General features: G+C 35.3%; 69 protein-coding genes, 1 pseudogene and 2 riboswitches (1 of these 72 only partly in view). Of the genes and pseudogenes, 47 read left to right on the top strand and 23 right to left on the bottom strand.

Annotated elements, in window-relative coordinates; all coding sequences use genetic code 11:
- The first annotated feature begins 22 nt into the window (after positions 1-22).
- From LCF45_RS21125 to glcK, 10 genes are all read left to right on the top strand, one after another.
- Positions 23-940 carry a PstS family phosphate ABC transporter substrate-binding protein gene (locus tag LCF45_RS21125; RefSeq protein ID WP_002184954.1) on the top strand — a complete coding sequence of 306 codons (918 nt, stop codon included), beginning with the start codon at positions 23-25 and terminating at the stop codon, positions 938-940.
- 27 nt (positions 941-967) lie between these two features.
- Positions 968-1918 carry a phosphate ABC transporter permease subunit PstC gene (gene pstC / locus LCF45_RS21120; RefSeq protein WP_016120812.1) on the top strand — a complete coding sequence of 317 codons (951 nt, stop codon included), beginning with the start codon at positions 968-970 and terminating at the stop codon, positions 1916-1918.
- Between the two features lies 1 nt (position 1919).
- The gene (gene pstA / locus LCF45_RS21115) at positions 1920-2786 is read left to right on the top strand and encodes a phosphate ABC transporter permease PstA (RefSeq protein ID WP_002167665.1); all 867 of its coding nucleotides are present in this window, start codon (positions 1920-1922) and stop codon (positions 2784-2786) included.
- A gap of 28 nt (positions 2787-2814) precedes the next feature.
- The gene (pstB, locus tag LCF45_RS21110; protein WP_002088644.1) at positions 2815-3630 is read left to right on the top strand and encodes a phosphate ABC transporter ATP-binding protein; all 816 of its coding nucleotides are present in this window, start codon (positions 2815-2817) and stop codon (positions 3628-3630) included.
- 172 nt (positions 3631-3802) lie between these two features.
- Complete coding sequence (phoU, locus tag LCF45_RS21105; RefSeq protein WP_002015145.1) at positions 3803-4459, top strand: phosphate signaling complex protein PhoU; 657 nt, start codon at positions 3803-3805, stop codon at positions 4457-4459.
- Positions 4460-4789: 330 nt separating this feature from the next.
- The gene (locus LCF45_RS21100) at positions 4790-7144 is read left to right on the top strand and encodes a sugar phosphate nucleotidyltransferase (RefSeq protein ID WP_050000304.1); all 2355 of its coding nucleotides are present in this window, start codon (positions 4790-4792) and stop codon (positions 7142-7144) included.
- Positions 7145-7214: 70 nt separating this feature from the next.
- A complete protein-coding gene (gene rpmG, locus LCF45_RS21095) occupies positions 7215-7364 on the top strand; it encodes a 50S ribosomal protein L33 (protein ID WP_001265616.1) in 150 nt (49 codons plus the stop codon).
- Between the two features lie 105 nt (positions 7365-7469).
- Positions 7470-8048 (top strand): 5-formyltetrahydrofolate cyclo-ligase, encoded by a 579-nt coding sequence (locus LCF45_RS21090; RefSeq protein WP_078206283.1) that lies wholly within the window; start codon positions 7470-7472, stop codon positions 8046-8048.
- A 103-nt stretch (positions 8049-8151) separates the two neighbouring features.
- Positions 8152-8352 (top strand): YqgQ family protein, encoded by a 201-nt coding sequence (locus LCF45_RS21085; protein ID WP_002015140.1) that lies wholly within the window; start codon positions 8152-8154, stop codon positions 8350-8352.
- A 19-nt stretch (positions 8353-8371) separates the two neighbouring features.
- The gene (gene glcK / locus LCF45_RS21080) at positions 8372-9355 is read left to right on the top strand and encodes a glucokinase (RefSeq protein WP_002015139.1); all 984 of its coding nucleotides are present in this window, start codon (positions 8372-8374) and stop codon (positions 9353-9355) included.
- 80 nt (positions 9356-9435) lie between these two features.
- On the opposite strand, the gene LCF45_RS21075 is transcribed toward glcK, so the two are convergent.
- Positions 9436-9609 (bottom strand): DUF2759 domain-containing protein, encoded by a 174-nt coding sequence (locus LCF45_RS21075; RefSeq protein WP_002015138.1) that lies wholly within the window; start codon positions 9607-9609, stop codon positions 9436-9438.
- Between the two features lie 170 nt (positions 9610-9779).
- Here LCF45_RS21075 and LCF45_RS21070 point away from each other — a divergent pair, with 170 nt between their 5' ends.
- Together LCF45_RS21070 and LCF45_RS21065 are read left to right on the top strand one after the other, a co-directional pair.
- Entirely contained in the window at positions 9780-10409 is a 630-nt protein-coding gene (locus tag LCF45_RS21070) for an MBL fold metallo-hydrolase (protein WP_002015137.1), read from the top strand.
- A 9-nt stretch (positions 10410-10418) separates the two neighbouring features.
- Positions 10419-11531 carry a class I SAM-dependent methyltransferase gene (locus LCF45_RS21065; RefSeq protein ID WP_002088639.1) on the top strand — a complete coding sequence of 371 codons (1113 nt, stop codon included), beginning with the start codon at positions 10419-10421 and terminating at the stop codon, positions 11529-11531.
- Between the two features lie 151 nt (positions 11532-11682).
- On the opposite strand, the gene LCF45_RS21060 is transcribed toward LCF45_RS21065, so the two are convergent.
- The 4 genes from LCF45_RS21060 to metI form a co-directional block, all read right to left on the bottom strand.
- Positions 11683-11973, bottom strand: coding sequence for an ArsR/SmtB family transcription factor (locus tag LCF45_RS21060; protein ID WP_000894375.1), 291 nt, complete (start codon positions 11971-11973; stop codon positions 11683-11685).
- A gap of 437 nt (positions 11974-12410) precedes the next feature.
- Positions 12411-12917, bottom strand: a complete 507-nt coding sequence (locus LCF45_RS21055; RefSeq protein ID WP_002167668.1) for a cysteine hydrolase family protein — start codon at positions 12915-12917, stop codon at positions 12411-12413.
- A gap of 172 nt (positions 12918-13089) precedes the next feature.
- On the bottom strand, positions 13090-14253 hold the full coding sequence (gene metC, locus LCF45_RS21050; RefSeq protein ID WP_002165069.1) for a cystathionine beta-lyase: 1164 nt from the start codon (positions 14251-14253) through the stop codon (positions 13090-13092).
- Positions 14250-15362: a cystathionine gamma-synthase/O-acetylhomoserine thiolyase gene (metI, locus tag LCF45_RS21045; RefSeq protein ID WP_002184958.1), complete on the bottom strand. Its 1113-nt coding sequence runs from the start codon at positions 15360-15362 to the stop codon at positions 14250-14252. Before metI ends, metC begins: the two co-directional genes overlap by 4 nt.
- An 89-nt stretch (positions 15363-15451) precedes the next feature.
- Positions 15452-15565: riboswitch (SAM riboswitch) on the bottom strand.
- 202 nt (positions 15566-15767) lie between these two features.
- Positions 15768-15877: riboswitch (SAM riboswitch) on the top strand.
- Positions 15878-15947: 70 nt separating this feature from the next.
- Here metI and LCF45_RS21040 point away from each other — a divergent pair.
- The 6 genes from LCF45_RS21040 (at position 15948) to LCF45_RS21015 (ending at position 23812) form a co-directional block, all read left to right on the top strand.
- Positions 15948-17780 carry a bifunctional homocysteine S-methyltransferase/methylenetetrahydrofolate reductase gene (locus tag LCF45_RS21040; protein WP_002190677.1) on the top strand — a complete coding sequence of 611 codons (1833 nt, stop codon included), beginning with the start codon at positions 15948-15950 and terminating at the stop codon, positions 17778-17780.
- On the top strand, positions 17780-21178 hold the full coding sequence (gene metH / locus LCF45_RS21035) for a methionine synthase (protein WP_078203156.1): 3399 nt from the start codon (positions 17780-17782) through the stop codon (positions 21176-21178). The genes LCF45_RS21040 and metH overlap by 1 nt, the downstream gene beginning before the upstream one ends.
- Before the next feature lie 18 nt (positions 21179-21196).
- Entirely contained in the window at positions 21197-22255 is a 1059-nt protein-coding gene (locus tag LCF45_RS21030) for an undecaprenyldiphospho-muramoylpentapeptide beta-N-acetylglucosaminyltransferase (RefSeq protein WP_002067149.1), read from the top strand.
- Positions 22256-22497: 242 nt separating this feature from the next.
- The gene (locus LCF45_RS21025) at positions 22498-22740 is read left to right on the top strand and encodes a DUF3966 domain-containing protein (RefSeq protein WP_085960924.1); all 243 of its coding nucleotides are present in this window, start codon (positions 22498-22500) and stop codon (positions 22738-22740) included.
- A gap of 97 nt (positions 22741-22837) precedes the next feature.
- The gene (locus tag LCF45_RS21020) at positions 22838-23215 is read left to right on the top strand and encodes a nucleoside 2-deoxyribosyltransferase (protein WP_002034029.1); all 378 of its coding nucleotides are present in this window, start codon (positions 22838-22840) and stop codon (positions 23213-23215) included.
- 108 nt (positions 23216-23323) lie between these two features.
- Positions 23324-23812: a hypothetical protein gene (locus LCF45_RS21015; protein ID WP_002015119.1), complete on the top strand. Its 489-nt coding sequence runs from the start codon at positions 23324-23326 to the stop codon at positions 23810-23812.
- A gap of 35 nt (positions 23813-23847) precedes the next feature.
- Here LCF45_RS21015 and LCF45_RS21010 read toward each other — a convergent pair whose 3' ends face one another.
- Positions 23848-24159, bottom strand: a complete 312-nt coding sequence (locus LCF45_RS21010) for a hypothetical protein (RefSeq protein ID WP_002129099.1) — start codon at positions 24157-24159, stop codon at positions 23848-23850.
- A 252-nt stretch (positions 24160-24411) separates the two neighbouring features.
- On the opposite strand from LCF45_RS21010, the gene LCF45_RS21005 reads away from it, so the two are divergent.
- Positions 24412-24627 (top strand): DUF3912 family protein, encoded by a 216-nt coding sequence (locus tag LCF45_RS21005; protein WP_002067106.1) that lies wholly within the window; start codon positions 24412-24414, stop codon positions 24625-24627.
- Positions 24628-24714: 87 nt separating this feature from the next.
- Entirely contained in the window at positions 24715-25107 is a 393-nt protein-coding gene (locus tag LCF45_RS21000) for a hypothetical protein (RefSeq protein ID WP_002190672.1), read from the top strand.
- 81 nt (positions 25108-25188) lie between these two features.
- Here LCF45_RS21000 and LCF45_RS20995 read toward each other — a convergent pair whose 3' ends face one another.
- From LCF45_RS20995 to LCF45_RS20985, 3 genes are all read right to left on the bottom strand, one after another.
- The gene (locus LCF45_RS20995) at positions 25189-26583 is read right to left on the bottom strand and encodes an L-cystine transporter (protein ID WP_002138338.1); all 1395 of its coding nucleotides are present in this window, start codon (positions 26581-26583) and stop codon (positions 25189-25191) included.
- Positions 26584-26690: 107 nt separating this feature from the next.
- Complete coding sequence (locus tag LCF45_RS20990) at positions 26691-26933, bottom strand: DUF2626 domain-containing protein (protein WP_002015110.1); 243 nt, start codon at positions 26931-26933, stop codon at positions 26691-26693.
- Between the two features lie 280 nt (positions 26934-27213).
- Positions 27214-27909, bottom strand: a complete 696-nt coding sequence (locus LCF45_RS20985) for a helix-turn-helix transcriptional regulator (RefSeq protein WP_002014995.1) — start codon at positions 27907-27909, stop codon at positions 27214-27216.
- 205 nt (positions 27910-28114) lie between these two features.
- On the opposite strand from LCF45_RS20985, the gene comGA reads away from it, so the two are divergent.
- From comGA to LCF45_RS20935, 10 genes are all read left to right on the top strand, one after another.
- Positions 28115-29158 carry a competence type IV pilus ATPase ComGA gene (gene comGA, locus LCF45_RS20980; RefSeq protein ID WP_078203155.1) on the top strand — a complete coding sequence of 348 codons (1044 nt, stop codon included), beginning with the start codon at positions 28115-28117 and terminating at the stop codon, positions 29156-29158.
- The gene (gene comGB, locus LCF45_RS20975; RefSeq protein WP_016096112.1) at positions 29145-30182 is read left to right on the top strand and encodes a competence type IV pilus assembly protein ComGB; all 1038 of its coding nucleotides are present in this window, start codon (positions 29145-29147) and stop codon (positions 30180-30182) included. The genes comGA and comGB overlap by 14 nt, the downstream gene beginning before the upstream one ends.
- Before the next feature lie 11 nt (positions 30183-30193).
- The gene (gene comGC, locus LCF45_RS20970; protein WP_002088623.1) at positions 30194-30493 is read left to right on the top strand and encodes a competence type IV pilus major pilin ComGC; all 300 of its coding nucleotides are present in this window, start codon (positions 30194-30196) and stop codon (positions 30491-30493) included.
- A complete protein-coding gene (comGD, locus tag LCF45_RS20965) occupies positions 30490-30945 on the top strand; it encodes a competence type IV pilus minor pilin ComGD (protein WP_002167675.1) in 456 nt (151 codons plus the stop codon). The genes comGC and comGD overlap by 4 nt, the downstream gene beginning before the upstream one ends.
- Complete coding sequence (locus tag LCF45_RS20960; protein ID WP_002129087.1) at positions 30938-31234, top strand: hypothetical protein; 297 nt, start codon at positions 30938-30940, stop codon at positions 31232-31234. The genes comGD and LCF45_RS20960 overlap by 8 nt, the downstream gene beginning before the upstream one ends.
- The gene (gene comGF / locus LCF45_RS20955) at positions 31218-31679 is read left to right on the top strand and encodes a competence type IV pilus minor pilin ComGF (RefSeq protein ID WP_002129086.1); all 462 of its coding nucleotides are present in this window, start codon (positions 31218-31220) and stop codon (positions 31677-31679) included. Before LCF45_RS20960 ends, comGF begins: the two co-directional genes overlap by 17 nt.
- Positions 31676-32047, top strand: a complete 372-nt coding sequence (comGG, locus tag LCF45_RS20950) for a competence type IV pilus minor pilin ComGG (RefSeq protein WP_002129085.1) — start codon at positions 31676-31678, stop codon at positions 32045-32047. The genes comGF and comGG overlap by 4 nt, the downstream gene beginning before the upstream one ends.
- 174 nt (positions 32048-32221) lie before the next feature.
- Entirely contained in the window at positions 32222-32872 is a 651-nt protein-coding gene (locus LCF45_RS20945; protein WP_078203154.1) for a 2OG-Fe(II) oxygenase, read from the top strand.
- 151 nt (positions 32873-33023) lie between these two features.
- Positions 33024-33521 carry a shikimate kinase gene (locus tag LCF45_RS20940; RefSeq protein ID WP_002129082.1) on the top strand — a complete coding sequence of 166 codons (498 nt, stop codon included), beginning with the start codon at positions 33024-33026 and terminating at the stop codon, positions 33519-33521.
- Between the two features lie 38 nt (positions 33522-33559).
- A complete protein-coding gene (locus tag LCF45_RS20935) occupies positions 33560-33760 on the top strand; it encodes a YqzE family protein (protein WP_002015009.1) in 201 nt (66 codons plus the stop codon).
- A 66-nt stretch (positions 33761-33826) separates the two neighbouring features.
- Here the strand turns inward: LCF45_RS20935 and LCF45_RS20930 are convergent, their stop codons facing one another.
- Positions 33827-34462: a VC0807 family protein gene (locus LCF45_RS20930; protein ID WP_078203153.1), complete on the bottom strand. Its 636-nt coding sequence runs from the start codon at positions 34460-34462 to the stop codon at positions 33827-33829.
- A gap of 128 nt (positions 34463-34590) precedes the next feature.
- Positions 34591-34708, bottom strand: a pseudogene (locus tag LCF45_RS27085) (GTP pyrophosphokinase).
- Between the two features lie 71 nt (positions 34709-34779).
- Here LCF45_RS27085 and LCF45_RS20925 point away from each other — a divergent pair.
- Both LCF45_RS20925 and LCF45_RS20920 read left to right on the top strand, forming a co-directional pair.
- A complete protein-coding gene (locus LCF45_RS20925; protein WP_000032698.1) occupies positions 34780-35007 on the top strand; it encodes a hypothetical protein in 228 nt (75 codons plus the stop codon).
- Positions 35008-35105: 98 nt separating this feature from the next.
- The gene (locus LCF45_RS20920; RefSeq protein ID WP_002129080.1) at positions 35106-35237 is read left to right on the top strand and encodes a hypothetical protein; all 132 of its coding nucleotides are present in this window, start codon (positions 35106-35108) and stop codon (positions 35235-35237) included.
- A 49-nt stretch (positions 35238-35286) separates the two neighbouring features.
- Here LCF45_RS20920 and LCF45_RS20915 read toward each other — a convergent pair whose 3' ends face one another.
- Both LCF45_RS20915 and LCF45_RS20910 read right to left on the bottom strand, forming a co-directional pair.
- Positions 35287-36081 carry a YqhG family protein gene (locus tag LCF45_RS20915; RefSeq protein ID WP_002088611.1) on the bottom strand — a complete coding sequence of 265 codons (795 nt, stop codon included), beginning with the start codon at positions 36079-36081 and terminating at the stop codon, positions 35287-35289.
- Entirely contained in the window at positions 36068-37750 is a 1683-nt protein-coding gene (locus LCF45_RS20910; protein WP_002015016.1) for a DEAD/DEAH box helicase, read from the bottom strand. Before LCF45_RS20910 ends, LCF45_RS20915 begins: the two co-directional genes overlap by 14 nt.
- 391 nt (positions 37751-38141) lie before the next feature.
- Here LCF45_RS20910 and gcvT point away from each other — a divergent pair, with 391 nt between their 5' ends.
- The 12 genes from gcvT to LCF45_RS20850 all read left to right on the top strand — a co-directional run bounded on the left by gcvT (position 38142) and on the right by LCF45_RS20850 (position 47228).
- Entirely contained in the window at positions 38142-39242 is a 1101-nt protein-coding gene (gcvT, locus tag LCF45_RS20905; RefSeq protein WP_078203152.1) for a glycine cleavage system aminomethyltransferase GcvT, read from the top strand.
- A 20-nt stretch (positions 39243-39262) separates the two neighbouring features.
- Entirely contained in the window at positions 39263-40606 is a 1344-nt protein-coding gene (gene gcvPA / locus LCF45_RS20900) for an aminomethyl-transferring glycine dehydrogenase subunit 1 (RefSeq protein ID WP_002015020.1), read from the top strand.
- Entirely contained in the window at positions 40603-42078 is a 1476-nt protein-coding gene (gene gcvPB, locus LCF45_RS20895; RefSeq protein ID WP_002122485.1) for an aminomethyl-transferring glycine dehydrogenase subunit 2, read from the top strand. The genes gcvPA and gcvPB overlap by 4 nt, the downstream gene beginning before the upstream one ends.
- Positions 42079-42363: 285 nt before the next feature.
- Entirely contained in the window at positions 42364-42567 is a 204-nt protein-coding gene (locus LCF45_RS20890) for a DUF3929 family protein (protein ID WP_000262495.1), read from the top strand.
- Positions 42568-42637: 70 nt separating this feature from the next.
- Entirely contained in the window at positions 42638-42829 is a 192-nt protein-coding gene (locus tag LCF45_RS20885; RefSeq protein ID WP_002088608.1) for a hypothetical protein, read from the top strand.
- Between the two features lie 118 nt (positions 42830-42947).
- Complete coding sequence (locus LCF45_RS20880) at positions 42948-43322, top strand: GntR family transcriptional regulator (protein ID WP_002184968.1); 375 nt, start codon at positions 42948-42950, stop codon at positions 43320-43322.
- Between the two features lie 3 nt (positions 43323-43325).
- A complete protein-coding gene (locus tag LCF45_RS20875; protein ID WP_050000308.1) occupies positions 43326-44198 on the top strand; it encodes an ABC transporter ATP-binding protein in 873 nt (290 codons plus the stop codon).
- On the top strand, positions 44179-44844 hold the full coding sequence (locus LCF45_RS20870; RefSeq protein ID WP_016120800.1) for an ABC-2 transporter permease: 666 nt from the start codon (positions 44179-44181) through the stop codon (positions 44842-44844). Before LCF45_RS20875 ends, LCF45_RS20870 begins: the two co-directional genes overlap by 20 nt.
- Before the next feature lie 14 nt (positions 44845-44858).
- Positions 44859-45491: an ABC-2 transporter permease gene (locus LCF45_RS20865; protein ID WP_215563606.1), complete on the top strand. Its 633-nt coding sequence runs from the start codon at positions 44859-44861 to the stop codon at positions 45489-45491.
- Between the two features lie 69 nt (positions 45492-45560).
- Complete coding sequence (locus LCF45_RS20860) at positions 45561-46184, top strand: ABC-2 transporter permease (protein WP_215563605.1); 624 nt, start codon at positions 45561-45563, stop codon at positions 46182-46184.
- Between the two features lie 14 nt (positions 46185-46198).
- Positions 46199-46795, top strand: a complete 597-nt coding sequence (locus LCF45_RS20855) for an ABC-2 transporter permease (RefSeq protein ID WP_033728154.1) — start codon at positions 46199-46201, stop codon at positions 46793-46795.
- Positions 46796-47042: 247 nt separating this feature from the next.
- Positions 47043-47228 carry a hypothetical protein gene (locus tag LCF45_RS20850; RefSeq protein WP_033731253.1) on the top strand — a complete coding sequence of 62 codons (186 nt, stop codon included), beginning with the start codon at positions 47043-47045 and terminating at the stop codon, positions 47226-47228.
- A gap of 16 nt (positions 47229-47244) precedes the next feature.
- Here LCF45_RS20850 and LCF45_RS20845 read toward each other — a convergent pair whose 3' ends face one another.
- The 5 genes from LCF45_RS20845 to LCF45_RS20825 all read right to left on the bottom strand — a co-directional run bounded on the left by LCF45_RS20845 (position 47245) and on the right by LCF45_RS20825 (position 49894).
- On the bottom strand, positions 47245-47502 hold the full coding sequence (locus LCF45_RS20845; protein WP_002167685.1) for a DUF3975 family protein: 258 nt from the start codon (positions 47500-47502) through the stop codon (positions 47245-47247).
- Between the two features lie 15 nt (positions 47503-47517).
- Complete coding sequence (locus LCF45_RS20840) at positions 47518-47832, bottom strand: DMT family transporter (RefSeq protein WP_002015033.1); 315 nt, start codon at positions 47830-47832, stop codon at positions 47518-47520.
- A gap of 1 nt (position 47833) precedes the next feature.
- A complete protein-coding gene (locus LCF45_RS20835) occupies positions 47834-48166 on the bottom strand; it encodes a DMT family transporter (RefSeq protein WP_002111782.1) in 333 nt (110 codons plus the stop codon).
- Positions 48167-48237: 71 nt separating this feature from the next.
- Positions 48238-48819 carry a TetR/AcrR family transcriptional regulator gene (locus tag LCF45_RS20830; protein WP_002034003.1) on the bottom strand — a complete coding sequence of 194 codons (582 nt, stop codon included), beginning with the start codon at positions 48817-48819 and terminating at the stop codon, positions 48238-48240.
- A 97-nt stretch (positions 48820-48916) separates the two neighbouring features.
- Entirely contained in the window at positions 48917-49894 is a 978-nt protein-coding gene (locus LCF45_RS20825) for a LacI family DNA-binding transcriptional regulator (protein ID WP_016120797.1), read from the bottom strand.
- Positions 49895-50211: 317 nt separating this feature from the next.
- On the opposite strand from LCF45_RS20825, the gene LCF45_RS20820 reads away from it, so the two are divergent.
- Complete coding sequence (locus tag LCF45_RS20820) at positions 50212-50748, top strand: hypothetical protein (RefSeq protein ID WP_016100627.1); 537 nt, start codon at positions 50212-50214, stop codon at positions 50746-50748.
- A gap of 35 nt (positions 50749-50783) precedes the next feature.
- On the opposite strand, the gene LCF45_RS20815 is transcribed toward LCF45_RS20820, so the two are convergent.
- Positions 50784-51167 (bottom strand): rhodanese-like domain-containing protein, encoded by a 384-nt coding sequence (locus tag LCF45_RS20815; protein ID WP_002034000.1) that lies wholly within the window; start codon positions 51165-51167, stop codon positions 50784-50786.
- A gap of 170 nt (positions 51168-51337) precedes the next feature.
- On the opposite strand from LCF45_RS20815, the gene LCF45_RS20810 reads away from it, so the two are divergent.
- The gene (locus tag LCF45_RS20810; RefSeq protein WP_016120796.1) at positions 51338-52174 is read left to right on the top strand and encodes a lipoate--protein ligase family protein; all 837 of its coding nucleotides are present in this window, start codon (positions 51338-51340) and stop codon (positions 52172-52174) included.
- A gap of 28 nt (positions 52175-52202) precedes the next feature.
- Here the strand turns inward: LCF45_RS20810 and LCF45_RS20805 are convergent, their stop codons facing one another.
- From LCF45_RS20805 to LCF45_RS20790, 4 genes are all read right to left on the bottom strand, one after another.
- Complete coding sequence (locus tag LCF45_RS20805) at positions 52203-53045, bottom strand: hypothetical protein (RefSeq protein ID WP_002111777.1); 843 nt, start codon at positions 53043-53045, stop codon at positions 52203-52205.
- Positions 53046-53245: 200 nt separating this feature from the next.
- Complete coding sequence (locus tag LCF45_RS20800) at positions 53246-53914, bottom strand: DUF1048 domain-containing protein (protein ID WP_002145779.1); 669 nt, start codon at positions 53912-53914, stop codon at positions 53246-53248.
- Between the two features lie 7 nt (positions 53915-53921).
- Positions 53922-54608, bottom strand: coding sequence for a DUF1129 family protein (locus tag LCF45_RS20795; protein WP_263894142.1), 687 nt, complete (start codon positions 54606-54608; stop codon positions 53922-53924).
- 5 nt (positions 54609-54613) lie between these two features.
- The gene (locus LCF45_RS20790) at positions 54614-54931 is read right to left on the bottom strand and encodes a PadR family transcriptional regulator (protein ID WP_002111775.1); all 318 of its coding nucleotides are present in this window, start codon (positions 54929-54931) and stop codon (positions 54614-54616) included.
- Positions 54932-55087: 156 nt separating this feature from the next.
- Here LCF45_RS20790 and splB point away from each other — a divergent pair, with 156 nt between their 5' ends.
- Positions 55088-55760 carry the 5' portion of a spore photoproduct lyase gene (gene splB / locus LCF45_RS20785; protein ID WP_002067092.1) on the top strand. 353 nt of this gene lie beyond the right edge of the window, so 673 of the gene's 1026 nt are visible here — the first part of the coding sequence; it begins with the start codon at positions 55088-55090; the stop codon falls past the right edge of the window.

Below are 55760 nucleotides of genomic sequence, written 5' to 3'. Positions count from 1 at the left end.
TTACTTCTAGGAGGAAGAACACGTGAAATGGATGAGCGCATCGATTAAAGTTTTGACATTATCGACATGTTTCCTTTGTTTTAATATGTCTACTGCATTCGCTACAAATGAAATGGGAGAAGTGAGAGTTGATGGATCCTCAACGGTTTTCCCCATTATAGAGGCAGTAGCAGAGGAATATACAAAGGCCCATCCAAACGTGAAAATTTCTATTAGTATTTCTGGGACAGGGGGAGGATTTAATCGTTTCAGTAAAGGAGAAGTAGATATAAACAATGCTTCGAGATTGATGAAACCGGTAGAAGAAAATGCAATGCAGAAAAAATTCATTCAATTTACACCATTTGAGGTTGCTTATGACGGTCTAACGATTGTTGTGAATCGTCAAAATACGTGGGTAAACAATATGACGATAGACGAGTTACGTCTATTATGGAGTGAAAATGGAAGATTGAAACGATGGTCACAAATTCATTCATCATGGCCTCGTGAACAAGTTAAATTTTATGCGCCAGGCGTAGACTCTGGTACTTATGATTATTTCCAAAATGTTGTCTTACAAAATAATCGCCTTGTAAAAACGGTTTCTTTGTCTGAAGACGATCAAGTTATTATGCAAGGGGTAATGAATGATAAAAATGCCATTGCTTTTGTAGGATATGCTTATTATATGGCCAATCGAGATAAGGTAAAAGCAATACAGGTGGATGGTGTATTTCCAACGAAAGAGACCATTCAGTCGGGTATGTATAAGCCATTATCTAGGCCGCTATTTACGTATGTGAATCATGCATCTATCAGAAATAAAATTAATGTAGCAAATTATGTTGAGTTTATGATTAAGCATGTTGGAAGCCTTGCTGAAGAGGTCGGATATGTAAAATTACCAAAAGAAAAATATAATGAACAGCTACGAATGTTAACAGAAATAAAAAGGTAATGTCAGGGTGGAAAGGGGTTTTCATCTTTGGCTCATAATGACAAAAGTCAAATTGCATTTTCTGTACAACATTTGATTGAGAGAAATACAAATAGAAGAAAAAAAACGCAGCGAATCAATCGAATTGTTCCGTTAATACTAAAAGCCATTGCTAGCGTGTCCATTGTAACGACACTTGGAATTATTATTACGTTGGCAAATGAAACAATCATGTTTTTTCAAAAGATATCATTGTATTCTTTTTTGACAGAGAAGGAATGGTTACCTTTTTTTGAAGATCCAAAATTCGGTATATTACCACTTATATGTGGAACAATCCTTGTAACAGCAATTGCCATGTTCGTAGCAATTCCTATTGGTTTAGGTTGTGCCGTGTTTTTAAGCGAATACGCTTCGAATGGCGCTCGGAAAATATTAAAACCGTTGTTAGAGCTACTAGCAGGCATCCCGACAATTGTATATGGTTTTTTCGCGTTAACAGTTGTCACACCACTTTTACAACGGGTTATACCAGATTTGCAGTTTTTTAATGCTATTAGTCCAGGTATTGTTATAGGGTTTATGATGATCCCGACGATTGCGTCTCTCTCTGAAGATGCGATGAGAGCTGTAGCGAAAGGAATTAAAGAAGCCTCATTAGCGCTAGGAGCAACTCGTTTTGAGATGGTAAAACAAGTGGTGTTTCCATCGGCTTTTACGGGCATAATGGCAGCGATTATATTAGCAGCTTCCAGGGCAATTGGTGAAACGATGATTGTTGTTATTGCAGCTGGATCAACACCCAATGTATCGATAGATCCGACTCATTCTATTCAAACATTAACAGCCTATATTGTACAAGTGAGTTTAGGTGATGCTCCGCACGGAACGATTACTTATTACAGCATGTATGCTGTAGGTGCAACGTTATTTATGTTTACTTTTATTATGAATATCATTTCGCAATATATTATGCGCCGTTTTAGGAGGGTGACATAATATGCGAATGTTAAACCATAAGAACATACAAGAAAATATGGCATCTCGTTTTTTAAAGGATCGGATTTACAAGTGTTTGTTTTATATAGCAATTTTGTTTTCAGTAGTAATACTTTTTATATTGCTTTTTCAAATTTTTGAAAAAGGTATAAGTTATCTTTCAATAGATTTCTTTACAAACTTCGCCTCACGTAATCCGAGAGAAGCTGGGATTGTCGCTGCTTTGTCAGGGACAATACTATTTATGAGCATTGTTATACCAGTCTCTTTTATATTTGGAGTCGGAACAGCTCTTTATTTAGAGCATTATGCGAAGGAGTCCGTTTTTAAAAAGTTAATTGAATTAAATAATCAAACATTAGCAGGGGTACCTTCCGTTGTGTTTGGTTTACTCGGGTTAACTATTTTCGTATACGCTCTCCATTTGGGAGAGAGCATAATGGCAGCGGCACTGACGATGAGTTTACTCGTCTTACCAACTGTTGTTGTAGCTAGTCAAGAAGCGATTAGAACTGTGCCGAGCTCATTACTAGAGGCTTCTTACGGATTAGGTGCTACGAAATGGCAAACGATGTATCGAATTGTATTGCCAGTCGCTTTGCCAGGGATTGTAACGGGATGTACGTTAGCGGTATCGAGAGCAATTGGTGAGGCAGCACCATTATTAGTTATTGGGGCCCTTGCCTTTGCAAATTATGTTCCGTTCAGTATGTTTGATAGATTTACGGTTTTACCAATTCAAATTTTTAATTGGATGAGTAGACCACAAGAAGAATTTCAGTATGTAGCAGCAGCTGGGATGATTGTTTTGCTAGGATTGTTGCTCTTTATAAATATATTTGTCTTATGGTTACGAAATCGAAAATAAGTTGGAAGTGGATGAAAGGGGAATTCAAATGGTAGCAACAGTAGTAAATGTACAGGTGAAAAATGAGAAAAAGATTGAGACAGCACCAAAAAAAATAGTATTTGATACGAAAAATTTAAATTTATGGTACGGAGAAGACCATGCTTTAAAAGATATCAACTTAAGTATTCATGAGAATGAAGTAACAGCGATTATCGGTCCAAGTGGTTGTGGGAAATCAACATACTTAAAAACGCTAAATCGTATGGTAGAGTTAGTGCCTATCGTTCGAACTACGGGCGTTATCGAATATAGAGAACGAAACATATTTGATAAATCATATCCGGTTGAAGAATTACGTACGCATGTGGGTATGGTGTTCCAAAAGCCAAATCCATTCCCAAAATCTATTTATGAAAATGTAGCATATGGTCCGAAAATCCATGGTGTTCGTGACAAAAAAACACTTGATGAAATTGTTGAAAATAGCTTGCGCGGCGCAGCTATTTGGGATGAGTTAAAAGATCGTTTGCATGATAATGCATACGGTTTATCTGGTGGTCAGCAACAACGTCTATGCATTGCACGCTGCTTAGCGATTGAGCCAGACGTAATTTTAATGGATGAGCCAACATCGGCGCTAGATCCAATTTCAACATCAAAAGTAGAAGAATTAATTCAGGAGTTAAAGAAAGATTTTAGTATTGTTATCGTAACGCACAACATGCAACAAGCAGCACGAATTTCAGATAAAACTGCTTTCTTCTTAAGTGGAGAAGTTGTGGAATATACAGATACGAACAAATTATTTACAACACCTGCAGATAAGCGTACAGAAGACTACATTACAGGACGATTTGGTTGATATCGCTAGCAAGGCTAAGAGTAAATGCCCTCTTAACAGAGGGCATTTCTCATTTTCACCTCATTTTAAATAGGGGAGTAATATTTCTCTTTTCTCAAGGCTTAATAAACATACAAGAGGCTGGGGAGGGGATTTATATAAAAGGGCACATAATATTGAGGGGGAAGAAACAATGGTAAGAGAACAGTTTCAATGTGATTTAAAAACGTTACAGCAAAAGGTGATCGAGCTTGGTGAGTTAGCAAGTGGAGCTTTATTGATTGCTATGGAAGGTCTTCACAACAGGGATGTAGAGAAAGCGTTAGAAGTCATTGATGGGGATTATCGCATGGATAATTTAGAAGAGGAAATAAATGACCTTGCGCTTATGCTTATTACAAAGCAGCAGCCTGTAGCAAGTGATTTAAGAAGAATTTTCATTTCAATTAAAACAGCGACAGATTTAGAACGTATTGCAGACCATGCTGTTAATATTGCGAAATCAACAATTCGTCTTGGTGAAAAAGAAGTGGTTGTTAGTTTGCATAATCTTGAGGAAATGTTTGAGATTGCTCATAAGATGTTAAATTTAGCATTAGAAGCATATGAGCAAGAAAATTTAACTTTTGCTAAACAAATTGCTGAAATGGATGATTCAGTTGATGAAATTTATGGGAAGGCGATTCGTGAATTTATTTCATCTATCCCTGGACAACCAGAAGCGATTACACAAATTACACAACTATCCTTTGTTGCAAGATATATTGAGCGTGTAGCAGACCATGTTACAAATATTGCCGAGAATGTATTTTATGTAGTAAAAGGAAAGCATTATTTATTGAATGAGTAGGGGGAAAAGTAGGTGATGAGAAATCACCTGCTTTTTTTAGTCAAAACATGACAAAAAAAGCTCGTTGTTTCCTTTAGTCTATGATGATAAGATGTATCATAATTAATGGGAAAATAAGTACATATATGTTAGTTACGTCTTATTAATTATTTTACCAAGTTAATGGTAAGCGCTTTCTTTTTGACGGGAGTTAAAAGGTACATTTATTTATAAAGTGAGGCTGTCTCTCGCTGATTGTTAGATCATATCAAACCGGACTTTTACTGCAGTTAATGTGGGGTAAATGATATACGGAGTTCTTGAACATTATATAAGTGGAGGCTGAAGTATATGAAGGGGGTTATTTTAGCTGGAGGAAAAGGGAGACGCCTTAGACCATTAACATGTAATACTCCAAAACCGATGTTACCATTGTTAGAAAAACCAGTTCTTGAATATAATATTGAATTATTACGTCAGCATGGTATTCGTGAAATTGCAATTACAGTTCAATATATGAGTACTGCCATTAAGCAATACTTTGGTGATGGTAGTAAGTGGGGAGTTAACTTGTATTATTTTGAAGATTCTCCTCCGCTTGGAACAGCAGGGAGTATTAAGCAAGCGGAAAGTTTTTTAGATGAAACATTTGTTGTTATTAGTGGGGATGCACTAACTGACTTTCAATTATCAGAAGGAATTGCATTTCATGAACAGAAGAAGAGAATGGTAACGATGTTTGTGAAAGAAGTAGAAAACCCACTGTCATTTGGGTTAGTTGTAATGAATAAAGAACAAGAAATTATACGATATATAGAAAAGCCGAGCTGGAATGAGGTAGTTTCTAATATTGTGAATACAGGTATTTATATAATGGAGCCAGAAATCTTTTCTTACATACCATCCATGGAATTTTCGGATTTCAGTCATGATGTGTTTCCGTTATTGGCAAATAAAAATGCTTTATTTGCATATTTATCAGAAGACTATTGGCTAGATATTGGTACATTTGATCAATATCGGCAAGCTCAATTCGATTTGTTGACGAAAAAATTGAAGGTGCCTATTCCATATACAGAAGTATTACCAATGGTGTGGATGGGAGAAGGTGTAACGATAGGAAAAGGGACGAAAATTCATGGTCCTTCTTTTATTGGGGAAGGAGCAATGATTGGTGCAGGGGTTGTAATTGAACCGTACTCTATTATCGGGAAAAATAGTATCGTTTCAAGTTATTCTCATCTTCAAAAAAGCATCATTTTTGCAAACTCTCATATAGGGAAAAATTGTGAGTTGTTAGAAACAACAATAGGAGATCATACAATGGTCGAAGATGATGTTACACTTTTTCAAAAAAGTATTGTAGCGGATCATTGTCATATAGGGAAAAGTACAGTAATTAAGCAAAAAGGAAAAATATGGCCATATAAGGAGATAGATAGTCATTCGATAGTAGGTTCTGCCGGTGTTAAAGAGAGTGAAAAGAGTGCAGGATGGTTACAAAAAAGCCGGATTGTAGGAAGGGGTAATGTTGAAATTACTCCTCAATTTATTGTGAAAGTTGCAATGGCTTATGGATCTCTTTTTGCTAAAGGAGAGAGTATATTGATTGGAAGTCAGGAAAATATAGAAACAACTTCCTTTAAAAATTTATTCCTCCATGCCATTCATGGCAGCGGGATTCATACGATGGAATGTAAAGAAATGAATGAATCGCTTTTTCAGTATGCCATTCATAATTTGCAATGTGCAGGTGGAGTTTTCGTTCAAGTGGAAAGCGAAAGAGGAATTGTTATACAACTGTATGGCAAGGAGGGCTCGTTTTTAACGTATAAGCAGCAAAAAGCGATAGAACAAGTATATATGTCTGAGTCGTTTTATTACGCTTCTGAGAAAGAAATGGGGCGAAATAAGCTAGTTCACGTTTCTGTAAATAATTATGTAGAAGCTGTGTTAGAGCGTATTGATATTAAAACGATACAAAAACAGAAGTTTCATCTTCTTATTAATAAGAGAAATGATATGTTACAACATTTACTTATGATCTTTCTACAAAGGCTTGGATGCACAGTTACATGGATTTACGCGAGTGAACAAAAAGATCATGTGAAAGCTCTGATGAAATCGAGTAAAGCAAATATGGCGCTTATGTTTTCTGAGCACGGAAATCGCTTCGAATTATATGACACTCACAGTAATATTTACCAAGGAACTGATTTTGAAGAAGTAGATATTCCAGATTTATTACTCGAATCAGCAGATAATGTTTATCCAATGTCTTTGAAATTAGGGGAATGTTATCTCCTCTTTTATATGCATAACGAAAAAAACTCTTTTCAATTAAGATGGAAACGAGATATTTTATATCGAATTGGAAAATTATTCGAATTAATAGCGTTGCAAGGAAAAACATTACTTAGCATAGCAGAGCAATCACCGCCACTGTATCTACTTTATGATGAAGTTGTATGTTCATGGAAGGAAAAAGGGAAAGTAATGAGGAAATTATTGGCCGATATGGAAAGAAAAGAAGAAGGCATATTTGAAGGGATACAGTTCAAATATACCGAAAAAGAGTGGTCTTATATCGTTTCTGATACAAAACAACCAAAAATTTTGGTGTATTCACATGCTAGAAACCCAGTAATAGCAAGGGAAAACATGAAAAATCTTATAGAAAAAATTAGACAATATCAAAAGGTGTAGAATTTTTATTTCAAAAGTGGTATTATAGTATAGTCTGATTTAAGTTATTAGTGACTGGAGGGAAATAAGAATGCGTGTGAATATTACTCTAGCATGTACAGAATGCGGAGATCGTAACTATATCTCAAAGAAAAATAAACGTAACAACGCTGAGCGTATCGAGCTTAAAAAGTATTGCAAGCGTGACAAGAAGTCTACGTTACACCGTGAAACAAAGTAAGCAGTAGGAATATTTTCCTACTGTTTCTTTTTTTTATGCGATTCCTACGTAAAAGTGATACACTATCTTCGTAGAGTAAAGTGTCACTGTAAGGGGGAAAAGTGTGTGAAAGAAGAGAAAATACGTTTACGCAAAAAAATAATAGAACACATGAATTCTTTATCTGAAGAACAGTATACAACTTTATCGGAACAAATTGCAGTTTCGGTGTATGGACAAAAAGAGTGGGTCGAAGCTAAAACAATTGGAATCACTCTCTCGATGGAGCATGAAGTGAATACATATCCGATTATCGAAAAAGCTTGGGAAGAAGGAAAGAAAATTGTTGTTCCGAAGTGTAATAAAGGGACAAGAACGATGTCTTTTCGACAAATTAGTAATTTAAATCAATTAGAAACAGTATATATGAATTTACGTGAACCGATTCCAGCACTTACGGAAGAAGTGAATGCGTGTGAAATTGATCTTCTTATCGTGCCAGGAGTAGCTTATACACGCCGAGGAGAACGGATTGGATATGGCGGTGGCTACTATGATCGTTATCTCGTGCACTATAAAGGGAAAACGCTATCATTAGCTTATGATTTTCAAATTGTAAAACATATTCCGGTAGAGCCATTTGATAAAAATGTAGAAAAAATTATTACAGAAAAAGGAACAATGGTTATAAATGGGCTTGTATAGACAAATAAAAATTGACGAGACTTTTTCTTCTTGATTATAATAAAATATGTGAACGTTTTCTTATTATAATTTTTTATAGTAAGTGAGCATAAAGGGTGATGAAATGATATCCATTTATGATATTCAGCAATTGCTAAAGAAATTTGGCACGATTATTTATACGGGTGATCGAATCGCTGATTTACAATTAATGCAAGATGAATTGCGTGAATTAAATCAATCACAGCTAATCGATCCACAAGACTATCAAACAGCTTTATTTTTGTTGAAGCAAGAAATTCAAAAAGAGATAAATAAGAAATAGATAAAGGTAGGTACGTAACATGGAAGAGAAATGGTTAGTTGGTGTTGACCTTGGTGGTACAACGATTAAATTAGCATTTATTAATGTGTACGGTGAAATTTTACATAAGTGGGAAATCCCTACGAATACAAATGAACAAGGAAAACATATTACACTTGATGTAGCGAAAGCTATTGATAAAAAGTTAGAAGAATTAGGTGAATTAAAAAGTAAGCTAATTGGTATTGGTATGGGAGCTCCTGGTCCTGTACATGTGGCATCTGGAATGATTTATGAAGCGGTTAATTTAGGATGGAAAAACTATCCGTTAAAAGATTTACTAGAAGTAGAAACGGGATTACCTGTTGTTATTGATAATGATGCAAACTTAGCGGCGCTTGGTGAAATGTGGAAAGGTGCCGGTGAAGGAGCAAAAGATTTAATTTGTATGACACTTGGCACTGGTGTTGGTGGTGGTGTTATCGCCAATGGTGAGATTGTACATGGTATAAGCGGTGCTGCTGGTGAGATTGGACATATTACAGTTGTTACAGAGAACGCTTTTCCATGTAATTGCGGGAAGTCGGGTTGTTTAGAAACGGTAGCCTCTGCAACAGGTATTGTGCGTGTTGCTATGCAACAAATACAAGAGACAGCTAAAGAAAGTGTTTTACGTTCTATGTTAGCAGAAGAAGGGCTTATTACATCAAAAGATGTGTTTGAAGCGCTTGGACAAGGTGACGAACTAGCAGGTGAAGTAGTGGAAAAAGTAGCTTCTTATTTAGGATTAGCTGTAGCGAACCTTGCTAGTACGTTGAACCCAGAGAAAATCGTAATTGGTGGTGGCGTATCTAAAGCTGGAGACGCACTATTAGAGCCAATTCAACGTTACTTCGAGCAATATGCTTTCTCTCGTGCTGTAAAGAGCACAAAGTTAGCAATTGCAATACTTGGTAATGATGCAGGTGTAATTGGAGGAGCGTGGCTTGTAAAAAAGCACAAATACGAGGCGAAGATGATATAAGTTGTGAATAATGAAAAGAGGAAGGGGCCCCCTTCCTCTTTTTATGCAAGATCTTGTTGGAGAATAAAAATGTAAATGGATTAAGCTGTTGGTGGGTACCCATTATATAGAACAGTCATGATTGTAAACCATCCGAAAACAAGTACGGTTGCAATAGCGAAGCCGCCCGCGAATAAGTTTTTTTCGCGAAGTGTTCTAAGCGTAGCAAATACAGCTAACAGAGTGACTAGCGTAAAAATAATAACAAGGCCCATACAATATCCTCCTCTGTCTACTCATTACTTAGAATGAGTTTTTAGAATATTTACTCTTTTATATTGTACATGTTTTAAAAATGATTGTCGAGATAACACGCCTTCTTTTCCTAAGAGAAAGAAATGTTGTATCATTAAAAGTAAATTAAATAACTGGAGGAGATTTTCATATGAAATGGATACAAATGCCTTTAGGCCCATTACAAACAAATGCTTATATTTTAACGAATGATCAAAATGAGTGTATTATTTTTGATCCTGGTCATGAAGGAGAGAAACTTGTTACATATTTACAGGAAGCGCAGTTAAAGCCACTTGCGGTTTTATTAACACATGCTCATTTCGATCATATCGGTGCTGTTGATGCGGTGAGAGACGCTTTTCATATTCCTGTATACGTACATAAAGAAGAAGCGGATTGGTTAGGCGATGCAACTGTGAATGGCTCGCAAATTTTTATGATGAACCGCAGTATTACAGCAAAACCAGCAGATCATATTATTGACGAAGAGGGTACATTAACGATCGGTTCTTTTAGTTTTGAAATTTTTGAGACACCAGGACATTCTCCAGGAAGTATTTCTTATTATAGTAAAGAAGCGAATGCTGTATTTTCTGGAGATGTATTGTTCCAAATGAGTATTGGAAGAACGGATTTACCTGGTGGAAGTTTTGCTGAATTAATTGGAAGTATTGAAGAGAAATTATTTGTATTACCAGATGAAACAGCGGTGCTATGTGGACACGGTCCAGAAACAAGCATTGGTTTTGAAAAAGAAAATAATCCATTTTTACAATAAGGAGTCATTATGGGGATGGAGCTCAATTTAAGAGAATGGATGGGAAAAGAAAAGGATCATTCGATTTCATATAGTACGTATATGAACCTCGTATTATATGCAGAGGAACATGGGTATTATATGAGAGAACGTGAAAAAATTGGAAGACAGGGAGATTTTTTTACGAGTAGCAATGTATCTTCTGTATTTGCGAAGACTTTTGCTAAGTTTTTTATTCGGCTTGTTGAAAAGGGAGAAGTTTCTCCAAATATTTGTGAGATTGGTGGGGGAACAGGAAAGTTTGCCTATGATGTTTTACAAGAATGGAAACAATTATCTCCGGAAACCTTTATCAATTTAAACTATTCAATTATTGAAGTGAGCCCTTTTCATAGAAGGCTACAACAGGAGAGGCTTTGCTTATTTGATAATGTGTCGTATTATACATCTTATATTGAAATGGGAGAGTCTTTCGAAGGAATTATTTTTTCGAATGAATTATTTGATGCGTTTCCTGTTGAGATAGTTGAGAAAAGAAATGGAATTTTGTATGAAGTACGTATCACGTATACAGATGAAGGAAACCTTACAGAAGTATTTAGACCGATAGAGAAAAGAGTCGGTCGTTACTTATTGAAATATAACATTCATATTGCCGAGGGACAGCGATTTGAAGTGCCTATTGCAATGGAAGAGTATATAGAAGAGATTGCGAAATGGTTTCAGAAAGGTATATGTATTACAGTTGATTATGGATATACAAAAGAAGAATGGATGCATCCTGCACATCGTGAAGGAAGTTTAAGAGGATATTATAAGCACAAGCTAATTCGTAATCCTCTTGCATATCCAGGAGAAATGGACCTTACTACGCATGTTCATTGGGATGAGTTGAAGATGAATTTTGAGCTACAAGGAATTAATACGATATGGCATAGGAAGCAATCAGAGTTTTTGTTAGCAGCAGGAATATTAGATCAGCTTGCTAGCCATCAAGATACCAACCCTTTTTCTGAAACTCAAAAACTAAATAGAGCTATTCGCTCTATGATTTTGAACGGAGGATTAGGTAATGCTTTCGATGTTGTTATACACACAAAAGATATGAAGAATTTACTTTTGAATCAATATTTAACAATATGAAAAAAAACAAGACACAGTATTTTCTGTGTCTTGTTTTTTAATACGACTTTTAATTATGTAGCATTATATATTTTCTCTCATGATATATATTTATATTAAAGATATGAGATGAAAAATATAGAATACACTCTTTTTCTCTGTCTATAGGTCCCTAACCTAATAATACGCGAACGAGTTGAATGATTGTTTCGTTTTCTACTTTGTAGTAAATTTCCAATCCTTTTCTTTCACTAGAAACGATTTTAGCACTTTTTAACTTTGCTAAATGCTGTGAAATTGTAGATTGTGGCATGTTTAAGCCTGTGTACATTGTAGAAACATTGCTTGGGCCACGTTCAATTAATCCTTTTACAATACATAAGCGAACAGGATGAGCAAGCACTTTCAATAATTCTGCATTGCTTTCATATAGTTCTATTTCTTTTTGAAAGGTTTCTAACATGTTCTTTTCCACCTCCGTGTGAGCTGTTATACCATACTATACATACCAAAAATTTAAAGAAAAGAAAATAGTTGTTGCAGAAAAAGAGTCCTAAAGTAAAGAAATTGTAAGAAAAGAGACCCTGATGTAAATAAAATAGATAAATTAGCACAGTTTTGTAAAATGACATTTTTGGGTGAAAATTTTGATGCGTTTCAAAAATTGAAAGATATAGATATATTCGTAACACAATTTTATCATGATTTTCTTATTCTTTCAAATGAATATACAAAATTTTTAAAATAATATGACAAAGGAATTATAATGTTATATATAGAATATAAAACAGGTTAAAAGAAGTTGATTATAATCAGCTTCTTTATAATGGTGATAATGAAATATTTGAGTGTAGCTGATAAATCTTAGAATGATCAAACCATTAGTCATTTATTCTAGAGTTAATCTTGTATCAATTTTAAAAATCTGTGATTCCATATATTCTCATAAAAATTAATTGTCTCTTTTGCGGACATAAATGGATTATTTAATGTAGAGGTTGTTTTCTGTACCATGAAGTTTTTGTATCCTAGTCCATGGGCAAATTTAATCGTAGCATCCATACAGTACTCTGTTTGGGCACCACAAAATTCAATATGATGTACAGATAATTGGTCTAAAATCTCTTTTAAGTTCGTTTTATAAAATGAATTTGCATGTGTTTTTCTTACAAAAAAATCTTGTTCTTGAACATCTAGATTGGTATGAATAGCCCAAAGTTCTTTTTCGGGTACCAAATCATCATCACAATGTTGAACAAAAATGATTGGTTTATTTGATTTTCTGTATGAAGAAATTCTTTTATTTACTTTTGTAAGTAAATTTTGTAAATCGAATAAATGCTCTTTGCTATAGCATACCCCATTTTGTAAATCGATAACGATTAAAATATCTGCACAAGTATCCATTATTTTTACCCCTTTTTTTATTTCTTAATATATCAATTAATCCATTACTTGGAAATAGATAATGCATTTTTATTTTTTTATGGACTATAACAGAAAGAGAAGCATTAAAATGAATATGCTAGACAGCATAAAAAGAAGATATAAAAACTTAATTTCATATCTTCTTTTCTCTCTATGCATTAATAGGTTCTTCGACATAAGAAAGGGCATTTTCGAAATCGGATATTAAATCGTTAACATTTTCGAGACCAACCGATAAACGGAGTAATGAATTGGAAATACCTCTTTCATCACGTGCTTCCTGTGATAAAGCTGCATGTGACATTTTTGCTGGATATGAAAGAATAGATTCAACAGCTCCTAGACTAACCGCAAAAACGGGTAGTTTAACTTTTGATAAAAATTGGCGCAGTGCATCTTCGGATTGTAAGGTGAAAGATAAAACAGCCCCAGCTGATGTTGCTTGAGTTTGTTGAATACTATAGCCAAGATGTGATTGTAATCCAGGGTAATAGACATTTTGAACTTTAGAGTGCTCTTGTAAAAAATGTGCGATTTTGTTGGCACCTGCAGCTGAATGTTCGAGACGTACATGCAATGTTTTAATGCCGCGAAGCACGAGAGAACAATCTTGCGGTCCTAAAATAGCGCCGAATGCATTTTGTAAAAATCCAAGTTTTTGAGCGAGTTCGGCATCTTTTACAACTGCTAATCCGGCAGTAACATCACTATGACCGGCAATGAATTTTGTGGCACTATGAAGAACGACATCGGCGCCAAGGTCAAGTGGCTTCTGGAATAGTGGTGTCAAAAATGTATTATCAACAAATGTAAGAGCACCAATAGATTTTGCGAGTTTAGAAACTTCGCGAATATCTGTCACTTTTAAAAGTGGGTTAGATGGTGTTTCTACATAAAAGAGCTTCGTATTCGGTTTGATATTTTGTTTTATTGCCTCTAAATTGGTCATATCAACAAATGTATGTGAAACACCGTAACGAGAGAGAACTTCAGTTATAATTCGGTAAGTGCCTCCATATACATCTTCTGAAATAAGAACATGGTCACCTTGTGAAAGAAGGAGAAATGCAGTAGAAATGGCTGCAATGCCTGATGCAAAGGCAAATCCTTTTGTCCCGCCTTCTAATAAAGCAATGATATCTTCAAGAGCTTCACGTGTTGGATTTCCAGATCTACTATAGTCATACTTTCCAAAAGCATCTACATCAAACTGATGGAATGTTGATGTGTTATAGATGGGAACGTTAACAGCTCCTGTGTGTGAGTCATGCTTGTATTGATTATGCAGTAAAAGCGTATCTATGGAATAACTCATATTCTTACACCTTCTTTTACAATTTTAATTGCTTGCTTTAAGTCTTGAATTAAGTCGTTGCTATTTTCGATGCCGACTGAAAAACGGAGAAGACGATTACAAACACCACGTGCTGTTCGAACATCTTCTGGAATGTCGGCATGAGTTTGCGTTGCTGGATAAGTCATTAAACTTTCGACACCGCCAAGACTTTCAGCAAATGTAATTAAGGATAAAGATTGTAAGAAAGGATTAATCCAAGTTTCATCTTGAAGGCGAAATGAAATCATACCACCTCTTCCTGGATAAAATACATCTGTCACACCATCTTCATCATTTAAATAAGCAACAATTGCATGAGCGTTTTCTTCATGCTGTTTCATGCGAAGTGCTAAAGTCTTCATGCCTCGAATTAATAGCCATGAATCAAACGGGCTTAAGACAGCACCAGAGGCATTATGATAATGAGCAAGCTCCTCGCAAAGAGATTTCCCTTTCGCAACGACAAGTCCGCTTAGTACATCGTTATGACCGCCTAAATATTTAGTTGCGCTGTGAAGGACGATGTTTGCACCTTCTGTTAATGGTTGCTGTATATAAGGTGTATAGAACGTGTTATCTACAATAAGAAGTAGTCCGTGCCTTTTCGCTACACTTGCTACACTTACGATATCAGTTACTTGCATTAATGGATTAGTCGGTGTTTCTATGAAAATAGCCTTCGTTTGAGATGTGATTGCTTGCTCAATTTGTTTAATAGATTGTGTATCTACGTATCTACATCGAATATTCCACTTGTCTTCATGTTCGGAAAATAGACGATATGTTCCCCCGTATAAGTCTTCAGATACGATAAGCTCATCTCCGGAACGGAATAGTGAAAGGACAAGGAGAACAGCCGCCATTCCTGAACTACAGGCATACCCTTGCTCACCGCTTTCTAAGTCTGCAATTGCCTGTTCTAAAAGACCACGAGTCGGATTTCCAGTTCTTGAATAGTCAAAGCCAGTAGATTTACCAATTCCTTCGTGACGATAAGCAGTTGAGAAATAAACAGGTGGATTAACAGTTCCTGTTGTAGTTTCGCTACGGTTCCCGATTTGTGCTAGTTTTGTTTCGATTGTTGACATGTGAAAATTCCCCCTTTTTAAAGTGAACGACTAAGTGAAAATAAAAAAAGCCTTCTAAGAAGAAGGCTTTCGGATTGAATAGAGTCTTCTTCTCATCTGTCAAATCTTTCACAATTTGCTGGAATTAGCACCTTATTAACGAATGAATGTTAATGGTTGCTGAGGCGTCAAAGGGCCAGTCCCTCTACCTCTCTAGATAAGAATGTTCGTATGAAATTTTATTATGGTTTTAACTTTACAACAAAAGATAATTGAATTGCAACTTTATTTTAAATAATTTTTATTTTTCCGCAAGTGTCATTGACTTTTATTTTAGTGCGTGCTAAATTTATAAAAAATTAACAAACATTGTTAAAAGGGGAACGTATTTCCTTTTAGCTACATAAATAAAATAATAAAGACAAACTCTTATTGAGAGCGGTGGAGGGAAAGGCCCTGTGAAACCCGGCAACCTTCAAACTAAATGTTTGAAACGGTGCTAAAACCTGCAAAACGTGTGTTTTGCATAATAAGAGGAGGAACAATTATGTCCCCCTCTTCAAAGTGAAGAGGGGGTTTTTATATTGATAGAAATGAGGGAGATTCGTGAAATTACTAGATTTATTATCAAAAGGAATTGTAATAGGTGATGGTGCGGTTGGAACGTTATTACATTCGCATGGTTTACAAAGTAGTTTTGAAGAATTGAATTTGTCTGATCCGGACTTAATTATATCGATCCATAAACAATATGTAGCTGCTGGAGCGGATGTTATTCAAACGAATACGTATGGTGCGAATGAAGCGAAACTCCGCATGTATGGTCTAGAGAATCAAGTTGTCCAAATTAATAAAGCGGCAGTGAATATTGCGAAAGCATCAGTAACAGATCGGAATGCAATTTTAGGGACAATTGGAGGTATGAAACATATTGGTGCTGTTACAACGACTGATATAGAGCGAGAATTTATGTTACTTGAGCAGGCAGGTGCTTTACTAGAAGAACAGGTTGATGGATTACTATTAGAAACTTTTTATGATGAATTTGAATTATTGCATGCGGTTAAAGTATTGCGTAAACAAACGAATATTCCGATTGTTGCTCAGTTAGCGTTACATGAGGCAGGTACGACTCAAAATGGGAATGATGTCAATGAAATATTAAAACAGCTTTTAGATTACGGTGCCAATGTTGTTGGGTTGAACTGTCAACTAGGCCCGCTTCACATGACGGAAGCTTTCAAAATGATATCGATTCCTCAAAATGGCTATTTATCAGCATATCCGAATGCAGGTCTCCCGAATTATGTGGAAGGGCGTTACGTATATGAGGGAAGTCCAGCATATTTTGAAGAAATGACACCGAAATTTATTGAACAAGGTATTCGTTTATTAGGTGGTTGTTGTGGTACTACCCCGGAACATATTGAAGGAATGAAACGTGCTATTGCAAATGTTGCACCTGTAATAGCAAAGGAGACGATTCAAAGGCCTAAAGTGGTCCATACACATGAGAAGCGTTCGAGAGCTCATGTTACTCTAGCAGAAAAGGCAAAGAAACAAACGACAGTTGTAGTGGAATTAGATCCACCGAAAACGTTAGACACGCAGCGTTTTTTTGAAGGGGCAAGAGCACTGAAAAGGGCTGGAGCGGATGCTATTACTCTAGCAGATAATTCATTAGCATCTCCTCGTGTTTCGAATATGGCTATGGGTGCATTATTAACGAAGCATGATATTCCAGTATTGACGCATTTAACGTGTAGAGACCATAACGTCATTGGACTACAGTCTCACTTACTTGGATTATCAGCATTAGGTATGGAGGAAGTGCTAGCTTTAACTGGTGATCCAGCGCGCGTTGGTGATTTCCCAGGTGCAACTTCTGTATATGATTTGTCATCGATAGAGCTCATTAAAATGATTAAAGAGATGAACGACGGACGCTCTATTTTAGGGAAATCAATTGGTCCGGCAACAAGATTTTCTGTTGGAGGTGCATTCAATCCTCATGTAAGGCATTTAAAAGCAGCGGTCAAGCGAATGGAACGAAAAATTGATGCTGGTGCTGAATATTTCTTAACGCAGCCGATATATGATGTTGCTTTAATAGAAGAAGTATATGAAGCGACAAAGCATTTGGAACAACCTATCTTTATTGGAATTATGCCGTTAGTAAGTAAGCGGAACGCAGATTTTCTTCATTTTGAAGTGCCGGGTATTACTCTCCCTGAAGAGATAAGACAAAGAATGGATGGACATGAAACGAAAGAGGCAGCCATAGAGGAAGGGATTCGTATTTCACAAGAGTTGATCGATGCGGCGATGAAATACTTTAACGGTATTTATCTTATTACACCGTTTTTAAAATATGAAATTACAGAACATCTCGTGAAATATGTGAGAGAAAAGCAAGAAGTGAAAGAAGGTATTAATTGATGAAACGAATAGAAGAGAGATTACAACATGAAATTTTAATATTAGATGGTGCAATGGGAACGATGATCCAGCAAGAAGACTTAACAGCGGAAGATTTTGGAGGAGAAGAATACGAAGGTTGTAATGAATATTTAGTAAAAACAAGACCGGATGTTATTTTAAATATTCATAAAGTCTACATTGAAGCTGGAGCAGATATTATTGAAACGAATACGTTTGGTGCAACAAATATTGTATTAAGTGATTATGCATTGTCTCATTTAGATGAAGAGTTAAACGAAAGGGCAGCGCTTTTGGCGAAGCAAGCGGTTAAAGAAAGTGGGAAAGAAGTGTATGTTGCGGGAGCGATGGGACCAACGACGAAAGCGATTAGTGTTACAGGTGGTGTGACTTTTGAAGAGTTAATTGAAGCCTATACAAGGCAAGCGAGAGGACTATTAAGAGGAGAAGTTGATGTATTACTCGTTGAAACGAGTCAAGATATGCGTAATGTGAAAGCTGCGTACATTGGAATTCAATCGGCGTTTGAAGAACTAAACAAAATAGTACCTATTATGATTTCTGGAACAATTGAACCGATGGGAACGACTTTAGCGGGTCAAACGATCGAAGCCTTTTATTTATCGGTAGAGCATATGAAGCCATTATCGGTTGGATTAAACTGTGCTACTGGTCCAGAATTTATGAGGGAACATATACGTTCCCTATCTGATTTATCGGAGTGTTATATTTCGTGTTATCCAAACGCTGGTCTTCCTGATGAAGAGGGGCATTATCACGAATCTCCAGCGTCACTTGCTGAAAAAGTAAAACGTTTTGCTGAAGAAGGATGGATTAATATTATTGGTGGTTGTTGTGGCACAACACCAGAACATATACGTGTAATGAAATCGGCGCTTGCCTCGATTAATCCTCGTGAGCATCATGAAAGGGTTGGACATGGAATTAGTGGACTAGAAGCGTTGCAATACGATGATTCTATGAGGCCTTTATTTGTTGGAGAAAGGACGAATGTAATTGGATCGCGTAAGTTTAAAAGATTAGTAGCAGAAGGGAAATTTGAAGAGGCTGCTGAAGTGGCAAGAGCGCAAGTGAAGAAAAATGCTCATATTATTGATATTTGTATGGCAGACCCTGATCGTGATGAAATAGAAGATATGGAAAGATTCTTGGCAGAAGTTACGAAAGTGTTAAAAGTACCGATTATGATTGATTCAACAGATGAAAATGTTATGGCGAAAGCTCTTACTTATATTCAAGGAAAAGGTGTTATCAATTCTATTAATTTAGAGGATGGAGAAGAACGTTTTGAAAAAGTGACACCCCTTCTTCGGAAATACGGTGCTGCGATAGTTGTAGGGACAATTGATGAAGATGGTATGGCAGTTAGTGCAGAAAGAAAGATAGAGATTGCTAAAAGAAGCTATGAATTACTAACGAAAAAGTATGGTATACGCCCATCTGATATTATTTTTGATGCGCTTGTGTTTCCTGTAGGAACAGGTGATGAAGAATATATAGGTTCAGCGGCAGCGACTATAGAAGGAATTCGTCTTATTAAAGAAGCGTTACCAGAATGTTTAACGATTCTAGGTGTGAGTAATATATCTTTTGGTTTACCACCAGCTGGACGTGAAGTATTAAACTCTGTCTTTCTATATCATGCAACGAAAGCAGGATTAGATTATGCGATTGTTAATACGGAAAAATTAGAACGCTATGCGTTAATTCCAGAGGAAGAAAAACGTCTTGCGGATGCATTATTATTTGAAACGACGAAAGAGACGTTAGAAAAATTTACAAACTTTTATCGTGTTGCCAAAAAGAAAGATGTCGTTATACAAGAAACGCTAACACTTGATGAACGACTGGCAAATTATATTGTAGAAGGTACGAAGCAAGGACTACAAGAAGATCTAAGTCTCGCGCTTACAGAAGGACGAAAACCTCTGGATATTATTAACGGGCCGCTTATGACAGGAATGGATGAGGTGGGGCGATTATTTAATGGTAATGAGCTTATCGTTGCTGAAGTATTGCAAAGTGCTGAAAGTATGAAAGCTGCCGTAAGTTATTTAGAGCCACATATGGAATCTAGTGAGAGTGCAAAAAAAGGGAAAGTATTATTAGCGACTGTTAAAGGAGACGTACATGATATTGGGAAAAACCTTGTTGAAATTATTTTATCAAATAACGGATATGAAATTATTAATTTAGGAATTAATGTTCGTTCGGATCGAATTGTTCAAGAAGTACAAGAAAAGAAACCTGATATTATTGGCCTTTCTGGTTTGTTAGTAAAATCAGCGCAACAAATGGTAACGACTGCTGAAGATTTAAAAGCAGCGAATATTGATATTCCAATTGTTGTAGGTGGTGCAGCACTAACGAGGAAATTTACAGATAATCGTATTTCTCCATCTTATAAAGGGCTCGTATGTTATGCAAGTGATGCAATGACAGGTCTTGATATTATTAACAAATTACAAAAAGAAGAAGAACGTGAAAAGATGAAGCGAGATAAAAAGGAACGCCATCTTCATATTGTGAAACAAGAGGAGAAAAAAATAGAAATTCCCGCAGTTATTGAGCCGTTGCCAAAAGCAACTGTTATAGTGCCAGATTCGACGAAACGAGTTGTATTACGGGATATTCCTGTCCTTCATCTTGCACCGTTTTTAAATAGACAAATGTTAATTGGACACCATCTTGGGTTAAAAGGAAACGTAAAAAAACTCTTGCAAGAAGGGGATAAAAGAGCACATGAGCTAAATGATTTAATTGATGAATTATTACAAGAAGGACAATCTTGGTTACGCCCAAAAGCGGTGTATCAATTTTTCCCGGCGCAAAGTGATGGACAAAATATAATTATATACGATCCGGAAGATCACACACGTATTATAGAGCGATTTGAATTTCCGAGACAAGGGAAAGCACCATACCGTACTTTAGGAGATTATATACGCCCGATTGGAGATGAGATGGATTATGTCGCTTTCTTATCTGTTACCGTTGGAGAAGGGGTTCGAGATATTGCAGAGGAATGGAAGGCGAAGGGAGATTATTTACGCAGTCATGCGATTCAGTCGTTAGCACTTGAATTAGCAGAAGGACTTGCTGAAAAAACACATATGCTCATTCGTGATCGTTGGGGAATTCCAGATTCACCTGAACTGACGATGGAAGAGAGATTCCGTACAAAATATAGAGGAATACGCGTATCATTTGGTTATCCAGCATGCCCAGAACTTGCTGATCAAGAAAAATTATTTCGCTTAATTCATCCAGAAGAAATAGGTATTTCATTAACAGAAGGATTTATGATGGAGCCAGAAGCGTCTGTAACGGCTATGGTATTTTCTCACCCTGAGGCAAGGTATTTTAGTGTACTATAGTGTAGAAGGGGGAGACGTATGAAAAAAATAGTCTTTACAGGTGGCGGTTCGGCCGGGCATGTAACACCTAATTTAGCAATTATTCCACATTTACAAAAGCAGAACTGGGATATCTCTTATATTGGTTCTCATCAAGGGATTGAGAAAACGATTATAGAAAAAGAAGGAATCCCATACCATAGTATTGCAAGCGGGAAGTTACGTCGTTATTTTGATTTGAAAAATATAAAAGATCCTTTTCTCGTGATGAAGGGTGTTATGGATGCGTACGTAACAATTCGTAAACTAAAACCGGATGTTATTTTTTCAAAAGGTGGTTTCGTATCCGTACCAGTCGTAATAGGAGGGTGGCTAAATAGGGTGCCAGTTTTATTACATGAATCTGATATGACACCTGGACTAGCAAATAAAATTGCGCTCCGTTTTGCCTCGAAAATATTTGTTACATTTGAAGAAGCAGCGAAACATTTACCGAAAGAAAAAGTAATATATACAGGATCGCCTGTACGTGAAGACGTACTAAGAGGAAATCTTGAAAAAGGTTTAAAGTTTCTAGGGTTTTCCCGGAAGAAATCAGTTATTACTGTTATGGGAGGAAGTTTAGGCGCAAAGAAAATTAATGAAACGGTTCGATCGGCACTTCCAGATCTTCTGAAAAATTATCAAATTGTGCATCTTTGCGGAAAAGGAAATCTTGATGAATCCTTACAAAATAAAGAAGGATATAGACAATTTGAATATGTACATGAAGAGTTGCCGGATATATTAGCAGCAACAGATTTTGTTATTTCACGTGCGGGATCCAACGCGATTTTTGAATTTTTAACAATGCAAAAGCCGATGGTTTTAATTCCGTTATCGAAATTTGCAAGCCGTGGAGATCAAATTTTAAATGCTGAATCCTTTAAAAGACAAGGGTATGCATCGGTATTATATGAAGAGGATGTAACGGTGAACTCACTTATAAAGCATATAGAAGAGCTATCTCATAATAATGAGACGTATAAAACAGCATTAAAAAAATATAATGGAAAAGAAGCGATTAAAACTATCATTCAACATATTTCAGAGGCATGATTAAACAATCATGTCTTTTTTAGTAGGATGAAAGATTCCAAGAATTGATATTTTTATGTTACAATAAAGTGAAACTTTAATCAGTGGGGGGTTCATCCCCACTGATTATTAGTTGAACCAATCGGGCTTTTACGGGCAGTTAATCCCACACCTAACTTCTTTGTTTTCGTTGAATTTTGAGGTGGGGGTCTTACTGCCCGTTAATGCGGGGTAACAAATGGTTAATAGGGAAATTCCAATTGATTAAGCGTGAAAATACGAATGGATTAGGAGTGACTGTGTTGGAGCTAAGTCTCTATGAAAATACTGCACTTATTATATGCTTTGTGTTGTACGTTGGTAGTGTTATTGTTTATATTTCACGGAAATTTTCACAAGAACGAGAGCTTGAAAAATCAGAAATAACAGCTGAACTAGAAATGTTAGCTGATGAAAGTTATAAAAAACAAAAAATAAAAGAAGATCATGAGGCACCCCATCATTGAAACGCAAATAAGTTCTAAGGATGGGGATTTTTTTTGAAAAAATCCCATTAACGCTAAAAAAGGAGTTTCCCCATACATATTTAAGGAGTGAATATAAATGAAATTTTATATTGCTTCAGGATTTCAAAATAAACATCTTGTTCGTTTCGTATCAAGCCAGTTGAAAGAAGTGGGATGGCAGCATACATATGATTGGACGAAAAATGAAAGAGCAACCAATAGAGAACAATTGCAAAAGATTGGTGAAGAAGAACAAGAAGCGATACGAGAAGCTGATGTTTTCTTACTCATACTAGAGGGTGGGAATGGAAGTCATACAGAATTAGGGATGGCAATTGCTTTAGAAAAGAAAATTTATATATATCACAAGGGCAATGAGTTGCAAACGACATTCTACCATTTACGAGAAGTTGATATTTTCGAAGGAGAAATTGAGGGGCTTGTCTCATATATATTAAATAAAGTGGAATGTTAGACGTGGGAATGCAGCGAGAAATATTTCTTGCAAAAAAAGAGTGAAGGTTACCATTAGGCTATTTTGGGCACAGTTATTATAAGTAAAGCATATAAAGGAGTTATAAATATGAAATTAGAAAATGGATGGGAAACAAGTTTTTTAGAGGTTGTACAAAACAGTGAATTTAAGAAAGATGCAATTCTTAGTCAATTGCTTTTTGCGGATAGTGAAGAAGTAGAAGAGCTTGTTGATGATTACGGTTATGAAGAGATTATTGAACGCGAACATGATGATGAGTTAGCAGGAATTTTAGGAGAAGAACTTTTCAGTGAGCTGGAGCGAAACGTATTCTTATCTCCACAGCCAGAAGAAAAACTTATTTCATTCGTAAATGGATTAGGTTTTCATGTGTTAGATTGGATTGTGCTTCTTGAAACAGAATTTGGCATTGATAGCGCAAACTTCACATCGGATGCAGTGAAAATGTTAGAAAAGCGCTTTAGACAGTTTCCCTATATAGAAGAGAAGACAATTTTTGATATGACGTTTGAAGAAGCGATGGATGTATTAGAATCTGTTACAGGATTACAGCTGAAGGGGAAAATGAACGTATAATGAAAAAGAACGTGATAGCTTCACGTTCTTTTTTTTTACATAATAATAATTTTATCATCTAGCTTTGTTTGTCCAGTAAGAAGTGCATTTAAATACTCTACTTTTCGTATGCAAGCTTGTATATGTCTTTCAACCTCTTGTAACTCTGCTTGGTGATGCGTTTCAATTGGATGAATTTGTACGTTAAATTTTTCGAATTGACTACTATATGTTATTTCTGCATAGCCGCTCATAATATCGGTTTCGTTATGAAATAAAAATTGCTTCGTTTCTTCACAGAATGATACATCCTGAAAGCCATATACTTTTAATGCTTCAATTACTTTGTTAATCATGTTTGTATTCATTTTTTAACCCTCTTTACGAAGTTCTACTTTTATATTATAACATAAAAAATTACGTAGAAAGCGCTTCCAAGTGTATTTTATTATAAACTTTACGTTTCAATCATAAAAATGAAACAAAGAAAAAATAATTGTAAAGAAGGAAGGACTCTTTTATTGTTTCGTCATATATATAGAGAAATAGTGCAATGAAAGGAAATTTTCCGAGGTGGAGATTGTATTTCCAATTTGAGCGCAGTAAAAGAGGTGAGAATCTTGAACTTTGATATTGTAGGACAAAAAGCATATATAAAAGATGGGCCGCATCGGAACCGAATTGGAACTGTAAAGAAAAATGAAAAACAATTAGAATCCCATTTTGCTATTGTAATTGGAGAACAAAGTATTGATGTAGAGCTAAAGGATATCGTGTTAGTTGGAGTAGATGTAGGACAATTTCATAAATGGTGCGAGCAAAATGGTTATTTGTGAAAGGGACGGGCTGTGAGATAATGAAATATATTTGAGAAAAGAGAATATGTTATTATATTCTCTTTTTCTATGTGTGGGGATACGGAAATGAAGTATAAAGAACAAGAGTTTACATTGGAGTTGAAAGAGAACATTAAAGGTATGGAAAAGGAAATCGAGCGAATATCACTTGGATTTTTTAAAGCGTATTCGCATTTATACATAGGGAAAAATATGAAATTAGATATGGGATTTGAAAGAGAAAAAGAGAATCCCTTTGAAATAGGATATTATTCATCAGTTTCTATAGCGATATTAGATGAAGAAGGAGAGATGATTGAATTTTACATTATTCCAATTTGGAGATGCGAAAATACTTTTTTAGGGATGCCAACTCAGTCGAGAGTTTGGGGGAGTAAGAAAGTAGGGGAACTTGTTGATGAATCTTGTTATGAGATTGAGGAAGAGTTAAAAGAGCAACTAGAAGAATACTTGGAGTGATAACTTTCAAGAGAAGATGTATAGAGATTGCTTCATAATAAAAAAGACGCTAACAGTATAAATTGTTAGCGTCCTTTTTTATTATGAAGCAATCTCACCAGTTTTTACGTCATCTTGATTGTACGTATCCTGATCTAATTCACCAAGCCATTTACTAGAAATAAGACCAGCTGTCATAGAACCACTTACGTTAAGAGCTGTACGACCCATATCGATTAATGGTTCAACTGAGATAACAAGAGCGACAATGCCGATTGGTAAGTTCATTGTAGATAGTACGATTAACGCTGCGAATGTTGCACCGCCACCAACACCGGCAACACCGAATGAGCTAATAGCAACGACAGCGATTAAAGTTAAAATGAATTGTGGTTGTAATGGATCAATTCCTACAGTTGGAGCGACCATCATAGCAAGCATTGCTGGATAAATACCTGCGCAACCGTTTTGACCGATAGATACCCCAAAGGATGCAGCGAAGTTAGCGATTCCTTCAGAAATACCAAGCTTTTCTTTTTGAGCTTCAATATTTAATGGCATTGCACCAGCACTAGAGCGAGATGTAAATGCAAATGTTAATACAGGGAACACTTTTTTCAAATATTGAATTGGATTTAAACCAGATAATGCGATTAATAATAAGTGAATGATAAACATTACGATAAGAGCTACGTAAGATGCTAACACGAAGTTACCAAGTTTTAAAATAGCGTTAATATCGCTACCAGCAACTGTCTTTGCCATAAGAGCTAATACGCCGTATGGAGTAAGACGTAAAATTAATGTTACCATACGCATTACGATTGCATATACAGCATCAAGCATTTTCTTAAATAGCTCTGCTTGTTCTGGATATTTTCGTTTTACACCTATAAAGGCAATCCCGATAAAGGCTGCAAATATTACAACAGAAATTGTTGATGTTGGACGAGCACCTGTTAAATCAAGAAAAGGATTCGTAGGCAACAGTTCTAACAATTTGTCTGGAATTGTTGTCTTTTCAATAGAAGTAAATCTTTCTTCTACTAATTTCAGACGAGCAGATTCTGCATCACCTTGTTGTAATCCTGTTGCTGATACATCAAATCCTGCGCTTGCAGCTATACCGACAGCTGCGGCAATTCCTGTAGTAAGAATTAAAATTCCGATAATAAGACCACTGATTTTACCAAGGTTTTTCGTTAATTGTAATTTTGTAAATGCTGAAATAATAGATACTAAAATAAGTGGCATAACGATCATTTGAAGTAATTTCACATAACCGTTACCAATTAAACTAAACCAGGTATTTGATTCGATAATTACTTTAGAAGTAGGTTCATAAATAAATTGTAATATAAGACCAAAGATAATTCCGACTCCTAAAGCAGTAAATACACGTTTATTAAAAGATACATGCTTACGTTGCATATAATACAATACGCCAACTAAAATGAGCATGACTGTGATGTTAATCCCGACAAGCAGTGTATTCATGTTGATTCCCCCTAATTCCAATGTGTTATATAGAATATAAGGTAATAAAACCTATAAGTCAACTAGGGAATTGCGGAATTAAAAAAAAGATGGCAATTTGCCATCTCTTAATGCCCAGCTCCAGGGACAAGTAAAAATGTTGTGTACCATGTAAATCCGATGAAGAAAACGGTTAAATATGCCCCGAATACGTATATATACATACGCTCTGTTAATTTTAAATAACTTAAAAGTACGAAGAATCCTGTTTGTCCTAAAAATAGTAGTGCGGTCGAATGCATATCCCCTACGTAAAACATAACCGAGAAAATTCCAGTCCAAAAGCCGAGAACGCGAAACATGCGCTCCATGCCATCTCCCTCCTTTTCTAAAAAAAGTAAAACCTCTTTTCATTATAGTTTATTTTTCTAACTATTGTAAATATTCATTCATATAAAAAGAAGCCAATTATAATATTGACTTCTTCTTAGTTGAAAAACTAGATTTGAACTTTATCCCGCTATTTGTGGGCAGTAAAACTCCCACCTCAAAATTCGGCAAAATGCGAGGAAGTTAGGTGGGAGATAACTGCCCGTAAAAGCCCGATTGGTGCGGGCTAATAATCAGTGGGGGAAGAACACCCCCCACTGATTAAAGTTTCACTTTATAGTTACAAGATTTGCATCCATCTAGTAGACTATCGTTTCGTGTTAATTCCACGTTCGGGAATAGGATTTCAAAAATCCCCTTCATCATATCTCCGTGCATATTACAAATTTCAGTCGGATGATGCGCAGCAACTTCTTTAAATGGACAATTGTGTACATCATAGAAAATTTTTGTGCCATCTGTACTTAATTCAAAAGCAGGAGATAAGCCAGCTGTTGAGAATGCTTCTTTTGCGATTAGCATTTTTTGTTCTATCGTCAATGCTTCTGCACTTACATTTAAGCGATGCATATGTTGTTGCATTAATTCTTTGCCGAATTGTTTCCCTGTTTCATATAGCGCTTTTTCACCAGCACTACCTAAGCTTAGCAGTGAATTAAATGCTATCTGCGCTAATAATTGATAATCGCGAAATGGGAATTGTAACTGGATGACATCTTGAGACAAGACGTATAGCCTGCTTGGTCTGCCGCCTTTCCCAGTTTTTTTTGTTTCTGATTTGAGCATATTAACATCTTCTAATTTAGATAAATGTAAACGCGCTACGTTTGGATGAATGTTAAACTCATCTGCAATTTCTTGTACAGTTACGTAATTATGTTTTTGCGAAATATATTTATAAATATAATAACGAGTAGGGTCAGATAATACACCTGTAATTTTTAAAGCTTGTTCCATGAGGATCTCCACCTTTATCACTTTATCCAAGATATTAACATTATAATACAGATAAACTTCTATATAGGTAATTTCAGACAATAATTCGGAAATTGTTCATAATTTCACAAACATATTTTTCCTTTTTCTCTTAGTGAAAATACAAAATCTCTAATTTTTCTTGTGCATTTTTTTATGATATATACATAGTGAGGAGGGAAACTTGATGAATAGTGTCGAGCTTTTTGCAAATATGATTATGAAAGAAGCTTGTAGGGTGCGAGCATCGGACTTACATATTGTGCCCAGGCAGAAGGATGTGGCGATTCAATTACGTATTGGAAAAGATTTAATTACGAAACGGTGTATTGAGAAAGAATTTGGAGAAAAGCTTGTTTCACACTTTAAATTTTTAGCATCAATGGATATAGGAGAGAGGAGAAAACCTCAAAATGGTTCGTTGTACTTACAAATTGATGGACAAGAAGTGTATTTACGCCTTTCAACACTTCCAACAGTATATCAAGAAAGTCTCGTTATTCGCCTCCATTTACAAGCATCTGTACAGCCACTGTCTCATCTTTCGTTATTTCCAAGTTCAGCGGAAAAATTACTCTCTTTTTTAAAGCATTCTCATGGGTTACTCGTATTTACTGGGCCAACTGGTTCTGGAAAAACAACAACAATGTATGCGTTATTAGAAGTAGCTAGAAAATGGCAAACACGTCGCATCATTACACTAGAAGATCCAGTTGAGCAAAGAAAAGACGGTTTATTACAAATTCAAATAAATGAAAAAGCTGGTATCACATATAAAACAGGATTAAAGGCTATTTTGCGTCATGATCCAGATATTATTTTAGTTGGCGAAATTCGTGATGAAGAAACAGCAAAAGTAGCTGTAAGGGCCAGTTTGACGGGACATTTAGTAATGACAACCTTGCATACAAATGATGCGAAAGGAGCGATACTACGATTTATGGATTATGGTATTACAAGGCAAGAAATTGAACAATCATTATTAGCAGTAGCTGCTCAGCGGCTCGTCGAATTAAAATGTCCATTTTGCAGAGGGAAGTGTGCAACTTTATGTAAATCAATGAGGAAAGTGAGACAGGCAAGCATTTATGAACTGTTATATGGATATGAATTAAAACAAGCGATTAAAGAAGCAAGTGGAGAACATGTTACGTATCACTATAAAACGTTGGAATCGTCGGTTCGAAAAGGGTATGCTTTAGGCTTTTTAGAAGAAGATGTATATGTTTAAGAGAAAATGGAGTTTAAGTGATCAAGCATTATTATGTAAAAGATTAAGTGATTTATTAGAGAAAGGTTACTCACTTTTGCAGGCGTTAGAATTTTTGCAGTTGCAACTACCATTAGGGAAGAAATTACAGTTACAGCGTATGATCGAGGGATTGAAAAATGGACAAAGTTTGCACGCTTCTTTTCACCAATTAATGTTTCACTCTGAGATGTTAAGTTATTTGTTTTATGCAGAGCGACATGGTGACATTTCTTTTGCTTTGCAACAAGGGAGCGTACTTCTTTACAAGAAAGATAAATATAGGAAAGATATGATGAAAGTAATGCGATATCCTATGTTTTTATCATTTTTTTTAATGATTATGCTTTCTGTTTTTAACCTCATTTTATTGCCTCAGTTTGAAATGATGTATAGTTCTTTACGTTCTACAGCACCACCACTTACGGAGCAAATTTTAGTTGCAATTAAATTATTACCCTACTTCATTTATATGATTGTTCTTATCGTTATAACGGGATTTAGTTTATATATATTTTATTTCCGAAAACTTCCGCCTACTCAAAAGGTAAAGATTATGATCCGTATTCCCCTTATGAAAACATTTCTTATTTTAAATCATTCGCATTATTTTTCCACTCAATTAAGTGGTTTATTACACGGTGGATTGTCGGTACACGAAGCATTAACAATAATGATGAAGCAAAAGTATCATCCGTTCTTTCAGTATGAAGCAGACCGAATTGAGCGGCAATTAATTGCAGGAGAACCGTTACAATCTATTATTGATAAAAGCGGTTATTACGAAAAAGAACTTTCTTATATCATTACGCATGGACAAGCAAACGGTAATTTAGCAAATGAGCTTGGTGATTACAGTGAGCTCATTATTGAAAAGGTAGAACAAAAAATTAAACGTATGTTATTTGTGATTCAACCCATTTTATTTACATGTCTTGGGGTTATAGTCATTTTGATGTACTTAGCGATGATTATGCCGATGTTTCAAATGATGAATTCTATATAGGGGGCATTTACATGCAGAATGAGGAGGGTTTTACTCTTTTAGAAATGTTATTAGTTATGGTTGTCATAACTGTATTATTACTATTAATTATTCCAAATGTAGTTACGCAGCGCTCATCCGTCCAAGGAAAAGGATGTGCAGCCTATGTGAAATCTATAGAAGCACAAATACAAGCATATCACTTGCAACATAATAAGATTCCATCAATAGAGGAACTTGAAACAGGAAAGTATATTACTTCAAAAACTTGCCCGAAAGGTGAACCAATCCATATTTCCGATGATGGTACGGTATCAGCTGGGAAATCGTGAAGCAAAAAGGTTTTACTCTTTTAGAAATGCTACTTGTCTTATTTGCTATTTCTGTACTGAGTGTTGTTACGCATTTTAACGTTACTTCATTACATGAAAAACAAAAAGTTGAGCAGTTTTTGAAACAGTTTTCAAATGATATTTTGTATATGCAGCAGTTAGCGATTAAGCGTCAAAAACATTATACGTTACGCTGGTTTAAAGAGAAACATATGTATTATATTTCGGAATCGGAGACAGACCTATTAATTATTAAGAGAGAATATGATAAAGATGTCCAAATGGATTTGCATACCTTTCCAAATCCAATGACATATAATCCGAGCGGGAATATTAATAGGGGTGGTACGATTTTACTTTCCTATCGAGGGTATAAATATGAGATTGTATTTCAGCTTGGAAGAGGGAGATTTACGTATCGTGAAGTGTCAAAAAGGATCAGTAATGGTTGAAATGGTTGTAGCGTTAAGTTTAATAATGATGGCGGCATCGTTATTGCTCCCGCAAACATTATTAATTATGCAAGAAAGAAAAAATATAAAAATGGGCTATAAAGCATTAATATTATTAAAAAAAGAAGCGGCCTTATTTAAGTATGAGAATGAGGAAAAGCGAGTAAAAGAGCAAGTCATAAAAGGAATTGTATATTACACATATTGGAGAGGAGATGAAGTTTGTACGATGTGGAAAGATATGAGAGGAAAAGCGATGGAGCAATGCCTTTATGCAAAGGAAAAATAAAAAAGAAGCGGGATTTACATTAATAGAAATGATTGCATGTTTGTTGCTTTTATCAATGTTCTTTTTACTTTTACCGCGTCTTCATATTATGGGGATAGAAAATACACATTCAAAAGGATTAAATGACTGGGAGTGGGATGTGTTTTTAGGACAAATGCAATTAGAGTTTCGTGAAGTATCAAGTGGGAGGAAGATAGAGCTAGAAAACGGTGGGAATATTTTACGCCTCCAACTTCGTAATGGTGATCAGGTGACGTATGAAAAGTTGAATAGTAATTTAATAAGAAAAGTAAATATGCGCGGAAGGGAATTTATATTACAAAGGATTGAAGCGATTTCGTATAAATTAACACCTCATTTGTTATATATATATGTGAAAGATATAAGTGGTGAAATATATGAAGGCGTGGCTGTACGCTATAGTGAAATTGAGATAGAAACATGAGAAAACAAGATGGATTTGTAATGCCAGGAACAATTATTTTTCTTATTTTATTCATTTCATTTTTGATGTACGAAACGAATATGTTACTTTCGGATAAAAAATTTTATTCTGAAATAGAACAAAGTTTTTTCATGGAGGAACTTGTTGATCGCGCTATTTCAGATATAAAAAGAGAGTTACAGCAAAAAGAAAAAGAGGATGTTTTTTTATTTCAGTATGAAAGAGGAGAAGTGAGTGGAAAGTACGTCTTTGAAAATGATGTTATTATCATTTCGTTGCAATGTGTTACAAAACAGAGAGTTTTCTATACAGTGAGCTTTCGGTATAGGGAAAAGGATAATAAAATATTTGATTGGGTAGAAGGATAATATGTAAAATATATGGAGAAGAACCATGAGTTTCTATTGTGGAGGGAGTCAATTTCTTTGAGGAAAGGGATAAGAATAATGGTCAAAAGTTTAAATTTTCTCAAAAAAGAGAAAGGTAGAAAGAATATGATATATTCATGCTATCCAATCATTTTTTTCTAGGGAGATAAGGAAATGACAAATAACAATCAAATAGGTGAAAATAAGGAACAAACTATTTTTGATCATAAAGGAAATACGATTATGACAGAGGATAGGGAAATACAAATTATTTCAAAATTCGAAGAACCTCTTATTGTCGTATTAGCAAATGTATTAAGTGATGAAGAGTGCGATGAATTAATTGAATTGTCTAAAAGTAAGATGAAACGTTCTAAAGTTGGTTCATCACGTGATGTAAATGATATTCGAACAAGTAGTGGTGCATTTTTGGAAGAGAATGAACTTACTTCGAAGATTGAAAAACGAATTTCATCTATCACGAATGTTCCTGTAGCGCATGGAGAAGGATTGCACATTTTAAATTATGAAGTGGATCAAGAATATAAAGCGCACTATGATTATTTTGCAGAACATAGCAGGTCAGCTGCTAATAATCGTATAAGTACTCTTGTGATGTACTTAAATGATGTAGAAGAAGGCGGGGAAACATTCTTTCCGAAATTAAATCTTTCTGTACACCCTAGAAAGGGAATGGCAGTATACTTTGAGTATTTTTATCAAGATCAATTACTAAATGAGCTTACGTTACATGGAGGAGCACCTGTAACGAAAGGTGAGAAATGGATTGCAACGCAGTGGGTGAGAAGAGGTACTTATAAGTAAAAGTGAGCCAGCTTGTTTGATTACGAGAAAATAGTGAGTATGTTACGTTTTGTTCTTCATAGCATAAGAAGAACAAAACGTTTTTTTATTAAATAAAGTAACATCTTTCGTTATAATAACAAATAATAACGGATGATTGAGAGGAACGAAAATGAAATCTATATACATAACTGGCTATATGGGAGCCGGGAAAACAACAATTGGAAAAGTGTTAAGTAAAGAACTTCATATGGATGTTGTAGATACAGACCAAAAAATTGAAGAGAAGCAAGAGAAGGCAATTCGTGATATTTTTGCCGAAGAAGGCGAAATGGCTTTTCGGGAATATGAAAGTGAAATGTTACGTTCACTACCGGTTCAGAATGTAATTATTACAACGGGTGGAGGGATTATTGAACGAGCGGAAAATCGAAAGTGGATGAAGGAAAATGGAACTGTTGTGTATTTATATTGCGATCCACATGTAATTGCAGAAAGGCTTCGTGAAGATACGACACGTCCACTATTTCAGAAGAAAGATATAGATGCATTTATAACGAAATTTGAATCGCGCCGAGCTTATTATGAAGAGGCTGATATTCATATCGATACGACAAATAAGTCGGTAAAGCAAATTATGAATGAATTAAAGCAAAAGATTAATGAATAAAAAAGTGGACATACTAATCAAGTAGAGGTGATGATAATATGTCTACTAATGATTATGTACGCTTTGTGACACAGCAATTTGTGTCATATATGGATGCTCCAAAAGAGGATCGAAAACAACAGAAACAACAACGTCGTGCGGAGAAAGAGCCATTCTTAAATAAATGGTTTGGTGTTATGCCACTGAGCGCTGCTTTGTTTTATCGAAATGTAAAAAATAAAAGAAAAAAATCAAGCTAACTTTTTCGTAATATGTCTGGCAAAATAAAGATCCCCTAGTGCAACAAGCTGCTAGGGGATCTTTATTTATTGTTGCACAGATTCTTTTTCTTCAGTAACCGCATGTATCTTATTATTTACCCATACAAACCCTATTCCGATGCAAATAGAAATAGCCCAGCCAACAGCGGTCATAATAGCTCTCATTTCACCATATCCATCTACACCGAAAACAGAGATGAAATAGATTTTCAAGAAGCTTTTTAATATAAATTGAAGGCCGAAAAATAGTGTTAAATATTGCAGTGCTGGATATATACGACTATCACGATAAAGCTCACGACTTTTATCACGATCATGACCTTGCAGTGCTGAAATATCCGCTGCGAAATATAACATAAGTGGTTTTTTTATAAAGATTGTACATATAACGATGCAGCCAAGTACGATATGATAATATGCATCATTCCATAGCATTCGTTCCGCTGATCCAGATATTAAGTCTACGGTTGTATTAGAAATGAGTGTAATTAAAATAAAGAACCCTGTAACGTTAAACTGTTTTTCTTTTTTAAAGGTATACAGTGTATAAATAATCCCCGGAACAGAGGAAATTAACATTGCGTAATAAGGATCGATATAAGGTTTTGCAAATTTCCAAATGAGGAATGGGAATACGAGATAAAAGACAAGATCTAATATAGCTTTTTTATTTTGATTCATACAAATCCTCCTTAAGTCATACATATATTTTATAATATAATTTCTGAAAATTGTATAAGGTTTAATAAAAAAAAGAAAAGTAGATGATTAGTAGATTAAAAAAATTGTCCCTAGCGTAGTAAGTTTTTTTAGTATATAATAAAGGAAACGCTTTCATTTTTTGATTTGTTCACAAAATGGATGGAAAATCACATATTTACTATTGATATGTTACTTTATAATGAAACTAATTAAATATACATGCATACAATATTGTGAAATAAATAACATAAATAATCTATATAAATGTAAACGTTATCAAAAGAGAGGTGGAGACAATGAGTAAATTTTTCTTCAATCATAATCCAGCAACATTAGAGGATGGAAGACTGGTTAAGTATGCTGAAATTATTTATGGAGAAGGTGGCCGTTCTGTATTAGAAAATTTAATGGTGAAGGCATCTATCAGATTACGTGATCGTTATCCGAATAAATCTGACGAACAGATCTCGAACCTCGTAAATCAAGGCATCCATGATATGTTTCAAAAATACGTGAATGAGTAAGAGCAGCTACTGGCTGCTCTTATTTTTTTGTATAAGGATTGTGCCTCTAGCTGAAAATAAAGATGCATTTTGAAACATGCAAAAAGGAGGCGAAAAAGATGAGTAATGGAATTGGTCGTTCAAAAGAGAATCTTCCAACTGATGCAAACCATGTAAGTGCAAAGGATCGTGCATATCAGAAACGTATGACAGAGAAAAAACAGCAAGGGCGTAATGAAGATAGAGAATAGGCTGGGAACATATCTTAAAAGAAGCTCCTTCAATCTGAAGGAGCTTTCTTTAAGATAGAAAATGATTTGCGGTAACATAAAAGAGACCACCGTTTATAATTTGTATTGTAATGCGTGGTTCGTATTGTTCTTGTAATGCTTGCTTTTCAATTTCATAGCTTTCTGGAAGTTCATCGCTATCTTCGTAAAATCGATTTAAAAGGTCTAAATCGTGATTCCAACGCACTCTCGCTTCTTTTGCCCACGTGTGGTCATCTTCAGCGATTATACTTTTTAAAGCATCCTCTATACGTTGTAAGCCACTTTGTGGCTTAATGATAGGTGAGAGGGTAAAACAAAAGTCAGGTATTTTCGGTGTGAGTTTGATCTCTGCTAAAGTGTCATGAAAGTTTGCAATCATTGTCCCGGAAATAAGATGAATACCGATGGAATGAAGTATGTCTTTTTTTCGGTCGCATTGATAAGATACTTTTATATTTACACCAAGCCAAGGATGAAGGGGGGTATGAGTTGCCCCGCTATGTTTCACTTCCTCATATAAACGTATGTATGAACCTAGTTCTTTTGTTGTTTCAAATATTTGATGTAAACGGGGTGAACCGTAATGAATAAGTTCACCGTCGTTTTCTTCGTTTTCTGGATTTGTAATAAGAGTAAGGCGCATCGGGTTCGGAACGCCTCCTGTTTTTTCAAGATAGTGCCAATAGAAAGGGCGGTTCATTAATAATTTATCCATTTCAATTGTTAACTGCACGTCTAATAGGTGAGGGGAACGTTCTAAAATTTCGCAGTTATTCGCCTCAAAAAAGTTATATAAGTAATTATGAATTTCATTTTGCTGCATAGTCTTGCACCTCTGCTTCATTGCGCTTCGCAAAATCGATAATAGATGTTAAATTTTCCATCTTGATTCGAATTTCACCTTCGCTTTTTGACTGCGCGAAAATTTCTTGAATATGCGCATCAATATTTTTCATGTTGATTCTCGTTAAAATTTCATCGAGTTCACCGATTACACGTTCAAATAAATTAATTTTTTCATATAGTAGTTTTAAAATGTGCTCTTCAACAGTGTGCTTTGTTGCTAAGTTATAAATATGAACATCATTTTTTTGTCCAAGACGGTGAATACGTCCAATCCTTTGCTCGAGTCGCATTGGATTCCACGGTAAGTCGTAATTAATCATATGGCTACAAAATTGTAAGTTAATTCCTTCACCACCAGCTTCGGTCGCAATTAATACTTGGGCATGATTTTGGAAAAGCTCCTTCATCCAATCTTTCTTCCCGCGCTTAAATCCACCGCGAAATGGAACAGAGGAAATGCCATGTTGTTGTAAGAACCATTGTAAATACATTTGTGAAGCTCTATATTCAGTGAAGATAATGACTTTATCGTCAACTTCTTTTATAAGCTCTAGTGCTTTATTTGCTTTGGAGTTGAACGGAATATGATTAATTTTGTCCATCAGCACATCAATATGTGGGTCCTTTATGTAGTGCTCATTTTCTTTCTGTCTTTTTTCTACATGTTTTTTTAGTGAATAGTAAACAGCTTCACGACTACTACATGCTTCCCGTTTTAAAGTTAAGGATGAGAAAGCAGATGTGACGGCATCTTGTCCACGCCAATTTTCAATTTCATTATACAAAGCTTGTTCTTCTTCATTGAATTCAACGAAGATTGTTCGTACATGCCTCTTCGGCCAATCAATGCCAGTGTTATTGCGTCTATTTCGAACCATTACTTTATTGATAAGAGCTTTTAAATCTTCATCGGATTCAGTGGAACGATTTTTGGAAGCGTAATATTCTTCAAAATTAGATTGATTGCCTAAATGACCTGGTTTTAATAAAGAAACGAGGTTGAAGATTTCATCGATTTTATTTTGAACAGGAGTTGCAGTTAGTAATAAACAAAACTTCTTTTTTAATCGCTGTGCAAATTCATAGTTTTTTGTTTTATTATTTTTTAGTTTATGTGCTTCATCGATAATAATAAGGTCATACTCTAGGTTTAAAACGATATCGCGATGCGGTGAACGTTTCGCAGTATCGATTGATGAAACGATGACATCAGCTTGTTCCCAAGAATAACTTTTCTTTTGAGCGACCGCAGGAATAAAAAATTTTGTGTTTAGTTCATACGCCCACTGAGATACGAGAGAAGCTGGAACGAGAATGAGTACCTTTTTTACAAGTCCTCGAACCATATATTCTTTTAAAATAAGTCCAGCTTCAATCGTTTTTCCAAGTCCGACTTCGTCTGCTAGAATCGCTTTACCATTCATTTGTTCAATAACATTTTGAGCGACCTCTAATTGATGTGGAAGCGGCGTGAAATGTGATAAATGTTTCGGTGCTTGCAATCCATCAAAAGTAGGGACGAGTAACGATTTCTCTGTTTTATAAGCTAAATGATATAAATCCCAATTTGTCCAAGGACCATCTTCATCAATTCTTTTTAAAAAATTGTTTTGCCACGTTCGATCTACGGAAATATCGACATTCATTAAGACTCTCCCACCTTTTATAAACTAAAGTGATTATTTAAAAAATCTTTATTATAAGCCTCGTAATAAGGCGCTATCACAATTACTAAAAGTTAAAGAATAGGCAATGATAAAGGGCTAAATTTCAAAATTTGTATTTAATAAGATTAAGAATGAAAAATTCTAAATTATTTTTTATGCTAGAATATTGATGAAATATAGCGAATAATGTTAGGATAATGGTGTGAAATGTGTGGAATCTTTCGTATTTTATCCAAGAAAGTAACTTTTTATTTACGCTTTCATAAAAAAATATACTGAGATTCCGTATAACCTTATCTTTTCAGAATGAAAATGTTTAGATATGGGAAGCAACTTTTATTGATTTGTCAGAGCATAAGGGGGAAAGAGCATGATTACATTACAACGTACACCGTTATTTGATGTATACGCGAAGTATGGTGGGAAAACAGTCGACTTCGGTGGTTGGGAATTACCAGTTCAATTTTCAAGCATTAAAGAGGAACATGAAGCTGTACGTACAGGAGCAGGTTTGTTCGATGTATCTCATATGGGAGAAGTAGAGGTAAAAGGTGTAGATAGTTTAGCATTTTTACAACGTGTTGTTACAAATGACGTATCTACCTTAAAGGTAGGGGGCGCACAATATACAGCTATGTGCTATGAAAATGGTGGCACAGTAGATGACTTATTAATCTACAAACGTGGTGAAGAAGACTATTTATTAGTAATCAATGCATCAAATATCGAGAAAGATTACGAATGGTTAGCTAGCCATGTAATTGGCGATGCGAAAGTAGTCAATGTTTCTAGTGAAGTTGCGCAGCTTGCAATTCAAGGACCAAAAGCAGAAGGCATTTTACAAAAAGTTGTGTCAGAAGATTTGAAAGAAATTAAGTTCTTTAAATTTAAAAATAATATTCTTGTAGATGGAATTCCTGCACTTGTATCTCGTACAGGTTACACAGGTGAAGATGGATTCGAAATTTACTGTAAGAGTGAAGATGCAGCAAAACTTTGGGAGAAACTTCTTGAAGTGGGAGCAGAAGAGGGCTTAAAACCATGTGGCTTAGGTGCTCGTGATACACTTCGCTTCGAAGCAACACTTCCGTTATACGGACAAGAGTTATCAAAAGATATTACACCGATTGAAGCGGGAATTGGCTTTGCGGTAAAACCAAATAAAGAAGCAGATTTCTTTGGAAAAGAAACGTTAAAAGAGCAAAAAGAAAACGGTGCATCTCGTAAATTAGTCGGCATCGAAGTAATCGAACGCGGTATTCCTCGTTCGCATTACCCTGTATTTATAGGAGAAGAAAAAATCGGGGAAGTAACGAGTGGTACACAATCTCCAACGTTAAAGAAAAGCATTGGTTTAGCACTAATTGATGTAAAATACGCAGCAGTTGATACAGAAGTAGAAATTGAAATTCGTAATAAACGCGTCAAAGCAGTAGTTGTTCCAACACCATTTTATAAACGTTCAAAGTAACGGGGAGAGGGGTAGATTTCATGTTGCATCGTTATCTTCCAATGACAGAAGAAGACAAAAAAGAAATGTTACAAACGATCGGCGTTCAAACGATCGACGAATTATTCTCTGATATTCCAGAGAGTGTTCGTTTTAAAGGGGATTTAAAAATTAAAGAAGCAAAATCAGAGCCAGAGCTGTTAAAAGAGTTATCTCAAATGGCTAGTAAAAATGCTAATTTAAAAGAATATGCTTCTTTCTTAGGAGCAGGTGTATACGATCATTACGCTCCAGTAATTGTTGATCATGTTATTTCTCGTTCAGAGTTTTATACAGCTTACACACCATACCAACCAGAAATTTCACAAGGAGAATTACAAGCAATTTTTGAATTCCAAACAATGATTTGTGAATTAACAGGAATGGATGTAGCAAACTCTTCTATGTATGACGGAGGTACAGCTTTAGCTGAAGCGGCAATGCTAGCAGCTGGTCATACTCGCAAAAAGAAAATTCTTGTTTCAGCGGCAGTTCATCCAGAATCAAGAGCGGTACTTGAAACATATGCAAAAGGTCAAAATCTTGAAGTTGTTGAAATTGATCATAAAAACGGTGTAACAGATTTAGAAGTATTACAAAGTGAAGTAGATGATACAGTTGCTTGTGTAATCGTTCAATATCCAAACTTCTTCGGACAAGTGGAAAAGTTAGCTGATATCGAAAAAATCGTTCATCAACAAAAATCATTATTTATCGTTTCTTCAAATCCATTATCATTAGGCGCATTAACACCGCCAGGAAAATTCGGTGCTGATGTTGTAATCGGTGATGCACAACCATTCGGTATCCCAACGCAGTTTGGTGGACCGCACTGTGGTTACTTTGCAACAACGAAAGCATTTATGCGTAAAATTCCAGGACGTCTTGTCGGACAAACTGTAGATTCAGATGGTAAACGTGGATTTGTATTAACGTTACAAGCACGTGAACAGCATATTCGTCGTGATAAAGCGACGTCTAACATTTGTTCAAACCAAGCGTTAAATGCATTAGCAGCTTCTGTTGCAATGACGGCACTTGGCAAACAAGGTGTAAAAGAAATGGCACGTCAAAACATTTCTAAAGCACAATATGCAAAACGTCAATTTGAAGCGAAAGGTTTCACAGTAACGTTCGCTGGACCATTCTTTAATGAATTTGTTGTAGATTGTAAACGTCCAGTTAAAGAAATAAATGATGTATTAATACAAAAGAATATTATCGGTGGTTACGACCTAGGCCGTGATTATAAAGAGCATGAAAACCATATGCTTGTAGCGGTAACAGAGCTTCGTACAAAAGAGGAAATTGACACACTTGTAAACGAAATGGGGGCTATCCAATGAAGAACCAAGACCAAGCACTTATTTTTGAAGTGACTAAAGAAGGACGCGTAGGATATAGCTTACCCAAATTAGATGTAGAAGAAGTAAAATTAGAAGATGTGTTTGAGAGTGATTATATTCGAGTAGAAGATGCAGAGCTTCCAGAAGTATCTGAACTTGATATTATGCGCCATTACACAGCGCTTTCAAACCGTAACCACGGTGTGGATTCTGGATTCTATCCACTTGGGTCTTGTACGATGAAATATAATCCGAAAATTAATGAAAACGTAGCTCGTTTCGCAGGCTTTGCAAATATTCATCCACTTCAAGATGAAAAAACAGTGCAAGGTGCAATGGAATTAATGTATGACTTACAAGAACATTTAATTGAAATTACAGGTATGGATACTGTTACGTTACAACCAGCAGCTGGTGCACACGGAGAATGGACAGGATTAATGTTGATTCGTGCATATCATGAAGCGAACGGTGACTTTAACCGTACGAAAGTAATTGTTCCTGACTCTGCTCACGGAACAAACCCGGCGTCTGCAACAGTAGCTGGTTTTGAAACAATTACGGTGAAATCAAATGAACATGGTCTTGTTGACTTAGATGATTTAAAACGTGTTGTAAACGAAGAAACAGCAGCACTTATGTTAACAAATCCAAATACATTAGGCCTATTCGAAGAAAATATTTTAGAAATGGCAGAAATCGTCCATAACGCAGGCGGTAAATTATACTATGATGGTGCAAACTTAAATGCGGTATTAAGCCAAGCACGCCCAGGAGATATGGGATTTGACGTTGTGCATTTAAATCTTCATAAAACATTTACAGGTCCGCATGGCGGCGGTGGCCCAGGTTCTGGTCCAGTAGGTGTGAAAGCTGATTTAATTCCGTACTTACCAAAACCGATTTTAGAGAAAACAGAAAATGGCTATCACTTCAACTATGATCGTCCAGAAGCAATTGGGCGTGTGAAACCATTCTATGGTAACTTCGGAATTAACGTTCGTGCATACACATATATTCGTTCTATGGGCCCAGATGGCTTGCGTGCAGTAACTGAGTATGCTGTATTAAATGCGAACTATATGATGAGAAGATTAGCACCATTCTATGATCTTCCGTTCGATAGACATTGCAAGCATGAATTTGTATTATCAGGTCGTCGTCAAAAGAAACTTGGTGTACGTACATTAGATATTGCAAAACGTCTGCTTGATTTCGGTTACCATCCACCAACAATTTACTTCCCATTAAATGTGGAAGAATGTATTATGATTGAGCCAACAGAAACAGAATCAAAAGAAACATTAGATGGTTTCATTGATAAGATGATTCAAATTGCTAAAGAGGTAGAAGAAAATCCAGAAGTTGTACAAGAAGCACCACATACAACAGTAATAAAACGTTTAGATGAAACATTGGCTGCTCGTAAACCAGTTTTACGTTATGAAAAGCTAGCACCTGTACAAGTGTGATTGCAAAAAAAAAGAACTCGCTACATGCGGGTTCTTTTTTTTGCAACATTGGTGCAGCTAGAATGAAAAAAATGTTAAAAATTTATATTTTTTGTTTCATATTGCTGTAAAGATGCGGTTTTATAGGTGATTTTGTTGAAAAAGTCGGTTTGATAAAAGTATTTATTTTTGTTAGAATTTTATTGAAATTAAGAAGATGTGATGAGGTAGAAATTACTCATTTTTATGTATATGTGAAAAAACGAGCAAGACGGGGGTGGAAGCGTGGGATATCGATGTTATAGAATGGTATACCATTTAGAAAATGGAGAAACAATTAAAGATGTAAAAGAATTTTGTTACCGAGACCAAGGGAAAGTGTTAGAAAGAGTAGCACACCGTGTAATGGATAATAGAGAAGTGACAGCGATTGATAAACAAGGAACAATCATTTCAATAGCGTGTGAGGACATTGTAAAGGTAGAACTTGATTACATAACAGAAAGTTAACCTTGAGTCATATCGAATTATTCGATACAATATACTGTTGAATGGTGAAGAGAGAAGAGAGGAGTTTATCATGGGTAATACACGACACTTTTATATGTTTATTTTAGCGTTTGTTCTTGTTGTGGCGTTAACGATTTATTTAATTGTTGATAGCAGCTGGTACAATACAGTTCATCCAGCATTCCTTCTTTTTATGTATGTAGGAATTGCGGTTGTTAGTTTCGGAATGAGAGACGAAATGTTAGATCGCTTTGAAAAGTGATACATATACGAAAGACCAACAGGAAAATGTTGGTCTTTTTTTCTTGCCAAAAATAGGATGGTGTGTATATACTGTATATATAAGGTATACACAGTATATACACACACTGGAGGAAAACATGAATATTATTATTTCGAATTCTTCCCAAGACCCTATTTATGTGCAAATAAGAAAACAATTAAGCCAGCTTATTTTAAATGGTGGTTTAAAGGGTGGAGACCAATTACCGTCTATTCGTAGCTTAGCGAAGGAATTACAAGTTAGTGTAATTACAACGAAGCGTGCGTACGAGGAGCTTGAAAAAGAAGGATATATAGAAACTGTTGCTGGGAAGGGGACTTATGTTTCACGTAAAAATAATGAACTACTAAAAGAACAGCGGCTACGTCTATTGGAAAGTAAAGCGGAAGGGATTGTGAATGAAAGTAAAGCGTTGCAGCTTTCACTTGAAGATTTACAGCAGATGATTGCGTGTTTATATGAGGGGGAATAAGAGATGTTAGAGCTAAAAAACGTTTGTAAAACTTATCAAGATTTCTCAGTGAAAAATGTAAGTTTTACATTGCCACGTGGATATATTATGGGATTTATCGGACCGAATGGAGCTGGAAAAAGTACGACGATCAAAATGATTATGAATTTAATCAGAAAAGAGAGCGGTGATATAAAAATTTTTGGTAAGGACAATAAGAAAGCCGAAAAGGAAATAAAACAAAATATTGGTTTTGTATATGATGAAAATCATTATTACGAAGATTTAACGTGTGAGCAAATGAAACGGATTATTGCACCGTTATATAAAAAGTGGGACGAAAAGCAGTATCAATCGTATATGCAGAGATTACAAGTTCCAACGTATAAAAAGATTAAAGAGTTATCCAAAGGGATGAAAATGAAATTTGCGATTGCAATCGCACTTTCACACCATGCGGAATTCATTATTATGGATGAACCAACAGCAGGGTTAGATCCAGTTGTTCGAAGTGAATTGCTTGATATGCTGCAAGAAATTGTGATGGAGGATGAAGTATCTGTCTTATTTTCCACACACATTACTACAGACTTAGAACGCATCGCGGATTACATTACGTTCATCAATGATGGAGAAATTATATTTACTGGTGAGAAAGATGAATTAATGGAGAACTACGTAATCGTAAAGGGAAGCAATGATTTATTAGATCGAGAAGGAAAAGAACTATTTGTTGGATTACGAAAAAATAAGTTTGGTTTCGAAGGTTTAGCGAAGGATAAACAAGCAATTGTAGACTGGTTTGGAAATGAGGTTGTACTAGAAAAGCCTAAATTAGATGACATCATCGTATACACTGCGAAAGGGAGAGGTGCCTATGCGTCAGCTCATATATAAAGATTTGTTCTTTTTTCGGGTGATGTGGTTAGTTTATCTAATTGCACCATTAATGTTTTCTTTTATAGAGCCGGTTGGTGAAACGGTATTTTCTACAAGTTGCCTACTTATAACAATTTCCACATCAATGATATTAATAGGGATGGATGAAAAAAATAAAAGTGATGTCATTATGAATAGTTTACCATTGAGTCGAAAGGATATCGTTATCGCTAGATATATTTCCTGTGCAATATTTATCGCTGGAAGTATGTTTGTAACGATGTTCGTTATTTTTCTAATAAGAGGTGTTGTTGTCATTAGTGATATTAGTGCATATCATCCAAATTTATATATTGAAATCCCTTGGTATGCAGTAGTTAGAGGAGCGATAAGCTCTTTAGTTTATATAGCGGTGCTGTTTCCTAGTTATTACGGAACAAAATCCAAAATGGCATGTGGACTATTTACAGGTGGAGCGGCTATGGTAGGTGTTTTTGCAGGGATATTTATAGGTGATGGAGAAACTGCGGCATTATCGTTTATTGAATGGGTTATAGCTCCGTCACATTTTATATGGTTTTTAGTTGGAGTAATTATATTAGCTAGTGTATATATCGCTTCTATGTTTCTTACAATTAAAATTTATGAAACGCATGATTTGTAGAGAGGAGGATTTGCATGCAACAGTTGATTTTGAAGGAGTTTTTCTTACAAAGAAAAATGTTTCTCATCTATTTAATCTTGCCTATTTATGGGGTGTTACAACAGTCTATAGAACCATTTCAGTTGGCGTTTGTTTGTTTTGTTATCTGTCTTTTGATGATTTCAATCTCTTTATCAAATGAAGAGAAAAATAGTACGGAAAAAGTATTAGTAAGTCTACCTTTTACTAGGAAAGATATTGTCATTGCGAAATACATATCGACAGTATTTTTTATTGGAGTCAGTCTAATCATTACATTTGTTTTCTTTATAATACCTGTATCTGTATTAAGAGAAAATACAAACATTCCGTGGTATGCACTATTTATAGCTATTTTCTTTTTTGTTCTTTATGCTGGTATGATTCTTCCCATGAAATATAGTGTGGATAAACAAACGGTTACTATTCTTGGAGCGGTTATGCTTTTTCCTATAATAGGTTTGTTAGGATTTATGTGCAATATATTTGCTGAAGAAAGGCTTATGCTAATGTTTTTCCGATCTTCAGATGTGCTATTAGTTATTAGTATTTTAAGTCTAGGAGCGTGTTTAAGTTATTTCGCCTCAATGTTTTTGTCGATTGTAAGTTTTAAAAAGAAGGAGCTTTAATATTTATAGCTTGTCTAATATAAAAACTAATAAGTGATGCTATGAGATGAGTCTAGGGAGGTGTAATAAATGATCAAGCAACTAGTCTTAAAAGATATGATGTTGCAAAGAAAGTTAGGGTTTGCGTATCTTATATGTTTGTTTTTCCTTGCTATTGTTGATTTTCGTAGTGATAGCTTCCTTATGACGATTAGCGTATCTATACCTTTTCTTGGCATGGTACTGTCAATGAGTTATGAGTGGAAAAATAAAAGTGAAATAATAGTAAATAGTTTACCGTTTGAGCGTAAAGATATTGTCATAGCCAAATACATATTTGTAAGTATTTTAGTTGCTTTAGGTGGGATTTTCTCACTTGTAGTTGGTTTAATCCAGTTACAAAATGAACATATAACTGTATGTATGCTATGGGGAGAGATTCTTGGCGGAATAACGGGAGGATTGGTTTATAGCATAATTGTACTCCCAATCGAATTTTCAGTAGGATATAGCAGTGCAAAACAAATTGCTCCGTTCGCCGGACTTGCGTTGGGGTATTTAAGTGGACTGATTGTAAGTAAAGTGTGGTTAGATATAGAGAATGCCTGGAGCACGAGTCTAGTCGTAAATGTTTGTTTTATAGCTGGGCTGCTTCTTTTATATATCATGTCTATGTTATTCTCAATTAATTTGTATAGTGAGCGTGATTTGTAAGAGAGAGGAGAATAGTGTTGAAACAACTAATTTTAAAAGATTTCATCATTCAATGGAAATTTTTAATTTGGTACATATTGTATCCTGTTTTCTTTTATATGGCTTTAACAGATACGGAAAATCTGTTCATAATTATGTCAGTAATTATTACAATTGGGGCAACAGTAAAAACATTTGAAGCAGATAGTAAAAATGAGAGTGAAGTTATAGTAAGTAGTTTGCCAATATTCAGGAAACAAATTGTGTATGCGAAATATATAGTAGCAATTATTATTCTTTTTATAAGCGTAACGGTCGGTTGTTTCACGATGGGAATGAAGAATGGGGTTAACCTATTTGAATTTATTGAAACGACAATGGTTGCTAGTATTAGCTTTATTTTAGTGTATTTAAGCTTTGTTTTACCGATATCGTTTTGGCTAGGGTATAAAAAAACTATTTTTATTACGATAGTAATATTCATGGCGCCGATTGTTATTTTAGAAACTTTGTTTCAAATCAACCTGGAACAAATTCAACTATACAACAGCGTGTTATTCGTTAGTTCAATTTGCATGTTCATAGTATCTATCTTCGTTTCAGTGAAATTGTATGAGAAGAGAGAATTTTAAAAGGTGCCTCGTAAAAGGCACCTTCTTCAATAACGGCAATACGAGAGCAAAAGTTTATAAACAGAAAGACTATTAGGCACATCTTTCGGAGTATGTAATATAAAGCTGAAAACGATAACGAAAATGAGAAAGAGGAAAAATAAAAATAGGATCTGCTTATGTATAGAATTTTGCATATAACCCACTCCTTTTTTAGGTAGTATGTCCAAAAGAAAGAAGGATATGAAAAATTTTAGGAGGGAGAATGATGAACAAAAGAAAATGGTTATATAGAATAGGAGTACTTTTATTTTCAATAGGTCTCATATTAGCAAATTTTTACTCAGATATACCACCGCTACTTCCTAGTTTGCATAAAGGGATTGGTATGAGTGTTGTCATAGTTGGTCTGCTTTGTCTTATCGCATCAAATTTCTATAGAAAATCTAAATAGACATAAAAAAGGACAGTTACTTCTTTTCAGAAGAACTGTCCTTTTTAAATAACTTGTTCCAAAGCTTGGCGATGCTCCATATAATTACGATAGTAATGGAGGCAATAATTGACCAAACGATAGATGCAATTTCAAGTGCCATGTTAGGAAGGAATGTAAGAATGGATATTACTTTATGAAACAACCATTCTATTATATGAAAACTTATTTGCAATAGAATGATAATCCCAAGTGTGATCCATGTTAAGATTTGTTTTCCTTTTTCTTTCCACATGACATTCACCTCACGTTAGCCTAATAGTTTTAAGCCAACAGCACCGCATAGAATGCAGCTTAAGAAGGCAAGGCGGCGCCAATCCGCTGACTCGCGGAAAATAAGAATACCTAGAAGTGCACTTCCAGCAGTTCCGATTCCAGTCCAAATTGCGTAAGCAGTTCCCATCGGTAATGTGTTCATCGCAAGTGATAAGAAGAAGAAACTTACGCCGAAGTTAGCGATTAAAATAACTTTTGGTGCCCAGCCTTTCTTTTCAGTGGCTACTTTCATAAAGAGTACACCAACAATTTCACAAATACCAGCTAGAATTAAAAATACCCAAGCCATTTTATGCAGCCTCCTTCGATTCTTTTTCTTCTGTTACTCGTTTTAAGCCGATTACTCCGAAGAAGATTAAACCAATTAATAATACTTTTACGATAGAGAAAGGTTCTCCGAAGATGAAAATCTCTGTAAGAACGATTCCACCAGCTCCAATTCCTGTAAAGACTGCGTATACAGTGCCGACAGGTAAATCTTTATATGCTCTAAATAATAAGACGAAACTAATTGTAATTAATAGAGCAACACCAGCCCACTCAAGTGGTGCCTCCGCTTTTTTAAGTCCAATAACCCAAAAGATTTCAATAATACCAGCTATGATTACATAAATCCATGCCATATGTCATTTCTCCTTCCTACCAGTCGTTAGGTAAAGGGCTTAAAAACGACGCATTGCAAAGGAGCAATCCGTCAGTTTGAAAGTCCGCGCCAAAATACTTTCCAAGAAGCTTCTAAACGTGTCTCAAAACGATTTAAACCTGCGTATAGTAGTTCAACCATAAGGCCGTCAAGTAAGCATAAAAAAGCCTCCAAAGCGTCTTTTACTTCAATGTTATGCAGTTCATCTTGTTCGCTTGCTCTTTTAAACACAGGGAATAAAAGTTTTCCGACATTTTCAATGTGTACATTCGCTTTATCAATAATTTGTTCGCGAAATGCATCCGGCGGAAAATAAGAAGTTCGTAACCAAAACATTGATTCTTCACTTTCACCAAATCGTTTTGCATAACCTTTTAACAGATTTACTAGCAATTCTTCAGTAGACGATTTTGAAAAATTTTCGATATCGTCAGTGAAGCTTTGTAAATCTTTTTGAAGAGCGGATTCTAAGCATGTAAAATATAGCTCTTCTTTTCCTTTAAAGTGTGCGTAAATCGATGGTTTTTTAATCCCAACTTCTTGAGCAATATTTGCTAATGAAGTTCCTTCATAGCCGTAGCGTGCGAAATGAGAAAGTGCTACAGCTTTAATGCGGTTTGCTGTCATTTTCATCCCCTACCTACCGTTCGTTAGGTTAATTATATGAGATGAAAAATATAAAGTCAATAGGTGAAGGGATAAAAAAGAGCGCTATAGTTAACGCTCTTTTTTAGACTGTTTCTCGCTCAATTAAATGGAATGAAAGTTCTTCTGTACTGCCGATAATTTGCTCGCTTTGAATTTGTTTATAGAATAAAGAAAAAGCATGTGAGCCCATTGTGAGACCGGGATGTTCAATAGTTGTAATTTCTAATGCTTTTGAAATTTCATGGTTATCAAATCCCAGGATAGCGAGGTCTTCAGGTATGCGAATGCCATGTTTTTTTGCCTCTGTTAATAAACCAGCGGCAACTTGATCGTTCGCTGTAACAATAGCGGTTGGGCGATTTTTCATACTTAAAATGCGATGGAGTACTTGTGCCCCGTCCTGCATCGTATAACATTGATGAAAAACCCAATCAGGGTGCACTGTTTTTCCTTCTTGACGAAGAGTATCGGCGAAAGCTTTTTCACGCTCGATTGAATTAGCACTTGTTTTTCTTGCTAAACAAATGCCGATTTTTTCATGACCTTTACTGAGTAAATAGGAAGTACCAAGGCGGAATCCTTCGTAATGATCTACATAGACAGATGAAATGAGGGGATGTTTCATTTTTTCACATGAAATAATAGGGGCAAATTTTGCGAACGGTTCAATTTGTTCCCATGAACTCGTGCGAGAGCAAATAATCATCCCGTCAAATTGCTTCATTTTCATCATTTCAAGAACGCGAATTTCTTCAATACTATCGTAATTCGTTTGGCATAAATTAATATGATATCCAGCTGCTAACGCTTCGTTTCCGATTCCTTCAATGATCGTGCTAAAGTACGGAAGATTAATAAAAGGTAGCATAACGCCAATTGTATATGTTTTACCCTTTATTAAATGGATAGCATTTATATTTTTTGCATAGTTCAATTCTTCAACTGCATCTAAAACACGCTTACGTTTTTCCTCTTTTACGTAAGGATGATTATTAAGGACACGAGAAACAGTTGATATAGATACACCAGCAGTTTTTGCAATTTGTTTTATATTGGCCATATGTATCACCTCTTTCCTTAATTATAAGGGGAAAATGATAAGAATGAAAAAAATCTTGACCTGAAAAGCTTTTCACAATCTATGTTATAAGCATGACTTCTGTTGTTCGCGTAACCTTTTTATTTGGGCGTAAGAATAGTGGGGTCTTTTTTGTATGTCTGCAAAGAATTTTTGTCAGAATGTGTGAGAATAACGTGGAAAGTTTTCGGAGGAGGCGTTTGATAACGAAGCGAATAGTAGAGAGTATAAACGCTTCACTCGTTAAGAGAGCGGTATGAAAGGGCGGAAACAAATTGAAAAAAGGAATCATTTGTTTCGTGTTTTCTAGTGTAATACTTAGCTCATGTTCATTTCAGCAAACGATGCAAGAAGAAAAAACATTTGTAGGAACAACAGGAGGGGCTAAGGACCGTGTTACTGATCCGATTCCGCTAAAGGAACTTCCAAAATATTTTCCGGCGAAGTTTAAAGTTCCAACGTTTTTACCTTATGACATTACGAGTGATGTGCAGGGAGAGGTAAGAACGATGGGAAAGAAGAATGCTGTCTTAACGATTAAATATAAGCAACAAGAGAAAGGAAGGCACGATTATATAGAATTAACAGTGGCCAACTTTTCTTACAGTTTTCCATACCTCGTAGAAGAAAATCGATTTCAAGAACAAATGAAATTGAATAATGGAGCACCTGCTTATTTTAAAAATAAGGATGATTACGAGCGAGGGGACGAATTTGCTACGCTTATATGGAAAGAGAAGGGGATTGAATATCAGCTATTATATCGTAATGTAGATGAGAAAGATGAAGATGTGATTAAACAAAATCTACTGTACATTGCGAACAATATGGAATAAAAAACTAGCTGTATCGTGCAGCTAGTTTTTGTATGTTATTTCTTTTTAATTTTGCCTGACCAAGATTTAAATCCACCTTTTAATTGGTAGAAATCTGTGTAGCCTTGTTTTTTTAAGTATTGAGCTGCACGACCTGTACGGAATCCGCTTTGGCAATATAAATAAACCGGTTGATCTTGGCGAAGTTCTTTGTGGCGAAGGCGAATTTGTGATAATGGAATGTTACGCGCACCTAAAATATGTCCCGCGTTAAATTCATCTGCTTCGCGAATATCGATAAGCTGTGCTTTACGGTAGCCAGCGCGAAATTCTTCTTCTGAAAGTGTTTTAATTAATTTTTTCTGATAGAAATACATCCATACAGTGTAGCCGATGAATGCTGCAATTGCGGCTAGTATAATAATCAAGTTTGTTGACACGATTCTATCGCTCCCTTTTTTCTTATCCTACTTTCAATATTATAATGCCCATATGTATTTATGCAACAGATTCATTTGTATATAAGAAGAAATTTCGTATTCTTTCACAAATTTTGTCGAATTTGGTAGACTAGAGAATGTGAAAAATAATTGGTTATATGAGGTGCAGGATGGGAAAAGAAAAATGGTGTTATATTAACTCTGGTCAATGTTCACCAGCATTTAATATGGCGTTAGATGAATGTTTATTAAATTGGCAAAGTGAAAAGAAAATGCCACCAACAATTCGTTTTTACGAATGGGAAGTACCAACATTAACAGTCGGGTATTTCCAGCGTGTTGAAAAAGATATAAATATGGATGTAGTTAACGAAAAAAAATATGGATTCGTTCGTCGTCAAACAGGCGGCAGGGGTGTACTACATGATAAAGAATTAACGTACAGTGTTATTGTGTCTGAAGATCATCCGGATATGCCAAAAACAGTTACAGAAGCATACCGCGTTATTTCGCAAGGCTTATTAGACGGTTTTAAGGCATTAGGATTAGAAGCGTATTATGCAGTTCCGAAAACAGAAGAGGATCGTGAGAATTTAAAAAATCCGCGTTCAGGAGTATGTTTTGATGCACCATCTTGGTATGAAATTGTAGTTGAAGGAAGAAAAATCGCAGGTAGTGCTCAAACACGTCAAAAAGGTGTTATCTTACAGCACGGTTCTATTCCGTTAGAAATAGATTTAGATGAGTTATACGATCTATTTTTATTCCCGAATGAACGTGTAAAAGAGCGTATGAAAAACATGTTTTCTTCTAAAGCGGTAGCGATTAATGAGTTGACAGACCGTACATTTACGATTGAACAGTTAATTAAAGCGTTTGAAACTGGATTTGAAAAAGGTTTAGATATAGAGCTTGTGCCGTATGAACTAACAGAAGAACAGCTTCATGAAGTTCAAACTTTAGCAAAAGAGAAGTATGAAAGTAATGAATGGAATTATAAAAAATAAGGAGATGGCGACCGCCATCTCCTTATTTTTATAGTAAATTAAGTACTTTTTCTACTTTGATTCCTTTATCTTGTAAAGAACGAAGGCGATTTACAACGTCCATAATTTCTTTGTCGAATGTAACGCTAATACCTTGGCTTTGTAGCTCTTTTTTTAATCCTTCAATAGAATCATCTATGTCGATGCCAAGCTCGTAATCTTGACAAACTTCAATTGTCTTTTTCACAAGTTTAACATAATTTTCTTGTAGTTTTGTATTTGTTTCAGTCAAAGCAGGTTGCTTCGGTTTTGCAGGAGTAACCGGTGCTGTCTCTTGCTTTGTAACTGGAGTAGGTACTGCTTTTTTCACAGGTGCTGGAGTAGATAGTTCTACAGCTGCTTCAACACTTACTGACTTCGGCGTTGGTACCGGAGTAGGCTTAGGTGTTATAGCGGGTGTTTCTACACGCATAACAGGTTTAGGAGCGGGTGTAACTGCTTTAGGAGCCTCTACGACTACTTCTTTGTTCGGAGTAGCTTCTACAACTGTTTCTTCTTGCTCAGCAGCTTCTTTATTTTCTTTGCTCCACATAACGCGTTCAATTTCTAGAGAAACATTGTTCTTATTCATCGCTGTTAATGTAACTTTACCAACTTCCGCGTTCCCAGTGAAATCAACAATTTTATAAATAACACTCTTGTTCCAATCCACGTTTCCGCTCAAAAATAATTCTTCGTTACATTTCGGCGTTAAGCCCTCGATTTTAATTTCTGCGTTTACACCGTTTTCACTGTATACCATAATTAGCGAAGCATTTACATCTTCGTCTGCTAACATTAGTTCACGTACCATTTTGCCGGTGCGTACTTGCGTTTTCTTCTTAACTGACATCTAATTTCTCCTCTCAAAAATTCAGTAATAATAAAAAAATCGTATAACGAAAAATAATTGCTCACGAAGATTTATGATACCGATAATAAAAGCATCACGTCAACAATTAACTTTAATTATTTTGCATTTTTCTTATTTTCTTTATGAAATTTTTCAATTTGTAAAATTAGACAGAAGAAAAACAGCCTTTTGAAAGGCTGTTAAAATTTAGATGTTTTATATAAAAATTTGTACAGAATATAAAAAGAAAGTGTAACAAGAGCACCTTGCCAAATAGACAAATTATAAAATAAGTATGGTTGTGTTTTAAAAAATACGTTTGAAAAAACTGATAAGATAAAAGGTATAAACACTGATAATAAGAGGAGTGCTTTTTGTTTCCAGGAAACCAGTATTGTAAAAGAAAAACGTCTAAATAACGAAAAAGTTATGAAAGCACCAATTGTTAAAACGATAGCAGATAATATTGTTCCAGGAATACTAAGTGGAATTCCTGAAGTGTTTGTATCTGTAAATAGTTTTTGCATAAGAGTAGTAAATGTATCGTATCCAATTTGAATAGCTAATAATAAACTAACTGCAAATCCAATAACGGTAGCTTGTTGGAAAGAATTTTGATGCTCTGAAGAGTTAATCAATTCGTCGCAGTAAGCTTTTAAATCTTCTCCGAAAATATCATGTGCATTTTTACCATCTTCTTGGGCTTCTAAAAGATGATCCAATATTTCTAAAAGCAATTCTTCCATTTGCTTTTGCGGAACGCTAGTAAAACGTAAATAAATAAGCATATCACCATAAGCAGCTTCGTTTTCAGGTGTTAATAACTTTCTTTTTTCATTGTTTAACTTAACCATTTCTTTTTCGGTCATAATATCTTCACTCCTTTTTAAAGGCTAAATATTCTTTTTTGAAGAAGATTTTGTATAGTGCATAGCAAGAGATGGCCAGTAAAGTGCCAATCCAAGGTGAGATTTGTAATGTAGTATAGGGCTGTTTAATAAATAAAAAGGAAATACCGATTAATAGTATCCATAGGCAATGGCGTATTAAAAAACTTCCTATATGCCTCCAAATAGTTGTTTGATTTTTAAATAAATCAGTGTTAATAAAATCGAAAACAAAACGTATCATAAGATGTACGGATAAGATAAATGCGAGCAGATAAATGAAATCAATGTGTACAAATTTAAAACGTGCTTCATTTGAAAATAAGGGAAATACCAATGCAATTACGGAAGAAATAGCAAAGTATATTGCTAACAGATAACTAGTTATAAATAAAGGAATCGATAATTGTTCCCGTAAACTTGGCTTCGGTAGAGCAGCAATTAGTTCGTCACAGTACGCCTGTAAGTCGTCGCCAAAAATATCATAAGCACTTTTTTCTTCTTGCTGGGCTTCAATAAGGTGATCTAGAATTTCAATTAGCAGTTCTTCCGCGTGGTACTCTGGCACTTTAGCTAAGCGGATGTATATTAACATGTCACTATAGGCGGTTTCATTTTCTGTAGTTAATAATTTACGCTTTTGGTTATTTAGTTCGATTAAATCTTTCGCCTTCATCCCTATCACTCTCCCTGTAATAAGTTGTTTACCGTCGTTGAAACCATTCCCCAGCTTTGTTTAAATTCTTCAAGTTGTTCTAATCCTTTATCGGTTACGTGATAATATTTTCGCTTTGGACCGAGTGAGGAGGCTTTTAATGTTCCTTCAATCAATTTTTCTTTTTGCATGCGTAACAATAACGGATAGATGCTTCCTTCACTTACGAATGTAAAGCCATATTTATTTAATTTTGTACTTAGTTCATATCCGTACACTTCTTCTTGTGAAATGATATATAGAATGCAACCTTCTAGTACACCTTTTAACATTTGGCTGTGCATGATTTCACCACCTTTTATCCAGGTAACTTGCGTTGCAAGGTAGCTGTTATCTAAATTATAACAGTCAGTAACTTGCAACGCAAGTTACTGAAGTGGAAAACTTTAATCTGTGTTAATTTTCATGTGCTTCCCATACTAACGAGAGGAGGGAAGCACATGAAACCATTTATGCCAAAACTCGTTTACTTTGAACCGAGGGCACTCGAATATCCGCTTGGAAAAGAGCTTTATGAGAAGTTTACGAAGATGGGATTAGAAATTCGTGAAACGACATCACACAATCAAATTAGAAATTTTCCAGGGGAAAATGAATTGCAAAAGTATCGTAATGCAAAAGCAACACTTGTCGTTGGGGTGAGGAAGACGTTAAAGTTCGATACATCAAAACCTTCAGCTGAATATGCAATTCCGCTTGCAACAGGGTGTATGGGACATTGTCATTATTGTTATTTGCAAACGACACTTGGGAGTAAACCTTACGTAAGGGTGTATGTGAATCTAGATGAAATATTTGAGAAGGCAAAGCAATATATGGATGAAAGGGCCCCTGAAATAACAAGATTTGAAGCGGCGTGTACATCAGACATCGTTGGAATTGATCATTTGACACATGCATTAAAGCGGGCGATAGAGTTTATCGGAGAAAGTGAACATGGACGTTTACGTTTCGTTACGAAATATTCGCATGTTGATCATTTATTAGATGCAAAGCATAATGGGAAAACGCGTTTTCGATTTAGTATTAATTCACGTTATGTGATTAAAAATTTTGAACCAGGGACATCGCCATTTGAAGAGCGAATTGAGGCTGCTCGTAAAGTAGCGGGGG

The organism is Bacillus sp. 41-22 (genome assembly GCF_025809295.1).
Classification (GTDB): Bacteria; Bacillota; Bacilli; order Bacillales; family Bacillaceae_G; genus Bacillus_A; species Bacillus_A mycoides.
Note: the sequence above shows the minus strand (reverse complement) of the source record. Positions and strands in the feature narration are given on the sequence as shown.

Excerpts from the sequence above, each read along its gene's own strand:
- LCF45_RS20835 (WP_002111782.1), bottom strand. The coding sequence starts at position 48,166 with ATGGCATGGATTTATGTAATCATAGCTGGTATTATTGAAATCTTTTGG.
- comGC (WP_002088623.1), top strand. The coding sequence starts at position 30,194 with ATGCAGAATGAGGAGGGTTTTACTCTTTTAGAAATGTTATTAGTTATG.
- comGF (WP_002129086.1), top strand. The coding sequence starts at position 31,218 with ATGCAAAGGAAAAATAAAAAAGAAGCGGGATTTACATTAATAGAAATG.
- LCF45_RS20920 (WP_002129080.1), top strand. The coding sequence starts at position 35,106 with ATGAGTAATGGAATTGGTCGTTCAAAAGAGAATCTTCCAACTGATGCA.
- comGG (WP_002129085.1), top strand. The coding sequence starts at position 31,676 with ATGAGAAAACAAGATGGATTTGTAATGCCAGGAACAATTATTTTTCTT.
- LCF45_RS20885 (WP_002088608.1), top strand. The coding sequence starts at position 42,638 with ATGGGTAATACACGACACTTTTATATGTTTATTTTAGCGTTTGTTCTT.
- LCF45_RS20795 (WP_263894142.1), bottom strand. The coding sequence starts at position 54,608 with ATGAAGGCGAAAGATTTAATCGAACTAAATAACCAAAAGCGTAAATTA.
- LCF45_RS20825 (WP_016120797.1), bottom strand. The coding sequence starts at position 49,894 with ATGGCCAATATAAAACAAATTGCAAAAACTGCTGGTGTATCTATATCA.
- LCF45_RS20985 (WP_002014995.1), bottom strand. The coding sequence starts at position 27,909 with ATGGAACAAGCTTTAAAAATTACAGGTGTATTATCTGACCCTACTCGT.
- LCF45_RS21100 (WP_050000304.1), top strand. The coding sequence starts at position 4,790 with ATGAAGGGGGTTATTTTAGCTGGAGGAAAAGGGAGACGCCTTAGACCA.
- LCF45_RS21010 (WP_002129099.1), bottom strand. The coding sequence starts at position 24,159 with ATGAATACAAACATGATTAACAAAGTAATTGAAGCATTAAAAGTATAT.
- LCF45_RS20790 (WP_002111775.1), bottom strand. The coding sequence starts at position 54,931 with ATGCACAGCCAAATGTTAAAAGGTGTACTAGAAGGTTGCATTCTATAT.
- metI (WP_002184958.1), bottom strand. The coding sequence starts at position 15,362 with ATGTCAACAATCGAAACAAAACTAGCACAAATCGGGAACCGTAGCGAA.
- LCF45_RS20850 (WP_033731253.1), top strand. The coding sequence starts at position 47,043 with ATGAACAAAAGAAAATGGTTATATAGAATAGGAGTACTTTTATTTTCA.
- LCF45_RS21085 (WP_002015140.1), top strand. The coding sequence starts at position 8,152 with ATGATATCCATTTATGATATTCAGCAATTGCTAAAGAAATTTGGCACG.
- LCF45_RS20865 (WP_215563606.1), top strand. The coding sequence starts at position 44,859 with ATGCAACAGTTGATTTTGAAGGAGTTTTTCTTACAAAGAAAAATGTTT.
- LCF45_RS20860 (WP_215563605.1), top strand. The coding sequence starts at position 45,561 with ATGATCAAGCAACTAGTCTTAAAAGATATGATGTTGCAAAGAAAGTTA.
- LCF45_RS20875 (WP_050000308.1), top strand. The coding sequence starts at position 43,326 with ATGTTAGAGCTAAAAAACGTTTGTAAAACTTATCAAGATTTCTCAGTG.
- comGB (WP_016096112.1), top strand. The coding sequence starts at position 29,145 with ATGTATATGTTTAAGAGAAAATGGAGTTTAAGTGATCAAGCATTATTA.
- LCF45_RS21075 (WP_002015138.1), bottom strand. The coding sequence starts at position 9,609 with ATGGGCCTTGTTATTATTTTTACGCTAGTCACTCTGTTAGCTGTATTT.
- LCF45_RS21000 (WP_002190672.1), top strand. The coding sequence starts at position 24,715 with ATGAAGTATAAAGAACAAGAGTTTACATTGGAGTTGAAAGAGAACATT.
- LCF45_RS20830 (WP_002034003.1), bottom strand. The coding sequence starts at position 48,819 with ATGAAAATGACAGCAAACCGCATTAAAGCTGTAGCACTTTCTCATTTC.
- LCF45_RS21030 (WP_002067149.1), top strand. The coding sequence starts at position 21,197 with ATGAAAAAAATAGTCTTTACAGGTGGCGGTTCGGCCGGGCATGTAACA.
- LCF45_RS20910 (WP_002015016.1), bottom strand. The coding sequence starts at position 37,750 with ATGAATGTCGATATTTCCGTAGATCGAACGTGGCAAAACAATTTTTTA.
- LCF45_RS21055 (WP_002167668.1), bottom strand. The coding sequence starts at position 12,917 with ATGGATACTTGTGCAGATATTTTAATCGTTATCGATTTACAAAATGGG.
- LCF45_RS21015 (WP_002015119.1), top strand. The coding sequence starts at position 23,324 with ATGAAATTAGAAAATGGATGGGAAACAAGTTTTTTAGAGGTTGTACAA.
- LCF45_RS20880 (WP_002184968.1), top strand. The coding sequence starts at position 42,948 with ATGAATATTATTATTTCGAATTCTTCCCAAGACCCTATTTATGTGCAA.
- LCF45_RS20960 (WP_002129087.1), top strand. The coding sequence starts at position 30,938 with ATGGTTGAAATGGTTGTAGCGTTAAGTTTAATAATGATGGCGGCATCG.
- LCF45_RS20925 (WP_000032698.1), top strand. The coding sequence starts at position 34,780 with ATGAGTAAATTTTTCTTCAATCATAATCCAGCAACATTAGAGGATGGA.
- gcvT (WP_078203152.1), top strand. The coding sequence starts at position 38,142 with ATGATTACATTACAACGTACACCGTTATTTGATGTATACGCGAAGTAT.
- LCF45_RS20945 (WP_078203154.1), top strand. The coding sequence starts at position 32,222 with ATGACAAATAACAATCAAATAGGTGAAAATAAGGAACAAACTATTTTT.
- LCF45_RS20800 (WP_002145779.1), bottom strand. The coding sequence starts at position 53,914 with ATGACCGAAAAAGAAATGGTTAAGTTAAACAATGAAAAAAGAAAGTTA.
- LCF45_RS21060 (WP_000894375.1), bottom strand. The coding sequence starts at position 11,973 with ATGTTAGAAACCTTTCAAAAAGAAATAGAACTATATGAAAGCAATGCA.
- LCF45_RS20845 (WP_002167685.1), bottom strand. The coding sequence starts at position 47,502 with ATGTGGAAAGAAAAAGGAAAACAAATCTTAACATGGATCACACTTGGG.
- LCF45_RS20805 (WP_002111777.1), bottom strand. The coding sequence starts at position 53,045 with ATGTCAGTTAAGAAGAAAACGCAAGTACGCACCGGCAAAATGGTACGT.
- LCF45_RS20930 (WP_078203153.1), bottom strand. The coding sequence starts at position 34,462 with ATGAATCAAAATAAAAAAGCTATATTAGATCTTGTCTTTTATCTCGTA.
- glcK (WP_002015139.1), top strand. The coding sequence starts at position 8,372 with ATGGAAGAGAAATGGTTAGTTGGTGTTGACCTTGGTGGTACAACGATT.
- LCF45_RS20810 (WP_016120796.1), top strand. The coding sequence starts at position 51,338 with ATGGGAAAAGAAAAATGGTGTTATATTAACTCTGGTCAATGTTCACCA.
- LCF45_RS20840 (WP_002015033.1), bottom strand. The coding sequence starts at position 47,832 with ATGGCTTGGGTATTTTTAATTCTAGCTGGTATTTGTGAAATTGTTGGT.
- gcvPA (WP_002015020.1), top strand. The coding sequence starts at position 39,263 with ATGTTGCATCGTTATCTTCCAATGACAGAAGAAGACAAAAAAGAAATG.
- rpmG (WP_001265616.1), top strand. The coding sequence starts at position 7,215 with ATGCGTGTGAATATTACTCTAGCATGTACAGAATGCGGAGATCGTAAC.
- phoU (WP_002015145.1), top strand. The coding sequence starts at position 3,803 with ATGGTAAGAGAACAGTTTCAATGTGATTTAAAAACGTTACAGCAAAAG.
- LCF45_RS20870 (WP_016120800.1), top strand. The coding sequence starts at position 44,179 with ATGCGTCAGCTCATATATAAAGATTTGTTCTTTTTTCGGGTGATGTGG.
- pstA (WP_002167665.1), top strand. The coding sequence starts at position 1,920 with ATGCGAATGTTAAACCATAAGAACATACAAGAAAATATGGCATCTCGT.
- LCF45_RS20915 (WP_002088611.1), bottom strand. The coding sequence starts at position 36,081 with ATGCAGCAAAATGAAATTCATAATTACTTATATAACTTTTTTGAGGCG.
- gcvPB (WP_002122485.1), top strand. The coding sequence starts at position 40,603 with ATGAAGAACCAAGACCAAGCACTTATTTTTGAAGTGACTAAAGAAGGA.
- LCF45_RS20995 (WP_002138338.1), bottom strand. The coding sequence starts at position 26,583 with ATGAATACACTGCTTGTCGGGATTAACATCACAGTCATGCTCATTTTA.
- metH (WP_078203156.1), top strand. The coding sequence starts at position 17,780 with ATGAAACGAATAGAAGAGAGATTACAACATGAAATTTTAATATTAGAT.
- pstB (WP_002088644.1), top strand. The coding sequence starts at position 2,815 with ATGGTAGCAACAGTAGTAAATGTACAGGTGAAAAATGAGAAAAAGATT.
- LCF45_RS21065 (WP_002088639.1), top strand. The coding sequence starts at position 10,419 with ATGGGGATGGAGCTCAATTTAAGAGAATGGATGGGAAAAGAAAAGGAT.
- comGA (WP_078203155.1), top strand. The coding sequence starts at position 28,115 with ATGAATAGTGTCGAGCTTTTTGCAAATATGATTATGAAAGAAGCTTGT.
- LCF45_RS20935 (WP_002015009.1), top strand. The coding sequence starts at position 33,560 with ATGTCTACTAATGATTATGTACGCTTTGTGACACAGCAATTTGTGTCA.
- metC (WP_002165069.1), bottom strand. The coding sequence starts at position 14,253 with ATGAGTTATTCCATAGATACGCTTTTACTGCATAATCAATACAAGCAT.
- LCF45_RS20890 (WP_000262495.1), top strand. The coding sequence starts at position 42,364 with ATGGTATACCATTTAGAAAATGGAGAAACAATTAAAGATGTAAAAGAA.
- LCF45_RS21070 (WP_002015137.1), top strand. The coding sequence starts at position 9,780 with ATGAAATGGATACAAATGCCTTTAGGCCCATTACAAACAAATGCTTAT.
- LCF45_RS21020 (WP_002034029.1), top strand. The coding sequence starts at position 22,838 with ATGAAATTTTATATTGCTTCAGGATTTCAAAATAAACATCTTGTTCGT.
- LCF45_RS20940 (WP_002129082.1), top strand. The coding sequence starts at position 33,024 with ATGAAATCTATATACATAACTGGCTATATGGGAGCCGGGAAAACAACA.
- LCF45_RS20990 (WP_002015110.1), bottom strand. The coding sequence starts at position 26,933 with ATGGAGCGCATGTTTCGCGTTCTCGGCTTTTGGACTGGAATTTTCTCG.